This is a genomic window from Pseudomonas machongensis, from assembly GCF_034961125.1.
Lineage (GTDB): Bacteria > Pseudomonadota > Gammaproteobacteria > Pseudomonadales > Pseudomonadaceae > Aquipseudomonas > Aquipseudomonas machongensis.
The window spans coordinates 1-48,737 of sequence record NZ_JAYFUI010000097.1 but is presented as its reverse complement, the minus strand read 5'-3'; the positions used below and the strand labels follow the sequence as shown (position 1 = coordinate 48,737).

At 60.4% G+C, this 48,737-nt stretch carries 43 protein-coding genes, 1 tRNA gene and 2 pseudogenes; 19 read left to right on the top strand and 27 right to left on the bottom strand.

The features are described from left to right. The 3 genes and pseudogenes from VA602_RS10540 to nrdR all read right to left on the bottom strand — a co-directional run. Positions 1-338 (bottom strand): annotated as a pseudogene (locus tag VA602_RS10540) (riboflavin synthase); the annotation flags it as partial. A gap of 42 nt (positions 339-380) precedes the next feature. Continuing rightward, the gene (ribD, locus tag VA602_RS10535) at positions 381-1,511 is read right to left on the bottom strand and encodes a bifunctional diaminohydroxyphosphoribosylaminopyrimidine deaminase/5-amino-6-(5-phosphoribosylamino)uracil reductase RibD (protein WP_323453181.1); all 1,131 of its coding nucleotides are present in this window, start codon (positions 1,509-1,511) and stop codon (positions 381-383) included. Positions 1,512-1,513: 2 nt separating this feature from the next. Continuing rightward, on the bottom strand, positions 1,514-1,978 hold the full coding sequence (gene nrdR, locus VA602_RS10530) for a transcriptional regulator NrdR (RefSeq protein ID WP_054893595.1): 465 nt from the start codon (positions 1,976-1,978) through the stop codon (positions 1,514-1,516). Between the two features lie 105 nt (positions 1,979-2,083). Here nrdR and VA602_RS10525 point away from each other — a divergent pair, with 105 nt between their 5' ends. From VA602_RS10525 to trxA, 3 genes are read left to right on the top strand one after another with little or no spacing between them, the layout of a single operon-like run. Then, on the top strand, positions 2,084-2,536 hold the full coding sequence (locus VA602_RS10525) for a YbaY family lipoprotein (protein ID WP_063542517.1): 453 nt from the start codon (positions 2,084-2,086) through the stop codon (positions 2,534-2,536). A 1-nt stretch (position 2,537) separates the two neighbouring features. Beyond that, entirely contained in the window at positions 2,538-3,197 is a 660-nt protein-coding gene (locus tag VA602_RS10520) for a class I SAM-dependent methyltransferase (RefSeq protein WP_054893593.1), read from the top strand. A gap of 39 nt (positions 3,198-3,236) precedes the next feature. Then, complete coding sequence (trxA, locus tag VA602_RS10515) at positions 3,237-4,124, top strand: thioredoxin (protein ID WP_054893592.1); 888 nt, start codon at positions 3,237-3,239, stop codon at positions 4,122-4,124. Positions 4,125-4,179: 55 nt separating this feature from the next. Here trxA and VA602_RS10510 read toward each other — a convergent pair whose 3' ends face one another. After that, complete coding sequence (locus tag VA602_RS10510; RefSeq protein WP_151926345.1) at positions 4,180-4,527, bottom strand: hypothetical protein; 348 nt, start codon at positions 4,525-4,527, stop codon at positions 4,180-4,182. Between the two features lie 133 nt (positions 4,528-4,660). Here VA602_RS10510 and VA602_RS10505 point away from each other — a divergent pair, with 133 nt between their 5' ends. The 5 genes from VA602_RS10505 to VA602_RS10485 all read left to right on the top strand — a co-directional run bounded on the left by VA602_RS10505 (position 4,661) and on the right by VA602_RS10485 (position 8,606). Further along, positions 4,661-5,260: a DUF2796 domain-containing protein gene (locus tag VA602_RS10505; protein ID WP_323453180.1), complete on the top strand. Its 600-nt coding sequence runs from the start codon at positions 4,661-4,663 to the stop codon at positions 5,258-5,260. Continuing rightward, positions 5,261-5,971 (top strand): ATP-binding cassette domain-containing protein, encoded by a 711-nt coding sequence (locus tag VA602_RS10500; RefSeq protein ID WP_054893590.1) that lies wholly within the window; start codon positions 5,261-5,263, stop codon positions 5,969-5,971. Next, entirely contained in the window at positions 5,971-7,236 is a 1,266-nt protein-coding gene (locus VA602_RS10495; protein WP_054893589.1) for an ABC transporter permease, read from the top strand. Before VA602_RS10500 ends, VA602_RS10495 begins: the two co-directional genes overlap by 1 nt. 9 nt (positions 7,237-7,245) lie before the next feature. Then, complete coding sequence (locus tag VA602_RS10490; RefSeq protein WP_054893588.1) at positions 7,246-7,812, top strand: DUF3299 domain-containing protein; 567 nt, start codon at positions 7,246-7,248, stop codon at positions 7,810-7,812. 110 nt (positions 7,813-7,922) lie between these two features. After that, positions 7,923-8,606: an OmpW/AlkL family protein gene (locus VA602_RS10485; protein WP_063542509.1), complete on the top strand. Its 684-nt coding sequence runs from the start codon at positions 7,923-7,925 to the stop codon at positions 8,604-8,606. Positions 8,607-8,655: 49 nt separating this feature from the next. On the opposite strand, the gene VA602_RS10480 is transcribed toward VA602_RS10485, so the two are convergent. After that, a complete protein-coding gene (locus VA602_RS10480) occupies positions 8,656-9,837 on the bottom strand; it encodes an MFS transporter (RefSeq protein WP_323453179.1) in 1,182 nt (393 codons plus the stop codon). Positions 9,838-9,937: 100 nt separating this feature from the next. On the opposite strand from VA602_RS10480, the gene VA602_RS10475 reads away from it, so the two are divergent. Beyond that, positions 9,938-10,366, top strand: a complete 429-nt coding sequence (locus VA602_RS10475) for a winged helix-turn-helix transcriptional regulator (protein ID WP_323453178.1) — start codon at positions 9,938-9,940, stop codon at positions 10,364-10,366. Between the two features lie 84 nt (positions 10,367-10,450). Here the strand turns inward: VA602_RS10475 and VA602_RS10470 are convergent, their stop codons facing one another. Further along, the gene (locus VA602_RS10470) at positions 10,451-11,383 is read right to left on the bottom strand and encodes an NAD-dependent epimerase/dehydratase family protein (protein WP_063542505.1); all 933 of its coding nucleotides are present in this window, start codon (positions 11,381-11,383) and stop codon (positions 10,451-10,453) included. Next, on the bottom strand, positions 11,376-12,260 hold the full coding sequence (locus tag VA602_RS10465; RefSeq protein ID WP_063542503.1) for a sugar nucleotide-binding protein: 885 nt from the start codon (positions 12,258-12,260) through the stop codon (positions 11,376-11,378). Before VA602_RS10465 ends, VA602_RS10470 begins: the two co-directional genes overlap by 8 nt. Positions 12,261-12,696: 436 nt before the next feature. Here VA602_RS10465 and VA602_RS10460 point away from each other — a divergent pair, with 436 nt between their 5' ends. The 3 genes from VA602_RS10460 (at position 12,697) to VA602_RS10450 (ending at position 15,550) form a co-directional block, all read left to right on the top strand. Then, positions 12,697-13,740: a Fe(II)-2OG oxygenase family protein gene (locus VA602_RS10460; protein WP_323453177.1), complete on the top strand. Its 1,044-nt coding sequence runs from the start codon at positions 12,697-12,699 to the stop codon at positions 13,738-13,740. Positions 13,741-13,759: 19 nt separating this feature from the next. Continuing rightward, positions 13,760-14,554 carry a TSUP family transporter gene (locus VA602_RS10455; protein ID WP_054893581.1) on the top strand — a complete coding sequence of 265 codons (795 nt, stop codon included), beginning with the start codon at positions 13,760-13,762 and terminating at the stop codon, positions 14,552-14,554. A 150-nt stretch (positions 14,555-14,704) separates the two neighbouring features. Continuing rightward, positions 14,705-15,550: an alpha/beta hydrolase gene (locus VA602_RS10450; protein WP_323453176.1), complete on the top strand. Its 846-nt coding sequence runs from the start codon at positions 14,705-14,707 to the stop codon at positions 15,548-15,550. A 117-nt stretch (positions 15,551-15,667) separates the two neighbouring features. Here VA602_RS10450 and VA602_RS10445 read toward each other — a convergent pair whose 3' ends face one another. Next, positions 15,668-16,480, bottom strand: coding sequence for a helix-turn-helix domain-containing protein (locus tag VA602_RS10445; RefSeq protein ID WP_054893579.1), 813 nt, complete (start codon positions 16,478-16,480; stop codon positions 15,668-15,670). A gap of 178 nt (positions 16,481-16,658) precedes the next feature. Between VA602_RS10445 and VA602_RS10440 the strand changes: the two genes are divergently transcribed. Beyond that, on the top strand, positions 16,659-18,101 hold the full coding sequence (locus VA602_RS10440; protein WP_054893578.1) for an alanine/glycine:cation symporter family protein: 1,443 nt from the start codon (positions 16,659-16,661) through the stop codon (positions 18,099-18,101). Between the two features lie 72 nt (positions 18,102-18,173). Next, positions 18,174-19,163, top strand: coding sequence for an asparaginase (locus VA602_RS10435; protein ID WP_323453175.1), 990 nt, complete (start codon positions 18,174-18,176; stop codon positions 19,161-19,163). 217 nt (positions 19,164-19,380) lie between these two features. On the opposite strand, the gene VA602_RS10430 is transcribed toward VA602_RS10435, so the two are convergent. The 8 genes and pseudogenes from VA602_RS10430 to VA602_RS10395 all read right to left on the bottom strand — a co-directional run. Then, positions 19,381-19,476, bottom strand: a tRNA-Sec gene (locus tag VA602_RS10430). 6 nt (positions 19,477-19,482) lie between these two features. Beyond that, entirely contained in the window at positions 19,483-21,405 is a 1,923-nt protein-coding gene (selB, locus tag VA602_RS10425) for a selenocysteine-specific translation elongation factor (RefSeq protein WP_323453182.1), read from the bottom strand. Beyond that, positions 21,402-22,829: an L-seryl-tRNA(Sec) selenium transferase gene (gene selA / locus VA602_RS10420; protein WP_323453174.1), complete on the bottom strand. Its 1,428-nt coding sequence runs from the start codon at positions 22,827-22,829 to the stop codon at positions 21,402-21,404. The genes selB and selA overlap by 4 nt, the downstream gene beginning before the upstream one ends. Positions 22,830-22,996: 167 nt before the next feature. Then, a complete protein-coding gene (gene fdhE / locus VA602_RS10415) occupies positions 22,997-23,923 on the bottom strand; it encodes a formate dehydrogenase accessory protein FdhE (RefSeq protein WP_323453173.1) in 927 nt (308 codons plus the stop codon). Positions 23,924-23,927: 4 nt separating this feature from the next. Continuing rightward, positions 23,928-24,584: a formate dehydrogenase subunit gamma gene (locus VA602_RS10410; protein ID WP_054893574.1), complete on the bottom strand. Its 657-nt coding sequence runs from the start codon at positions 24,582-24,584 to the stop codon at positions 23,928-23,930. Beyond that, on the bottom strand, positions 24,581-25,531 hold the full coding sequence (fdxH, locus tag VA602_RS10405; RefSeq protein WP_054893573.1) for a formate dehydrogenase subunit beta: 951 nt from the start codon (positions 25,529-25,531) through the stop codon (positions 24,581-24,583). The genes VA602_RS10410 and fdxH overlap by 4 nt, the downstream gene beginning before the upstream one ends. After that, complete coding sequence (fdnG, locus tag VA602_RS10400; RefSeq protein WP_153186827.1) at positions 25,531-28,599, bottom strand: formate dehydrogenase-N subunit alpha; 3,069 nt, start codon at positions 28,597-28,599, stop codon at positions 25,531-25,533. The genes fdxH and fdnG overlap by 1 nt, the downstream gene beginning before the upstream one ends. 202 nt (positions 28,600-28,801) lie before the next feature. Further along, positions 28,802-29,672 (bottom strand): annotated as a pseudogene (locus VA602_RS10395) (amidohydrolase family protein); the annotation flags it as partial. Positions 29,673-30,144: 472 nt separating this feature from the next. Here VA602_RS10395 and VA602_RS10390 point away from each other — a divergent pair. After that, entirely contained in the window at positions 30,145-30,474 is a 330-nt protein-coding gene (locus tag VA602_RS10390; RefSeq protein ID WP_323453172.1) for a hypothetical protein, read from the top strand. Between the two features lie 485 nt (positions 30,475-30,959). Beyond that, positions 30,960-31,184: a hypothetical protein gene (locus VA602_RS10385; protein ID WP_323453171.1), complete on the top strand. Its 225-nt coding sequence runs from the start codon at positions 30,960-30,962 to the stop codon at positions 31,182-31,184. A gap of 66 nt (positions 31,185-31,250) precedes the next feature. Here the strand turns inward: VA602_RS10385 and VA602_RS10380 are convergent, their stop codons facing one another. Both VA602_RS10380 and VA602_RS10375 read right to left on the bottom strand, forming a co-directional pair. After that, positions 31,251-35,216, bottom strand: a complete 3,966-nt coding sequence (locus VA602_RS10380; RefSeq protein ID WP_323453170.1) for a hypothetical protein — start codon at positions 35,214-35,216, stop codon at positions 31,251-31,253. Between the two features lie 694 nt (positions 35,217-35,910). Continuing rightward, positions 35,911-36,138, bottom strand: a complete 228-nt coding sequence (locus VA602_RS10375) for a hypothetical protein (RefSeq protein WP_280311873.1) — start codon at positions 36,136-36,138, stop codon at positions 35,911-35,913. A gap of 401 nt (positions 36,139-36,539) precedes the next feature. Between VA602_RS10375 and VA602_RS10370 the strand changes: the two genes are divergently transcribed. Next, positions 36,540-38,201: a hypothetical protein gene (locus VA602_RS10370; RefSeq protein ID WP_323453169.1), complete on the top strand. Its 1,662-nt coding sequence runs from the start codon at positions 36,540-36,542 to the stop codon at positions 38,199-38,201. A 66-nt stretch (positions 38,202-38,267) separates the two neighbouring features. On the opposite strand, the gene VA602_RS10365 is transcribed toward VA602_RS10370, so the two are convergent. Continuing rightward, positions 38,268-38,558 carry a hypothetical protein gene (locus tag VA602_RS10365; RefSeq protein ID WP_280311877.1) on the bottom strand — a complete coding sequence of 97 codons (291 nt, stop codon included), beginning with the start codon at positions 38,556-38,558 and terminating at the stop codon, positions 38,268-38,270. A gap of 960 nt (positions 38,559-39,518) precedes the next feature. Here VA602_RS10365 and VA602_RS10360 point away from each other — a divergent pair. After that, positions 39,519-40,598, top strand: a complete 1,080-nt coding sequence (locus VA602_RS10360) for a PIN domain-containing protein (RefSeq protein ID WP_280311879.1) — start codon at positions 39,519-39,521, stop codon at positions 40,596-40,598. Positions 40,599-40,708: 110 nt separating this feature from the next. Here VA602_RS10360 and VA602_RS10355 read toward each other — a convergent pair whose 3' ends face one another. The 8 genes from VA602_RS10355 to VA602_RS10320 all read right to left on the bottom strand — a co-directional run bounded on the left by VA602_RS10355 (position 40,709) and on the right by VA602_RS10320 (position 48,107). After that, on the bottom strand, positions 40,709-42,556 hold the full coding sequence (locus VA602_RS10355) for a P-loop NTPase fold protein (protein WP_280311880.1): 1,848 nt from the start codon (positions 42,554-42,556) through the stop codon (positions 40,709-40,711). A gap of 4 nt (positions 42,557-42,560) precedes the next feature. Next, positions 42,561-42,848 carry a hypothetical protein gene (locus VA602_RS10350; protein WP_280311881.1) on the bottom strand — a complete coding sequence of 96 codons (288 nt, stop codon included), beginning with the start codon at positions 42,846-42,848 and terminating at the stop codon, positions 42,561-42,563. 225 nt (positions 42,849-43,073) lie between these two features. After that, positions 43,074-43,481: a hypothetical protein gene (locus VA602_RS10345; RefSeq protein WP_280337090.1), complete on the bottom strand. Its 408-nt coding sequence runs from the start codon at positions 43,479-43,481 to the stop codon at positions 43,074-43,076. A 404-nt stretch (positions 43,482-43,885) separates the two neighbouring features. Beyond that, positions 43,886-45,541 (bottom strand): AAA family ATPase, encoded by a 1,656-nt coding sequence (locus VA602_RS10340; RefSeq protein WP_280311884.1) that lies wholly within the window; start codon positions 45,539-45,541, stop codon positions 43,886-43,888. Between the two features lie 198 nt (positions 45,542-45,739). Then, on the bottom strand, positions 45,740-46,339 hold the full coding sequence (locus VA602_RS10335; protein ID WP_280311885.1) for a recombinase family protein: 600 nt from the start codon (positions 46,337-46,339) through the stop codon (positions 45,740-45,742). Between the two features lie 182 nt (positions 46,340-46,521). Beyond that, positions 46,522-47,022: a hypothetical protein gene (locus VA602_RS10330; RefSeq protein WP_280311887.1), complete on the bottom strand. Its 501-nt coding sequence runs from the start codon at positions 47,020-47,022 to the stop codon at positions 46,522-46,524. 19 nt (positions 47,023-47,041) lie between these two features. Continuing rightward, positions 47,042-47,701, bottom strand: coding sequence for a hypothetical protein (locus tag VA602_RS10325; protein WP_280311888.1), 660 nt, complete (start codon positions 47,699-47,701; stop codon positions 47,042-47,044). Between the two features lie 13 nt (positions 47,702-47,714). Then, entirely contained in the window at positions 47,715-48,107 is a 393-nt protein-coding gene (locus tag VA602_RS10320) for a hypothetical protein (protein WP_280311889.1), read from the bottom strand. A 181-nt stretch (positions 48,108-48,288) separates the two neighbouring features. On the opposite strand from VA602_RS10320, the gene VA602_RS10315 reads away from it, so the two are divergent. After that, positions 48,289-48,567 (top strand): helix-turn-helix domain-containing protein, encoded by a 279-nt coding sequence (locus VA602_RS10315; protein ID WP_212628236.1) that lies wholly within the window; start codon positions 48,289-48,291, stop codon positions 48,565-48,567. Positions 48,568-48,737 lie beyond the last annotated feature (170 nt).

Sequence of the window (48,737 nt, the reverse complement as noted above, 5' to 3'; positions counted from 1 at the left end):
CTGCGCGAGACGATTTCGCCGACACCGTCGACATGGCCGCTGACCAGGTGGCCGCCCAGGCGGGTGGTGGGGGTCAGGGCCTTTTCGAGATTGACGCGGCTGCCGCTCTTGAGCTCGACCATCGCGGTGCGCTTGAGGGTCTCGACGCTGACGTCGGCCCAGAAGCCATCGCCTGGCAGTTCCACGGCGGTCAGGCACACGCCGTTGACCGCGATACTGTCGCCGAGCTTGACGTCGCCCAGGTCGAGCTTGCCGGTTTCGACGTAGACGCGCACGTCACCGCCCTTGGGGGTCATGCTGCGAATGGTGCCGATGGATTCGATGATGCCGGTGAACATGGTGTTCTCCTCAGGTACGGGCTGCGCGAAGCAAGCCCGGCATTATACGCCGGGCGCGGGCAAGGGGATGGCCGTGACTCGCCAGTCATCGCCCACGGCGCGCATTTCGATGATCTTCAGCCGCGGCGCTTCGCTCATGTGCTCCAGCGGCCACTCCAGCAACGGGCGGGCCTTGGAGCCGAGGAACGTGCCGGCGACGAACAGCTGGTATTCGTCGATCAGGCGGTGGCGAGCGAAGGCGCCGACCAGACCGGCGCCCGCTTCGAGCAGGACCTCGCTGGCACCGCGCTCGGCCAGCAGGCGCAGCAGCGCAGGCAAGTCGACCTGGCCGTCGCTGCCGGGCAGCACCAGCAACTCGTGGCCGGCCGCGGCGTAGCACGGGTCCTGCGCGGCGGCGGTGACCACCAACGCCGGACCGGCCTGAAAGAACGGGGCGTCCAGCGGCAGGCGCAGACGGCCATCGATCAACACCCTCAGCGGCGGGCGCGACACGGCCAGCGCGGTCATTTCGTCGTCCAGGCCAAGCTCGGCGGCGCGCACGGTCATCCGCGCGTTGTCGGCCAGCACGCTCTGGGCGCTGGTCAGCACCACGCTGGAACGGGCGCGCAGGCGCTGTACCGCGGCGCGCGCAGCGGGGCCGGTAATCCACTGGCTCTCGCCGCTGGCCATGGCAGTGCGGCCATCCAGGCTCATCGCCAGCTTGGCACGAACGAATGGCAGCCCATGCTCCATGCGCTTGAGAAAGCCCGGGTTGAGCGCGCAGGCTTCGGCCTCGAGCACGCCACTGGCAACCTCGATACCGGCTTCGGCTAGCCGACACAGGCCACGCCCGGCCACCTGCGGGTTGGGGTCTTGCATCGCCGCCACAACCCGCGCCACACCTGCCTTGACCAGCGCCTCGGCGCACGGTGGCGTGCGGCCATGGTGGCTGCAGGGCTCGAGGGTGACGTAGGCGCAGGCGCCACGCGCACGCTCACCGGCCTGGCGCAGGGCATGCACTTCGGCATGCGGCTCGCCGGCACGCACGTGCCAGCCCTCGCCGACCACTTCGCCGTCGCGAACGATCACGCAGCCCACCCGCGGGTTGGGATGGGTGGTGTACAGGCCCTTGCGGGCCAGTTCCAGGGCACGGGCCATGTAATGGGCGTCAAGCAACGCGGTCTGGCTGGACATGCTTACTCTTTGGCTGGCTCACGGGCCAGGCGGTCGATTTCTTCACGGAATTCGTCGAGGTCCTGGAAGCGCCGATACACCGAAGCGAAGCGGATGTAGGCAACTTCGTCGAGCTTGCGCAGCTCGGACATCACCAGCTCACCGACCACCAGCGACTTCACTTCGCGCTCGCCGGTAGCCCGCAGGCGGCTCTTGATGTGCGCCAGCGCCGCTTCCAGGCGCTCGACGCCGACAGGGCGCTTCTCCAGCGCCCGCTGCATGCCGGCACGCAGTTTGTCTTCGTCGAAGGGCTGGCGCGTGCCGTCCTGCTTGATCAGCCGGGGCAAGACCAGTTCGGCGGTCTCGAAGGTGGTGAAGCGCTCGCCGCAGGCGACGCATTCGCGGCGGCGGCGGACCTGTTCGCCCTCGGCGACCAGTCGCGAATCGATGACCTTGGTGTCGTTGGCACCGCAAAAGGGACAGTGCATGGTGGCAGGCAACAAAAAAAGGGAGGGCCATGGTAGCGCATCCCACTGGCAAGACAAGCCAAAGGGGTTACCATCCAGAGAAATCTGCCTGTGAAGGATTACCCCATGCACCATCGAGCCCTCGTCGTCCTGTGCCTGGCCGGCCTGCTCGCCGCCTGCGGCAGCGACCGACCGAAGCCCGAACAGCCTGTGGCGCCCAGCGCGCCCAAGACGGTCAAGAAGAGCGACGAACCGGGCCCGCTGCCGGCCTACCAGCGCGAACTCAGCGGCACCCTGATGGAAATTCCCGCAGGCGCCGAAGTCGAGCTGGCACTGCTGGTGATCGACGAGCGCGGCCGCCCCCAACGCCTGCTGGCAAGCAGCGACCTGACCGGCACCGGCCAGGCCCTGCCCTATCACCTGCGTTTCAACCCCGAGGCCTTCCCTGCCGGCGCCCGGGTCGAGCTGCGCGGGCGCGCCAGCCGTTCCGGCCAACTGATCATGCACCTGCCGCCGCAGCGCATCGTCCAGGCCGAAACCCAGACCACCGGCCCACTGCGTTTCGAGAAGGCGCCATAACGTGACACCGCTACACCTGCAACAGGCCCTCAGCGGCCTGATTGGCGAAGCGCGCCTGGTCATCAGCGAATTGCCGGGCTGCGACCTCAAGCTGTGGCTGCTCGACGCCGAGAACATGGACCGGGCATTCAGCCCCGACGAGACCCGGCGCATCCTCGACGAGCCCCCCTACTGGAGCTTCTGCTGGGCCAGCGGCCTGGCCATGGCTCGCTACCTGGCCCAACACCCCGAATGGGTACGTGACAAGCGCGTGCTGGACTTCGGCGCAGGTTCGGGGATCGCCGGCATCGCCGCAGCCCGTGCCGGTGCGCGCGAGGTGGTCGCCTGCGACCTCGACCCGCTGGCCCTGGACGCATGCCGCGCCAACGCTGCACTCAACGGCGTGACGCTGGGCTACAGCGAGGATTTTTTCGCCGAAGCCGACCGCTTCGACCTGATCCTCGTCGCCGACGTGCTGTACGACCGCGCCAACCTGCCCTTGCTCGATGCCTTTCTCGGCCGGGGTCGCCAGGCACTGGTCGCCGACTCGCGGGTACGCGACTTCAGCCACCCGCTCTATCGCCAGCTCGGCGTGCTCGACGCCCTGACCCTGCCAGACCTGGCCGAGCCGCACGAATTCCGCCGGGTCAGCCTGTACCACGCCAGCCGCGAGCCTTTATAGTGGTGCCATTCCGAATGTGCGAAAGCTGCGAGAGTTGCGATGAGCCAAGCTTCTTCTAATACCGCCACGCCCTACATCTTCGACGCCACCGATGCCAACTTCCAGCAACTGGTGATCGAGAACTCCTTCCACAAGCCCGTGCTGGTGGACTTCTGGGCCGAGTGGTGCGCGCCCTGCAAGGCGCTGATGCCGCTGCTGGCGAAGATCGCCGAGGGCTACCAGGGCGAGCTGCTGCTGGCCAAGATCAACTGCGATGTCGAGCAGCAGGTGGTGGCCCAGTTCGGTATCCGCAGCCTGCCGACCGTAGTGCTGTTCAAGGATGGCCAGCCGGTCGACGGCTTTGCCGGTGCCCAGCCGGAGTCGGCGATCCGCGCCATGCTCGAGCCGCATGTGCAGATGCCTGCCCCCCCGACCGCCTCGCCGCTGGAGCAGGCCAAGGCGCTGTTCGCCGAGAGCCGTTTCAGCGAAGCCGAAGCGCTGCTGCAGGCGGTGCTCGGTGAAGACAACAGTAACGCCGAGGCGCTGATCTACTATGGCCGCTGCCTGGCCGAGCGCGGCGACCTGGACGCAGCGCAGCAGGTACTGGATGCGGTAAAAAGCGATGAGCACAAGGCCGCGCTGGCCGGTGCCAAGGCGCAACTGACCTTCCTGCGCCAGGCCGCCAGCCTGCCGGAGGCCGCCGAGCTCAAGAGCCGCCTGGCGCAGAACCCGCAGGATGACGAAGCGGCTTACCAGTTGTGCATCCAGCAACTGGCGCGCCAACAGTACGAAGCTGCGCTGGACGGGCTGCTCAAGCTGTTCCAGCGCAATCGCGCCTATGACAACGGCCTGCCGCAGAAAGCCATGCTGCAGGTGTTCGACCTGCTCGGCGGCGATCATCCGCTGGTGGGCGTGTACCGCCGCCGGTTGTCTTCCGCGATGTTCTGAGCCCCAAGCTGCCGCCACCTCCTGCAGGAGGTGGCATCCAGCCGCGCACCGCCCTCTAGCCTACCCAGCGATACACCGGCGCATCCGCACCGCTTTCCACCTTCACTTCACTGCTGTGGCGCAAACGCACCAGCAGCCGCTTGCCTGCCGCAACACTCCCGGCCAACCCTTCCAGCCGCTCCAGCAACTCTGGCCCACTGAGCGCTCCGGCCTGACGCAACACCTCGCGCGCCGCCGACCACTGGCTATCGTCCTGCCGCGCTGGCGCAGCACCAGGCGCGCTCGCCACCTCTGCCACCGCAGGCGCCTCTTCGAGCCTGCGCCCAAGCTGGGCCCACTCCGCCGGATCCAGTTCGATGGTCAGGTCCACCGGCCAGTCGCCGATCTGTCCTCGGATTCTCACGCTGCCTTCCTTCAATCGCGGATCGATGACGTGCATGCTCCCACGACATGAAACCTGCGCCAAGCGTCTGGCATCGACAAGAAAAGTTGTTATAACATTACCAAATCTTTCCCGTCCGCTTCCGGAGTCGTCCATGCGCCGCCTGCTCCTCGCCTTGCCCTTCGCCCTGCTGCCCCTGGCCGTTGCCCAGGCCCATGAAGAACACGACCACGATCATGCCCACGGCACCTTGCCTGCCCACGAGCACGGCGTCGCACGCCTGAACGTCGGCCTGGATGGCAATACCCTGGAGCTGGCACTGAAGAGCCCGGCAATGAACCTGGTCGGCTTCGAGCACATGCCCGGCAGCGATGCCGACAAGGCCAAGGTCGAGGCTGTGCGCAAGCAACTCGAACAGCCGCTCAAGCTGTTCGGCCTGGCCAGCGCGGCCGGTTGCAAGGAAGACCAGCAGGAGCTGGAAAGTCCGCTGTTCGGTGACGAGCCATCGGCCAAGGACGACGACGGTGACGACGATCACGACCACGACCACGACCACGCGCATGAACACCAGCACAGCGAGATCCACGCGCACTACCAGCTGACCTGCGCAGCTCCGGCCAAGCTGACCCAGATCGACCTGTCACCGCTGTACAAGGCGTACCCGCAAACCCAGAAGATCAATGTGCAGTTGGTCGGCCCGAACGGCCAGAAGGGCTTCGAAAGCACCCCGGCCAAGGCCGTGGTTGCGTTCTGAATGAGCCAGCCGCTGATCGAACTGCATGACCTGGTCTTCGCCTGGCCAGGTCAGCAGCCGTTGCTGAACATCCCCCAGTTCCGCCTGGAGGCCGGTGAGGCGCTGTTCCTCAAAGGCCCCAGCGGCAGCGGCAAGACCACCCTGCTCGGCCTGCTGGGCGGGGTCAACCTGCCCGACCAGGGCGAAGTGCGGCTGCTCGGGCAGAACCTGGCAGAGCTGGGCCAGGGCGCTCGCGACCGTTTCCGTGTCGACCACACCGGCTACATCTTCCAGCAGTTCAACCTGCTGCCGTTTCTCTCCGTGCAGGAAAACGTCGAGTTGCCCTGCCGCTTTTCGCGCAGCCGTGCCGAACGTGCGGCGCAGCGCCATGGCAGCATCCACCAGGCAGCGGCGCAGTTGCTCGCCCACCTGGGCCTGGGCGACCCCGATCTGCTCGCCCGGCGCGCCGACACCCTGTCGATCGGCCAGCAACAGCGGGTTGCCGCTGCGCGTGCACTGATCGGCCAACCGGAACTGGTGATCGCCGACGAGCCGACCTCCGCGCTCGACGCCGACACCCGCGAGGTGTTCATCCGCCTGCTGTTCGACGAATGCCGCGCCGCAGGCTCCAGCCTGCTGTTCGTCAGCCATGACCAGAGCCTGGCGCCCCTGTTCGACCGCGACCTGTCGTTGGCCGAGCTCAACCGCGCCGCCAAGCCTCGGGAGGCCTGATGTACCTGCTCCGTCTAGCCCTGGCCAGCCTGGCCAACCGCCGCTTCACTGCCTTCCTCACCGCCTTCGCCATCGCCTTGTCGGTGTGCCTGCTGCTGGCGGTGGAGCGCGTGCGTACCGAAGCCCGCGCCAGTTTCGCCAACACCATCAGCGGCACCGACCTGATCGTCGGGGCGCGCTCGGGGTCGGTCAACCTGCTGCTGTACTCGGTGTTCCGTATCGGCAACGCCACCAACAACATCCGCTGGGACAGCTTCGAGCATTACGCCAAGGACCCGCGGGTCAAGTGGGCGATCCCGATCTCCCTGGGCGACTCGCACCGCGGCTACCGGGTGATGGGCACCAACAGCGATTACTTCACCCACTACCAGTACGGCCGCCAGCAGCACCTGCAACTGAGCCAGGGCCGCCAGTTCGCCAACGACCCGTTCGAAGTGGTGCTTGGCGCCGAAGTGGCCGAAGCCCTGCACTACAAGCTCGGCGACAGCCTGGTGCTGGCCCACGGCATCGCCACCATCAGCCTGGTCAAGCACGACGACAAGCCCTTCACCGTGGTCGGCATTCTGCAGCGCACCGGCACCCCCGTGGACCGCACCCTGCACATCAGCCTGGCGGGGATGGAAGCCATCCACGTCGACTGGCAGAACGGCGTGCCAGCCCGCGGCGCCGCGCGCATCAGCGCCGACCAGGCGCGCACCATGGACCTTCAACCCACCGCCATCACGGCCTTCATGCTCGGCCTGAACAGCAAGATCGCCACCTTCAGCGTGCAGCGGGAGATCAACGAATTCCGCAGCGAGCCGCTGCTGGCGATCCTGCCGGGCGTGGCCCTGCAAGAGCTGTGGGGCATGATGGGCATCGCCGAGCAGGCGTTGTTCGTGGTGTCGCTGTTCGTGGTACTGACCGGTTTGATCGGCATGCTCACGGCGATTCTCACCAGCCTCAACGAACGGCGACGCGAAATGGCCATCCTGCGCTCGGTGGGTGCGCGCCCCTGGCATATCGCCGGGCTGCTGGTGCTCGAAGCGCTGGCGCTGTCGGTCAGCGGTATCGTCGCCGGGCTGGGATTGCTCTATGGGGGAATCGCCTTGGCCCAGGACGCGGTACAGTCCAACTACGGGCTGTTCCTGCCGCTGGCCTGGCCAAGCCCGCACGAATGGACGTTGCTGGCGATCATCCTCGGTGCGGCGCTGCTGATGGGCAGTGTTCCGGCCTGGCGTGCCTACCGGCAGTCGTTGGCCGATGGCCTGTCGATCCACCTCTGAGAGTTTGTCATGTCGATCCCTGTGGGAACGGGCTTGCCCGCGAAGAGAGCACTACAGATCCTCCTGCTGTTGCTGCTGGTGCTGATCATCCCGGCCTGGGCGGACGAGCCGCGCGAGCTGGACTGGCCGGCACTGATCCCCGAGGGCGCGCCAGTCATCCCCCCACAGCTCACCCCGCTGCATGACCTCTCGCAGATGGGCAACTCGCTGGGCGACGCGCTCGCGGCCGAGTCTGCCCCGGCAGCCCGCCAGCAGGCGCCCGACGCCCCCGTGGTGAAAGCGCTGGACGGGCAGCAGGTCAAACTGCCCGGCTACATCGTGCCGCTGGAAGTCAGCGAAGAAGGTCGCACCACCGAGTTTCTCCTGGTGCCCTACTACGGCGCCTGCATCCACGTGCCGCCGCCGCCGTCCAACCAGATCGTGCACATCTTCAGCGAGATGGGCGTGCGCGTCGAAGACCTGTACCAGCCCTACTGGATCGAGGGACGCATGCAGGTCAAGAACACCAGCAGCGAGCTGGCCGACGCCGGTTACCAGATGGAAGCCGAGAAAATCTACGCATATGAGCTGAAATGAGAACTGTGTCGCCCGTGTGAAGCCCGCTTCGTTGAGCTGAGTCAAACAATGTGTTTGGACGGCTCCTTACCATTGGACTACTCGATTACTTACGTCCTCTGGGAGCTTCCATGAACAAGACATTGCTCGGTGCCTCGCTCGTCGCGTTGGCGCTCGCAGCCCCCGTTGCCCACGCCCACCAGGCGGGTGACTTCATCATGCGTGCCGGCGCCATCACCACTGCGCCGAATGAAAGCAGCAGTGACCTCAAGCTCGACGGCGCCAAGGTCTCCGGCACCAAGGCCACCCTCGACAGCGACACCCAGCTGGGCCTGGCCTTCGCCTACATGCTCACCGACCACGTCGGCATCGAGCTGCTCGCTGCCACGCCGTTCAAGCACACCGTGGGCGTCAAGGGCCTGGGCGGCGGGCTCGACGGCAAGCTGGCCGACATCAAGCAACTGCCACCGACCCTCTCGCTGCAGTACTACCCGATGGAAGCCTCGTCGAAGTTCCAGCCCTATGCCGGTATCGGCATCAACTACACGCTGTTCTTCGATGAAGACCTCAGCAGCGCCCGCAAGCAGCAGGGCTTCAGTAACATGAAGCTGCAGGACTCCATCGGCCTGGCTGGCCAGCTGGGCATGGACTACATGCTGACCGACAACCTGCTGGTCAACGCCGCGGTCTGGTACGTCGACATCGACACCAAGGCCACCATCGACGGTCCGAGCGCCCTGGGCGTGGGCAAGACCAAGGTCAACGTCGATGTCGATCCGTGGGTCTACATGGTCGGTATCGGCTACAAGTTCTGACACGCAACGCACTCAGGCCCCGCCGTACAGCGGGGCCTCTGGCTGCCGCTCAGCCCTGGCGTTGCAGCCACCACCAATACCCCCACGCCAACGCGCTGACTCCAGCCCCAAGCCCACACACCGCGTCCCATCCCCACGCCCCGTAGACCCAGCTCGCCGTCACCGCCCCCGCCCCACTACCCACCGAATAGCAGCACATGTACGCGCCAATCAGACGACTGGCCATCTCGGCACGCCCGGCCAGCAGCAGGCTCTGGTTGGTCACATGCACTGCCTGCACGGCGAGGTCCAGCATCACCACACCGGCTACCAGCGCCAGCAGCGACTGCCCGACGAACAGGCTCGGCAGCCACGACAGTGTCAGCAGCCCCAGCGCCAGCCCTGTGGTGCGCTGCCCAAGGCCGCGATCGGCCAAACGCCCGGCACCCGATGCGGCAAGGGCTCCGGCGACACCGGCCAGGCCGAACAGGCCGATCTGGGTGTGGGTCAGTTGCAGCGCACTCAACGGCAGCACCATGCTGCTCCACAGCACGCTGAACGCGGCGAAGATCAGTAATGCGAACACACCCCGCTGGCGCAGCAGGCGATCATCGCGCAGCAGCACCGCCATGGAGCGCAACAACGCCCGGTAATGTTGGCGCTGCCCCAGAGGTCGTACAGCGGGCATACGCCAGCCGAGCAGCACGACCATCAGCAGCGCCAACCCGGCAGCAGCGAAATAAACCCCTCGCCAGCCAGCCAGATCAGCCACGACTCCCGCCACCAGCCGCGCCAGCAAAATCCCCAGCACGATGCCGCTGGTAACCGTTCCCACCGCCTGCCCCTGCTGCGCCGGTGTCGCCAGGGTGGCCGCCTGGGCGACCATCAGTTGCACCACCACGGCCATCAGCCCGACCATGCCCATGGCCGCCAACAGCGCCGCCCAATGCTGGGCCAGGCCGACCGCGACCAGCGCCAGTGCCGACAGCAGCAACTGCGCAAGGATCAAGCGCTTGCGGTCGAGCAGGTCCCCTAGCGGCACGATCAGCAGCAATCCTAGTGCGTAGCCTGCCTGGGTTGCGCCGACCACCCAGCCGACCTGACGACTCGGCACGCCCAGGCTCTGGGCCATGGACTCCAGCAGGGGCTGGGCGCAGTACACCGTGGCCACCGCCAGTGCGCAGGCTGCGGCCAGCAACAGGGTCAGGCCGCGAGTGAGTTGAAACGAAGAGGCATCGTGGGCGGATGACATGCAGACTCCTGGCAATCTGGTTTCAAAACAAAACCACAAGCTGGATTTCTAGCAAACCTGGTTTTAATCTGCAACCAAACTGACTCATGCGGAATGATCGATGCTCGACGAAAACAACCGCCGATGCCCCGTGGCCCGGGCACTCGAAGTGCTCGGCGACCGCTGGGCACTGATGATCCTGCGCGACGCGTTCGATGGGCTGCGCCGTTTCAGCGAGTTCCAGAAGAACCTGGGGCTGGCGAAGAACATCCTCGCCACGCGCCTGAAGCTGCTGGTGGAAACAGGGCTCATGGAGCTGCAGCCGGCGTCGGATGGCAGTGCGTACAAGGAATATGTGCTGACAGAAAAAGGCCGCTCGGTGTTTCCGATCGTGGTGGGCCTGCGTCAGTGGGGGGAGCGGTTTCAGTTCGAGGCGGGCGAGACGCGTTCGGTGTTGCTGGACAATGCCAAGGGCGAACCTGTGGCGAAGCTGGAAGTACGGGCGCGGGATGGGCGGGTGCTGGGACCGGAGGATTGTCGGCGGGCTTGATGGTGTTCTGGCCTGTCAGGGCTTGTTCGCGGGTACTCCACTGTCCTGGAGATCAGTGGAGTACCTGGAAGGCCAACGTGTTTGTCAGTCTTTGCCCAGCAAACGCGCCAGCCCCTCGGCGATCGGCGTCGCCTGGGGAAAATCGAAACGCGCCAACAGCCGGTGGTTGTCCGCCCGCGAGTGGCGGATATCACCCGCGCGCGCCGGGCCATGGCTGATCGTCGGCAAGCTGCCAACCACCTGCTGCAATGCCGCAAGCAAGTGATTCAGCGAAGTCGCCTGGTTCAAGCCGATGTTCACCGCGCCCTCTTCCACCTGCGGCTGCTCCAGCGCCTGCACCATCACCTGCACCAGGTCGCCGACATAGAGGAAGTCGCGGGTCTGCTCGCCATCGCCGAACACGGTGATCGGCAAGCCCTTGGTCGCTCGCTCGCAGAAGATGCTGATCACCCCCGAGTACGGCGACGAGGGATCCTGGCGCGGCCCGAAGATATTGAAGAAGCGGAACACCACAGGCTCCAGCCCATGTTGGCGGCGGTAGAAGTCCAGGTACTGCTCGCCAGCCAGCTTGTCCACGGCGTAAGGCGTCAGTGGCGCCTTGGGCGTGTCTTCGGTGATCGACTGGCCTTCGCCATTGTTGCCGTAGACCGCCGCGCTCGAGGCGAACAACACCCGGCGCACACCATTGATGCGCATCGCCTCGCAGACATTGAGAGTGCCGATGAAGTTGCTCTGGTGGGTCTTGACCGGGTCGTCCACCGACGCTTGCACCGACGCGACTGCAGCGAGGTGGACCACCGCCGCGCAACCGGCGGCTGCACGGGTAACCAGTGCAGTGTCGGCAACATCACCTTCGATCAGTTGCAGGCGTGGATGATCGATCTGCAGGTTGCTGCGCTTGCCGGTGGACAGGTCATCGAGAATGCGCACCGCATAGCCTTTGTCCAGCAGCGCATCGCACAGGTGGGAGCCGATGAAACCAGCTCCGCCGGTAATGAGGATGGGGGCATCAGCCATGACGATAGAAACGGTCCAGTAGGGGCGGCAAGCCGGCGCGCCAGGCGCGGGGCTTGATGCCGAAGGTATGAAGGATCTTCTTGCAGGCCAGCACCGCGTGCTGCGGCTCCTCGCTGGCATCCGGGCGCGCGGCGTGGGCCTGTGCGGTGGGGGCCTGCACGGCCAGCTTGTGCCACTGCGCTGCCTCGGAAAGGATAGCTTGTCCCAGCGCCAGCGGTGTGGTCGCCTCGTTGCCGGCGTAATGGTAGGTGCCCCACAGCGGCGCATCGCAGTCCAGCTGCTTGATCACCGAGAGGATCACCCGGGCGGCATCGTCGACCGGCGTCGGGTTGCCGCGGCGGTCATCGGCCAGCAGCAGCTCCTGCGGTTGCTCGGCGCGCGTCAGGAAGCGCCCGAGTGCGCCATCGAGGCTTTCGTCCAGCACCCAACCGAAACGCAGCAGCACATGCTGCGGGCAGGCCGCACGCACGCTCTGCTCGATGCGCCACAGCGCCTGGCCACGCAGGCCCAGCGGCACCGGCTCGTCCTTCTCGCTGTAGGAGGTGGCGCGCGAGCCGTCGAACACGCGATAGCTGGAAGGCTGGACCAGCGTGATCTCGTGGTGCTGGCACAATTCGGCCAGACGCTCCACGGCACGTTCCTGAAGGGCCAGGCGCTGTTCGCTGACCGACTCGGCCTGGAACCAGTCGAAGTAATAGGCCAGGTTGACCAGGGCATCGGGGCGGTGATCGTCGAGCAACTGGGTGAGGCTGGCCGGATCCCAGCCCTCGTCCGGCGGGCGCGGTGCCAGAAACGCGATGTCTTCCTCGGCCCCGAGACGAATCAGCGCTTGCCCGAGGGCATTGCCACCACCCAACAGCATCAGGCGCATACGCATAGAGTCAGCAGGTCCGCTCAGATCGATTAGGGAAAGGGGTCATTTTGCGGTTTCCGCCAGGGGAAGTCCAACCCTAGGGGCTTCCCCGTCTGTACGTAGGAAGTTTCCAACAGGCATCGAAGCTTTCTCTGTCGCTCACATAAAACCGGTCTTGCACCACGCCAGACGAAAACCTTGAACTAATAGCAGAGGCCGGGGCATGGCAGCCCCGTATGCGCACCCGATAACCAGGAGCACCACCATGACGCGCCGGCTTCGATCTTCACAACGTTTCACGGCTGTGAAATTTTCCACCCCCTCTTTTGCACCTTCGGAAACTACCCGATACTGCGCGGCAGTTGGCCACTACCGTCTGGAGTCTCCCCAGTCAGGTCAACTCACTCCAGCTGTCGGCCGGCACGGAACGCCAACACAACAATAACAAGGAAGGTTTCCCATGCAGGATTCCGAAGTCGCGTACCTGGAATTTACCCAGGATCAAGCCGATGCGCTGTTCGTCGCCAGCCAATCCCTCGCCCGACTCGGCGGCCCGGAAGTCTTCGGGGCGGCCGGCAAGGCACGGCAATGCGCCGAAGCGCTGACAAGATCGCTCGATGCCCAGCAACAAGCGACACTGCGGCGCTTCGCCGACGGCACGCTGTCTGCACTGATGTACCGCGGCATGAGCTGCCCGGAGCACGATCCCATCCCCGAAGACCTGCCTGAGCTGCAGGGCCTGGAGCACGATCCCCGCTGCATCTACCTGGCCTCACGCAACCAGATCCTGCTGGAGCTGGTGCGCTACCGGGCGTTCGCCTTCGATATCGACAACGAAGGCAAGCAGGTGCGTCTGGTCGGCAACTTCAAGGGTGGCGGCAGCCAGCCGCGTCCGCAGGAAACCCGCGACACCCGCGTGGAACTCAGTTCCCACGCCGGCCTGCGCCTGGGCCCACACACCGAAGCTCCGTACAACTGCTCGGTGATCGCTCGCGATGACCATTCCCCGGCGCCCTCTGCGCTGATCCTCACCGCGCGCTGGAACCCGGCGAACGAGCCGACCCACGTCATTCCCATGCGCGAGGTCATAGAAGGCTTGGGCAGCCTGCACGCGCTGGCGCTGACCTCAGCGTCGTTCGACTTCACCCGCAGCGACTGCTTCGTCGCTGGCAGCGGTGAACCGGAGCAGGCCACCGCGATGCTGCAGTTCGACGCCAACGGCGGCTTTGCCCTGCGTTACAACTCGTACCGGTTCTCGCTCAACGACCAGGCCAGCGACCTCGCCGCCCAGGCCTTCGACGCTTTCCAGCAGCGGGTCGCCGAAACGCGGCCACGGCCCTTCGTGCTGCAACCGGACACCGCCCTGGTGATCAACAACAACCGCGCCCTGCATGGTCGCGACATCCTCCAGGACAACCGTCGCCTGCTGGTGCGGCTGTTCGGCTACTCCCCCTTCGCCCAACCTCGGGTGATCACTCCGGATCCGCTGCTGGTGCGCGGCTGAATAAAAGGAACGTGCGGTAATGATGGAAATCGATGTCTCCCTGCTGCTGACCCTCGCGTCGGTGGCGCTGATGGCCGGCTTCTTCGACGCCATCGCGGGTGGCGGCGGGCTGATCACCCTGCCGGTACTGTTCGTCGCCGGCATCGACCCGTTGGCGGCCATCGCCACCAACAAATTCCAGGCGGCCTCGGCGACGGTGTCGGCCACCGTCGCCTTCGCCCGCAAGGGCATGATCGACTGGCAACGCGGCCTGCCCATGGCCGCCATGGCCTTCGCCGGCGGCGCCCTCGGCGCGCTGTCGGTGAGCCTGGTGCCCAAGACGTTCCTGCAAGCCTGCGTGCCGGTGCTGCTGATCCTGGTTGCGGCCTACTTCGCTTTCAGCCCCAAGCCCGACGAGCACGAGCGCAAGGCGAAGATCTCCAACGCCGTGTTCTGCCTGACCGCCGCCCCGCTGATCGGCTTCTATGACGGCGTGTTCGGCCCTGGGGTGGGTTCGTTCTTCATGCTCGCCTGCGTAATCCTGCTGGGTCAGCACCTGCTGCGCGCCGTGTGCAACAGCAAGCTGCTCAACGCCGCGTGCAACCTCGGCGCCCTCTCGGTATTCTCGCTGAGCGGGGCGATCATCTGGCCCCTGGCCCTGGCGATGGCCTGTGCCGCATTCATCGGTGCGCAACTGGGCGCACGCTGCGCGGTGCATTTCGGACCCAGGCTGATCAAGCCGTTGCTGGTCTGCGTGTGCTGCATCATGGCCCTCAAGCTGCTGCTTGGCGCAGGCAACCCGCTCGGCGAATGGCTGCAACATCAGTTCCTCTAGGGTCTGTATGAAAAGCCTTGAGACGAAGGTCAGGCAAGGCGAAAACAGCCGAGGAAGCGGAGTTTACGGGTTGTAAATGAGCATTCCGAGGCTGTTTTCAACGCAGCATCACCGAGTATCAAGGTTTTTCATACAGAGCCTAGGAGCGCCATGGACTTCGCGAACACCTCCGACCAACGCGGCAGCTGGCAATACGACGAACCTGCCCCAGGCACCGAAGGCTTCATCGACGAAGCATTCGACGGTTATCAACAGCAGGCACGCCTGCTTTTGCCGGACAGCGAGCGCGCTCCGCCACTGTTCGTGGTCGGCGGCGCACGCTCCGACTTCACCCGCCTCAACCCGCTGCTCTATCGCCTGCAACGCCAGGGCATCGGCACGCTGACCGGCAACCTGTCCGGCCACAGCCAGGCGAGCGAACCCGGCGCCAGCGCACCGACCCTGGCGATCAACCTGCAGGAGGCCCGGCGCTTCCACCGGCATATCGCCGAACGCTGCCGCACCCTGGTCGGCCACAGCCTGGGTGGCGCCATTGCCCTAAAGCTTGCGGCGCAACTGCCAGACATCGACAAGCTGGTGCTGATCTGCCCGGCGGTCTACCCCGATGACGCCCACGACGCGCCATTCGGGCCGGCCTTCAGCGCGGCGATCCGCAAGCCCTACGCCTTTCTCGACTGCGACAGCTATGCCTTCCTGCGCCAGTTCCAGGGGCGGGTACTGCTGGTGATCGGCGAGTACGACGGCCTCAACTCCCAGACCCACGGCCAAGGCCCCGGCACCAGCGCTGGTACCCGAATGCTGCGCGGTGTGCAGCGCTACAGCCCGATACCGGAGGAAGTCACCCATGCGCTGCTGCGCTCGGTGCCGGCGCCCCATGTGGAGTGCCTGTTGCTGACCGACTGCGACCACGGCATCGCCGCACACCTGCGCGATGCACCGGAGATTGCCGATCAGGTGGCGGATACGGTGGCGGCGTTCATTCTCGACCAAGGGTGACCGGTTCGGCACCCCGACTTGTCCCGCGAACACGGGCGTAGCGCGTGCCAGGGAGCGCGGTGTCTTTTTCGCGGGCAAGCCCGCGAAAAAGACGCCGCGCTGGTAGAGCCAAAACCCCTATTCGATCTCGAACAACCCATTGCTGATCGCCCCGGCACCGAGCCGGTCGCGTATGTCGTCGTCGATGCGCGGGTCGTCCGGGCGATAGAGCTTCACCTGGCGATAGGCGTTGATACGGTTGATCTCTTCACCAAGAAACTCCCACACCACGCGGGTGCAGGCAGGGTTACGCCGGTCGCCGCTGGAGACCCCGGTCTTGAGCCCGTTGAGGCGGGTGATACGGCTCTTGAAGCTGGGGATGAGCACGGTCTGGCTCATCTCGTTGAGGGTCAGCGACTCGTAGTCGATCAGGAACACCCGATCCTGCAACTGGAACGCTGCGCCCAGGTAGCGGCAACGCACCTCCGCATGCTGGCTGCCGGCACTGCTGCGCTCCTGGCGTTCCTGGCGCTCGAACAGGAAGCTGCCGCGCTCTTCCCACAGGTGCACCAGCGACACCAGGATCGAGCCCGGTACCGACATGCAGTTGGAATATTCGAAGTAGTAGCCGCAATAGCGCGACAGGTTGCCGGCCTGGGCATGCAAGGGCTTGAACAGCTCGCTGATCGGGTCGTCCTGCGGGCCTGACGACACCGAAGGGTTGCGCGCACCGATCAGCCGGGCGAACTGTTCCGGCGGCAAATTCAACTCGTAATCCTCGACCCCGAAGAAATCGCCGATGCGCTTGAGGTTGTAGGTCGTCGGCTGGCTCTGCCCGCTCAGGTACTTGTTGAATTGCGCGCGATTTATCGACAGCTGTCGGCAAACCTCTGAAATAGAGCGGTAGTGGCTGCAGGCGAGTTTGAGATTGGCGGCTAGAAAATCGGCCATGAACGGCGTTCCAGGTGATGCGAGTGGTGCAAGTCTAGCATCAAGTCGCACCAAAACAGAGCAACCCGCGAAATTGTAACCACAGGTGTCATGACCAACCATGCGCGCCAACGATAGCGCGCGTCTCTGTCGCCGCTGGTCACTCCACACGAAGAATAAGAATCGAGGTCATTTTCCAATGCTCGAAGCACTTAACGATTTCCTTTCAGGAAAACTGCTCATCGTCCTGATCGTCGGGCTCGGTAGCTACTTCACCATTCGTTCCCGGTTCGTCCAGTTCCGCCACTTCGGCCACATGTTCGGCGTGTTCAAGGAGTCCCTGCGCGGCCAGGCTGGCCAACTGAGCTCGTTCCAAGCCCTGATGCTGAGCCTCGCCGGCCGCGTCGGTGCAGGTAACATTGCCGGTGTCGGCATCGCCGTGACCCTGGGCGGCCCAGGCGCAGTGTTCTGGATGTGGGTCACCGCACTGGTGGGCATGTCCAGCAGCTTCTTCGAATGTACCCTGGCCCAGGTCTACAAGCGCGCCGATGGCGACGGCCTGTACCGCGGCGGCCCGGCCTATTACATTCAGCACGGCCTGAAGCTCAAGAGCATGGCGATCGTGTTCTCGATCCTGCTGCTGGTCACCTACGGCTTCGCCTTCATCGGCCTGCAGTCGTACACCGTGACCCATTCGCTGCAGAACGCCTTTGCCTTCGACCCACGCCACACCGGTATCGTCCTGGCAGTGCTGCTGGCCATCACCTTCATCGGCGGCATCAAGCGCATCGCCGCGGTGTCGGACCTGCTGGTGCCGATCAAGACCCTGGCCTACATCGGCGTGACCCTGTACGTGATCGGCACCCAGATCGAACACGTGCCTGCCATGCTGGAAACCATCTTCAAGAGCGCCTTCGGCCTCGACCCGGCCTTTGCCGGCCTGCTGGGCAGCGCCATCGTCATGGGCGTGAAACGCGGCGTGTTCGCCAACGAAGCGGGCCTGGGCAGTGCCCCGAACGTCGCGGCCGTGGCGGCAGTGAAGCACCCAGGCGCCCAGGGCGTGGTGCAGGCCTTCAGCGTGTTCCTCGACACCTTCGTGATCTGCACCTGCACCGCGCTGCTGATCCTGCTGTCGGGCTTCTACACCCCAGGCTTCGAAGGCGACGGTATCGTCCTGACCCAGAACTCGCTGGCCGCCGTGGTCGGTGACTGGGGCCGCATCTTCGTCAGCGTCGCGCTGTCGCTGTTCGTCTTCACCTGCATCCTCTACAACTACTACCTGGGCGAGAACAGCCTGCAGTTCCTGAGCCGCAACCGTGTCGTGCTGATGGCCTTCCGCGGCCTGGTGCTGGCGCTGGTGGTGTGGGGTTCGATGCAAGACCTGTCGACCGTGTTCGCCTTCGCCGACATCACCATGACCTGCCTGGCCTTCGTCAACCTGGTCGCCCTGGCCCTGCTGTTCAAGGTCGGGCTGCGCGTGATGCGCGACTACGACGCACAGCGCAAGGCCGGCATCAAGCAGCCGGTGTTCGACTCCAGCAAATTTGCCGACCTGGACCTGGACCGTGCCGCCTGGCCAGCCAATCCTCAGGCTGAAACAGCCACTGACAAAGCTGCTGGCGAACTTCAGCACCAGCGCTGATACCCTGCCCTGCCCGGCCGCCCCGCTCGTGGGCGGCCGGCTTTCCTTCGCTCCTCGCTTCGGAATCCTTCCATGGGTGCAGTCAAGAATCTCCTCGTTCTCTACACAGGTGGCACCATCGGCATGCTGCAGACCCCCGCAGGCCTGGCGCCGGCGGGTGGCTTCGATGCGCGTATGCGTGACCACCTCGCACAGCGCAATGACGCGCCGACACTGCAATGGACCTTGCGCGAGCTCAACCCGCTGATCGACAGCGCCAACATGCAGCAGGCCAATTGGCTGGCGATGCGTGATGCCATCATCGAGGCGGTCGAGCATGACGGCCATGACGGCGTGCTGGTACTGCATGGCACAGACACCCTGGCCTACAGCGCGGCAACGTTGTCGTTCCTGCTGCTCGGCCTGCAGGTGCCGGTCCTGCTTACCGGCTCCATGCTGCCGGCCGGTGCGCCAGACAGCGACGCCTGGGACAACCTGGTCGGCGCGTTGCGTCAGTTCGAGCAGGGCCTGGGCAACGGCGTGCAGCTTTACTTCCACGGCCGGTTGCTGCACGGCTGCCGCGCCTCGAAACTGCGCAGCGAAGCCTTCGATGCGTTCACCGTGATGGAACGCCACCGCGAAGGCGAGCGCGCTGCACAGATCCCTGCCAGCCTGGACTACCGCCAGGTGCGCCAAGCGGTGAAGCTGGCGGTGCTGCCGGTGTTCCCGGGGCTGTGTGCAGATTACCTGCGCGGGCTGTTCGACGCTGGGGTCCAGGGCTTGCTGCTGGAGTGCTATGGCAGCGGTACCGGCCCGTCCGATGACCAGGCACTGCTCGACGCGCTGCACGGTGCGCGTCAAAGCGGGGTGATGATCGTCGCGATCAGCCAGTGCCCCGAAGGCGCAGTGGTGTTCGACACCTATGCCGCCGGCAGCAAGCTGCGCGATACCGGGCTGGTCAGTGGCGGCGGGATGACTCGCGAAGCGGCGCTGGGCAAGATGTTCGCGCTGTTGGGGGCTGGGTTGGATGTGGAGGCCGCAGAGCGGTGGTTTGCATTGGACCTGTGCGGGGAGCGGGCTTAGGTTTCAGCCTGTCATGGCCTCTTCGCGGGCAAGCCCGCTCCCACAGGATTTCCACAGTTCTTGAGAATTGTGCTGTACCTGTGTGGGTAGCGGGCTTAGGTTTTAGCCTGCCATGACCTCTTCGCGGGCAAGCCCGCTCCCACAGGATTTCCACAGTTCTTGAGAATTGTGCTGTACCTGTGGGAGCGGGCTTGCCCGCGAATGGGCCTGGCGAAAATGGCGGAAGGCAGCGGGAGTCGAACCTGCCCGGGAACGGCTGCCGTCCCCAACCGGGTTTGAAGCCCGGCCGCGCCACCGGGCGCGATTGCCTTCCTTGAACTCAGGGCCTGGCCTGCTGCCGGGCCAGCGCGCTATCGGCGCGGATGTGACGTTGCTCGGCAACCCTGCGGGTCAGGCCAAGCCGGTCGAAGTACTCGAGAATCTGCACGCTGCGCTTGCGACCGATGCCCAACATATCGCGAAACGCCGCCACCTGCACTACCGGCGTGTCCTGTGTCTGGCGCAACAACATCTCGGCCATGCGCTGGATCGTCTCCTGCGGGTAGAACAGGTCGCGCACCACCTGGTGCAGCACTCCCAGCCGCGCCAGCTTGCGCATCAGCAGGCGCACCTGGGTTTCCTCCACCTGCTCGGCTGCAGCCAGGGTCCTGACCCAGGGCGGATCGAACGCACCTTCCAGCAAACGCGGTTGCAGACGCTCCCAGAGCGCAGTATCGGCGTCACTCAACTGCACCTTGTGATCCGGCAGGTGCAACCATGGGCCGCTGCTGGCGACTGCGCCCTCACCGAGCAACTCGTCCAGCAGGCTGACAAAGGCGTCACGCTCCAGCAGCAAGGCGCAGAAGCGGCGCAGGCGGTCGCGGTCGGGGCCAAGCTGGTCGGGCTCCTGCTCGTGGAACCGCGCCAGTTGCTCGAGCACTTCACGCCTGAGCACCTGCCATTGCTGACGATCGAACAGCAACGGCCCCTGGCGGGTGGCAATCACCTGGACGTCATCGGGCAATCGCCAACTGTCACGCAGACGGTTGAACTGTCGCTCCAGGCGCTGCGGGTCGAGCCCGGCGGGAGCCGCCGCCAGCAGGGCCGGCAGGGCCTGCTCCAGATCGCGGGCATCGCGCAGCACCTGCAGTTGGCGCAAGCGCGACTCGCTGCGCCGCTGCCTGCTGGGTGCGAAAGGATCGAGCACTCGGCCACCGCCGAGGGTGCGCTGGGCGCGCTGGTCGCGCAGCACCAGGCGGTCGCCATGCACAGCCTGCAACGGTGCGTTGAGCAGCAACTGAGCGAACATGCGTTGGCCTGCCGTCAGAGCCTCGCCCTCCAGCAGCGCTACGCGCGCCGTCACGTCCTGGGTACCGAGGTGCACATGCACCGCGCTGAAATGCTCGAAGGTGCGCGTTTCACCCGGCAACAATGACAACTCGATATCGATACGCGAACTGGGCGCATGCAGCCACTCGGGCACCAGCCAATCGCCACGGTGCACGTGCTCCACGGCCAGGCGCTCGGCACTGATGTTCAGCGCCACGCGTTGCCCGGCCTCGGCCACCAGCGCGGCCTGGTTCTGCGCATGCAGGCCACGCACCCGCACAGCTTTGCCAGCCTTGCCCAGCAACAGGGTGTCGCCCGCGCTCACCTGCCCGGCCAGCGCGGTGCCAGTCACCACCACACCGGCACCGGAAACGGCGAAAGCACGGTCAATTGCCAGACGAAAGCCTCCTTGGCTCCCGCGGCGCAGCACCTGCGTGCGTGCCTCGACCAACGCCTGGCGCAGCACTTCGACGCCTTCACCGGTCACGCTGGACAAGACGAACTGCCGAGCCCCGGCATAAGGCCCGGGGGCCAGCAGCGCTTCGACCTCGTGCTGCACTTCCAGCAGTCGCGGTGCCTCGACCCGGTCGCACTTGCTGATCGCCACCAGCGCCTGGGGAATGCCCAGCAGCTCGATGATCGCCAGGTGTTCACGGGTCTGCGGCATAACGCCGTCATCAGCGGCCACTACCAGCAACACCAGGTCGATACCATGGGCGCCGGCGAGCATGTTGTGGATAAAACGCTCGTGACCGGGGACGTCGATGAAACCGGTCAACGGCTCGCCTTCGGCCAGCGCCGCATAGCGATAGCCGAGGTCGATGGTCATGCCCCGGGCGCGTTCTTCCTGGCGCTGGTCGCCGGCCTGGCCGGTCAGGGCCTGGAGCAGCGCAGTCTTGCCGTGATCGATATGCCCGGCGGTGCCGACGATCACTGCACCGGCCCCAGCTGCAACGCCGGCAACTGCGCCAGCCACTGGGTTTCGTCATCCAGCTGACGCAGGTCAAGCCATAGCGCATCGTCATCGATGCGTCCGAGCACCGGCACCGGCAACTCGCGCAGTGCGCGCTCCAGCACCCTCAGGCTGCGACCACGCAGCTTCTTCGACACCTGTGGCCGCAAGCACAGCGCCGCGCTTGGCAGCCGCGCTACCGGCTGGCTGCCGCTACCGATCATGCCCAATGCGGGCTCGACCGCGACCGTCCACTGCTCGCCCAGTCGCCCGGCCAGTTCCGGCGCCAGGCGCTGGGCCTGGGCAGCGATCTCGTCCTGGGGCCGGGTCAGCAGGCGCAGGCTGGGCAAGCGTTCGGCCAGGCGATCGGGGTCGCGGTACAGCGCCAGCACCGCCTCGAGCGCCGCCAGGGTGATCTTGTCCACACGCAGCGCGCGTTTGAGCGGGTTCTTCTTGATCCTGGCGATCAGCTCCTTGCGCCCGACGATGATGCCCGCCTGCGGACCACCCAGCAGTTTGTCGCCGCTGAAGGTGACGATATCGGCGCCGTCCGCCAACGCCTGACGCACCGTCGGCTCGGCGGGCAGGCCCCAACGGGTGAGGTCGAGCAGGCTGCCGCTGCCCAGGTCTTCGAGCAGCGGCAGATCATGTTGATGGGCGATGCGCGCAAGATCGGAGGTCGGCACCTGGGTGGTAAAGCCCTGGATGCTGTAGTTGCTGCAATGCACGCGCATCAGCAGGCCGGTGCGCGGATTGATCGCCGCCTCGTAGTCGCGGGCATGGGTGCGGTTGGTGGTGCCGATCTCATGCAGGCGCACACCGGCACGGGCCATGATGTCGGGGATGCGGAAGGCGCCGCCGATCTCGATCAGCTCGCCACGGGAGATGATCCCTTCCTTGCGCGCACCCAGGCTGTTGAGCGCCAGCAGCACGGCAGCGGCGTTGTTGTTGACCACGGTGACTGCCTCGGCGCCGGTCAGCTCGCGGATCAGGCCCTCGATCAGGTCATCGCGGTCGCCGCGCTTGCCGGTGGCCAGGTCGAATTCGAGGTTGAGCGGATAACGGGCGGCGGTCTGCATCGCCTGTACGGCCTCTTCCGGCAACAGGGCACGACCGAGGTTGGTGTGCAGCACCGTGCCGGTGAGGTTGAAGACTCTTCGCACCTGGCTGCGCTGCTGGATCGCCAGGCGCTCGCCGGCGCGGCCAAGCAGGATTTCAGCAGCCAGTTCGACGGCGCTCAACTGGCCAAGGCGAGCGGGTTCGCGCAGGTCGTCGAGCAGTTGACGCAGGCTGGCCAGGGTGGCGTCGCGGCCATGGCGATCGAGCAAGGGCTGGCAGGCGGGGTGGCGTAGCAGGGTGTCGATGGAGGGCAGGCGTGGCGCTTGATTGGCGAGGCTTGACGACATGCGGTACTACCTTGGTTGATCCGGTGTCTGTAATGGCCCTTTCGCGGGCAAGCCCGCTCCTACAGGTTACCCGTCGTCCGCAAAGGTGGCGGGGTCATTGCAGGAGCGGCGGTTCGCCGCTGCGACTTGCCCCGCGATAGGGGCGGCTCGGTGTGCAGTGTAGACCCTCATCCTCCTCCAGGCGCCAACATCAGGTTCGGCGCCAGCCGATGAAAGCCCTCGTCGTCCAACCGGATATCCAGCGCCAGGCTGGCCAGGTCATCGGCCAACGCCTCGCCCATCGCGTCATTTTCCAGGTAGCAGTGCTTGAGGTAGGTGTTGCAACCAGGGCAGCACTCCGCTCGCAGCGGCGCCTTGCCCGGGGCATGGCGGTCATCCTCCAGGCTGGAGTAGCGCAAATCCTTGCTCGACTCGCAGTACACACACTTGACCCGCACCACATGCCACTCGCAGGCGCACAGCGAACAGGCCAGATACCGCAGCCCGTTGTGCTTGCCGCGGTTGCGCACCAGGCCCGTCATCGCTGGCGAGCCGCAGCACGGACACTGCGCGAGGCTGCTGCCGGGCTTGAGCTCATCGCTGGGCAAGGCCCGCCGCCAACTGGCCCAGGCCGCCTGCAACGCAGCGCCGATGAAAGGCACCAGCGCCGCGGGCAAGGCATCGTACTGACCGCTCAGCAAGGCGATACCCCAACCTTTACGCTGGCTCTCTTCGCTGCTGCGCAGAACCTTCAGGGCATCCGCCAGGGCACCCTGCTCCGGTACCTCGAAGCGATCCAGCAGCGCCTGCAGCCAGACCAACCACGGCCCTTCCCGCACCAGGCTGTCGGCCGCCAGCGGCGGCAGGCCGTGGCTGATGCACAGGCGCTGACGCTGCTCGGCGACCGGCACGCCGGAGGGTGGATTGTCGAGCAACTGCTGCTGCACCCGGCACAGGCGCGCAACCAGCCTCAGGTAGTCGCCAAGGGCATGGCCCTCGGCAAGCTGCTCCAGTCGCGCCGCGCGCAGTTCGAACAGGTTGTCGGCGGGCTGGTGGAGAAACGGCGGCATTACCGCCGACGCTTCGATCTGCCCGGGTTCGAGAATCGTGCTCAAGCGCTCATCCTTCTTTCCGTCCGGGGTTGTGCGGCGTCTTGTCGCCGGTCACGTCCCGGTACCACAGCTCATGATGTTTACGTGCCCAGGCACGGCTGACCCAGCCGTGCAGCATGGCGCCGACCGAGCCCTTGATCCAGATCCCGGCATAGATGTGCACGATGATGCTCAGCACCAGCACGAACGCCGCCAGGGCGTGCAGCAAGGTGGCCAGGCGAATCGCGCCGATGTCGAAGTACTGGCTGAACCAGGCGCGCCAGATCACCACGCCACTGACCAGCAGGATCAGCATGCACACCAGCAAGGTCCAGAACAGCAGCTTCTGCCCGGCGTTGTACTTGCCGATCGGCGGCACGCCTTCTTCCTCGTTGCGCATCACCCGATCCACACGGCGCAGCCACAGGCGGTCGTTGGCGGTGATGAAGTTGGCCCGCCAGAAGCGGATCACCAGCCCCAGGAAGAACACGAACATCGCCACTCCGAGGAAGGGATGCAGGATGCGTGTCCAGGGGCCGCCACCGAACAGGTTGCTGAGCCAGAACAGCGCCGGATGGAACAGCGCCAGCCCCGACAGCCCGGCCATGAAGAACAGGATCGCGACGATCCAGTGGTTGGTCCGCTCGTTGGCGTTGTAGCGCAGGATAGGCTTGTTGTCGTTCATGGCCGCTGCTCCCCTTGCCCGCCGGGCTTGCCCGGGTCATAGACATGCACTGCCGGATCCACCTGGTGCACGCTGGTATCGGTCGGAGCGGGATGCTCGTCCTCCTCGACCCGCTGCGGCCCGACCCGCACATAGTGGAAGAACCCGGCCAGGACCGCCGCGCCCATGGCCAGCAGCGCCAGCGGTTTGCTGATGCCTTTCCACAACCCTACCAGTGGGCTGATCACCGGCTGGTCCGGCAGGCCTGCATACAGCCTGGGTGTATCGGCGTGGTGCAACACGTACATCACGTGGGTGCCACCAACACCGTCCGGGTCGTACAGGCCAGCGTTCTCGTAGCCGCGCGACTTGAGGTCGACGATGCGCTCGTCGGCATGCACCTTCATCTCGTCCTTGCTGCCGAAGACGATCGCCCCGGTCGGGCAGGTCTTCACGCAGGCCGGCTCCAGGCCCACGGCCACGCGGTCGGAACACAGGCTGCACTTATAGGCCTTGTGGTCTTTCTGCGAGATTCGCGGGATGTTGAACGGACAGCCGGTGATGCAATAACCGCAACCGATGCAGTGGTCCTGGTTGAAGTCGACGATGCCGTTGGCGTGCTTGATGATCGCGCCGGGGCTCGGGCAGGCCTTGAGGCAGCCAGGGTCGGCGCAGTGCATGCAGCCGTCCTTGCGGATCAGCCACTCCAGATTCCCGTCGTCGCGCTCGTGCTCGGTGAAGCGCATCAGGGTCCAGGTGTCGGCGGTGAGGTCCTGCGGGTTGTCATAGGTGCCGTGGTTGTGGCCGACCTCGTCACGCAGCTCGTTCCACTCCGAGCACGCCACCTGGCAGGCCTTGCAGCCGATGCACTTGGTGGTGTCGATCAGCTTGGCGACCTGCTCCTGCTGGCGTACCGAAGGCGGTACGGTCGTGGTGGCCGAGCGGGCGATGATATCTTGCTGGGCCATCAGATTTTCTCCACGTTGACGAGGAACGACTTGGACTCCGGCGTCTGGGTATTGCCATCACCGAGGAACGGCACCAGCGTGTTGGTCAGGTAGCCATGCCGGGTCGAGCCGGTGAAGCCCCAGTGCAGCGGGATGCCGATCTGGTGCACGGTCTGGTTATTGACCTGCAGCGGACGGATCCGCTTGGTCACCACCGCTACCGCCTCGATATGCCCACGCTTGCTCGACACCCGCACCCGATCTCCCGCCTTGATGCCCTTCTCGCCGGCCAGCACTTCGCCAATCTCGACGAACTGCTCGGGCTGGATGATCGCGTTCAGGCGGCAGTGCTTGCTCCAGAAGTGGAAGTGCTCGGTCAGCCGGTAGGTGGTCGCTGCGTAGGGGAACTCCTCGTGCTTGCCGAGGGTGTCCCATACCGAATCGAAGATCCGGCCTGCCGGGTTACTGGTGGCCTTCTTGTTGTTCGGGTGCAGCGGGTTGATCCCGATCGGCGTCTCGAACGGCTCGTAGTGCTCGGGGAACGGCCCCTCGGCCATCTTGTCGATGGCGAAGAAGCGCGCCACGCCTTCGGGGTTCATGATGAACGGATTCATCCCCGCTTCAGGCGGAGAGTCGACCTTGAAGTCGGGCACGTCAGTGCCGCCCCAGGCCTTGCCGTTCCACCACACCAGGCGTTTCTTGTGCGGGTCCCACGGGTTGCCCTGCGGGTCGCTGGAGGCGCGGTTGTAGAGGATGCGGCGGTTGGCCGGCCAGGCCCAGGCCCAGTTCTGTACCTGGTGCATGCCGTAAGGGTCGCTGTTGTCGCGCCGGGCCATCTGGTTGCCTTGCTCGGTCCAGCAGCCGGCGAAGATCCAGCAACCGGATGCTGTGCTGCCGTCATCTTTCAACTGGCCGAAGCCCGACAACTGCTGACCGCCCTTGATGGCCAGGCCACTGGCATCGGTCATGTCGCTCACCGCCCAGCCGTTCATTTCCTTGGCGAGCTCTTCGGGGGAAGGCTCCTCGGGGATCTTGTACGGCCAGCTGATGTTGAGCATCGGGTCGGGGTAAGCGCCGCCTTCTGACTTGTAGCGCTCACGCAGACGCAGGAACAGCTCACTCATGATCTGCACGTCGGTGCGCGTCTCGCCCGGGCCGTCAGCGCCCTTCCAGTGCCACTGCAGCCAGCGGCTGCTGTTGACCAGAGAGCCGTCCTCCTCGGCAAAGCAGGTGGTGGGCAGACGGATCACCTCGGTCTGGATATTGGCCGTATCGACATCGTTGTACGGCCCGGCGTTGCGCCAGAACTCGGATGTCTCGGTGGCCAGCGGGTCCATGATCACCAGCCACTTGAGCTTGCCCAACGCCGCGGTGACGCGGTTCTTGTCCGGCAGCGCGGCGATCGGGTTGAAACCCTGGCACATGTAGCCGTTGACCTTGCCCTGGCTCATCATCTCGAACATGCGCAGCACGTCGTAGGCCGCCACATCGAGCTTGGGCAGCCAGTCGTAGCCCCAGTTGTTCTCGGCGGTGGCGTTGGCGCCATACCAGGCCTTCATCAGGCTGACATGGAACTTGCCATAGTTCTGCCAATACGAGAGCTGGCCCGGACGCAGCGGCTTGGAGGCGCGCTTGTCGATGAACGCGGCGTAGTCCTGCTCGGCATCGCCGGCCAGCGTCAGGTACCCCGGCAGCGAGTTCGACAGCAGCCCCAGGTCGGTCAGGCCCTGGATGTTGGAATGCCCGCGCAGGGCGTTGACCCCACCGCCGGGCATGCCGACGTTGCCCAGCAGCAGTTGGACCATCGCCGCACTGCGGATGATCTGCGCGCCGATCGAATGCTGGGTCCAGCCCAAGGCGTAGAGGATCGTCATGGTCTTGCCCGGCACGGCGCAGGTGGCGATCTCTTTCCAGACCTTCATCATCTGGTCCTGCGGCATGCCGCAGGTCATGCTGGCGATTTCCGGCGTGTAGCGGCTGTAGTGCTGCTTCATCAACTGGAACACGCAGCGCGGGTGCTGCAGCGTCGGGTCGACCTTGGCGAAGCCGTCCTCGCCCAGCTCGTAGCCCCAGCCGGACTTGTCGGCATAGATCCGCTTGGCCGCGTCATAGCCACTGAACAGGCCGTCTTCGAAGCCATAGTTCTCTTTGACGATGAACGACACGTCGGTGTAGTTGCGCACGTATTCGTGCTGGATCTGGTCGGTCGTCAGCAGGTAGTTGATCAGGCCGCCCATGAAGGCGATGTCGCTGCCGGTGCGAATCGGCGCGTAGTAGTCGGCCACCGAAGCGGTCCGGGTGAAGCGCGGATCGACCACGATCAGGCGCGCCTTGTTGTGCGCCTTGGCCTCGGTCACCCATTTGAACCCGCAGGGGTGGGCCTCGGCTGCGTTGCCGCCCATGACCAGCACCAGGTTTGCGTTGGCGATGTCAGACCAGTGATTGGTCATCGCGCCACGGCCGTACGTCGGGGCAAGACTTGCCACCGTCGGGCCGTGTCAGACACGCGCCTGGTTGTCGAACCCCAGCATGCCGAGTGAACGGATGACTTTGTGAGTCAGGTAGCCTGCTTCGCTGGACGCTGCCGACGCCGCGAGGAAGCCCGTGCTCAGCCAGCGGTTGACCGTCTGGCCCTGGGCGTTCTTCTCGATGAAGTTGGCATCGCGGTCCTGCTTCATCAGCGTGGCGACGCGGTCGAGCGCCTCGTCCCAGCTGACCCGCACCCATTCCTGGCTGCCCGGCTTGCGCATCTCGGGGTATTGCAGGCGGCTGGGGCTGTGGATGAAGTCGAGCAGCCCGGCACCTTTCGGGCACAGGGTGCCGCGGTTGACCGGATGATCGGCGTCGCCTTCGATGTGGATGATGTTCTGTTTGACGTTCTTGCCCGCATCGCCCTGGCTGTACAGGATCAGGCCGCAGCCGACCGAGCAGTAGGGGCAGGTGTTGCGGGTTTCTTTGGTGTGCGCCAGCTTGAAGTGGCGCACCTGCTCGGCGAACGCGGCTGTCGGGGCCATGCCCAACGCCGCGAGGCTCGAGCCTCCAAGGCCGACGGCGGCGACCTTGAAGAATTGCCGACGGTTCAGGTCCATCGTGCACTCCTGATCAGGTTTGGACGCACGGGACATTGCCGGCGCCTCTGGACTTCACGGTGGCGGTAGACAGATACCGCCAGCGTTAAGCCTAGACAAGATTCCGAGAAGTGCTATGACGAGGGTCAATGGATGCCGCGAAGGCACCTCGGCTTCCTGTGGGAGCGGGCGGGCCTCAGATTTTTGAGCAAGACAGAATCTCCTACAGGTGCCTCGCTGCCTTCACGAACTGTGGATGTAGCGCTGGCGGCCTACTTGAAACTCGTACGCAAATCCCTTCCCGTGCAAGGAAGCGCCCTTCCCTTCTGCCGTTCGCCTGGCTGTCGCTGTAGCTCAACACGCCGTTGACCCATACCCCTCAATACCCTCTGCTGCGCGCTGCGGGCATTGGAAGTCCGCCACGTCGCGGATACTCATCGGGTCGAACAACACCAAGTCTGCCCAATGCCCTACCCGAATCTCACCGCGTTCCTTCAAGCCAAAACGTGACGCGGACAACCCGGTCATCTTGTGCACCGCGGTGTGCAGCGGGAAAAGCCCCACGTCACGACTGAAATGCCCAAGTCCCCGTGGGAATGCCCCCCACAAGCGCGGGTGCGGGAATGGGTCTTCCGGCAAGCCGTCAGATCCGACCATGAAGAGTGGGTGAGCAAGGATGCGCCTTACATCCGCCTCGTCCATGCCGTAGTACACCGCGCCAGCCGGCTGCAAGCGCTGGCGGCCTCGAGAAACGACACGCCCCATTCAGCAGCGATATCGATCAGGTCACGACTGCCCACCTCGGGATGCGGCGTGGACCAGGTGATGGTGATGCGATGGGCGTCGGTGACTTGCTTGAGGTCCAGAGTCTAGGAGCTGGCGGCGTAAGGATAGCAATCGCAACCCACCGGGTGATCTTTCGCGGCATGCTCAAGGGCCGCCAGCAGTTGCGGGCTGCGCTCCCGTTACCGATACCGGCACACTTGAGGAGATTTCGCGTGCCGGCCGATCTGGAAGGCTTCGTCCATGGCCTCCAGTACCAGTTCGAATTCGCTGCGCGAATGGGTGGTGTAGACCGCGCCAAAACCGTTCAGCCTTACCCTGATAGCCAGATAGGTGGTGGGCAGTCTGGGGCATGGTTGACCGTAAAGCGTCACCAAACGCGGTGCGACTAGGAACAGCGCAAGCGCTGAAGGATCCAGTGGCTGTAGAGCAGTCTATGGCCGATCCGGCTCTACCAGTCTTGCTCAGCAGCGAGTCTTGTCTCGGGCCATTCCGATCCCTTGCCATGCCGGTTAGCGGCAGACGCTCATTGGCGGCAAGAGTATTGGCTGCGACCGGCGATGTTGAAACGGTGCGAGCGATCCTTGGGCATGCGTGCCTAGATCATAGCAAGGAGTACATGACCATCAGCCAGAAAACCGTCCAATAGGCTTATGAGGTACCCCTACACCAAATCGTATCTTGGCAGCTAATAATGGTCTTGACGGCCAGCTATCGAGCACTTATTGTCTCAATGCAGCATCTTATTAACGCCTTACGATATCCTTATTGGTGGCTTATTTTATGGAAAATTTTGATCTTCAATTTTTAAACGCTCGCCTTCACTCGTTCATTGACGCAAGCATCAGTCGAGTCGCACACCGGGGGTTTATGACCTACGATTTTCAAATTTCCGCCGAGGAAATCCGCCAAGCAACTGGTCGACAGCGCATGACACAGCAGCTAATACAAGGCTATGTCGGTTTTTTTGCACGTTACAACGTATCAGCTGAATATGATTCCACCTATGCGGCCTTCAGTGTCACGTTAGATCTGAATGTCTGCACTCTTACCCACCACCAAGCAGAATACCTGTCCGTTGCGATGGCGACTTATCGTTCAGAACACGGTTAAGTTGTCCGCCTGGACCTAAGACATCGCGCGGGTGTACGGGAAACGCCCAGAATGCTCAAGCCCCGCCGTCGAACGCTGGGCCGAGGCTGTAGGGGGGAAAACGATTAGCGGCGCCCAAGTCTCATCTCGGCAGGGAAATTTTCACATGTCTCAACCTCAACACACAGCACACCCCGGTGATGGCACATTTCTTGGCACCTTGGGAAGATTCGACCTTTATGTTCGCCCTCAAGGGCTCACAGCACCAACAGTGGTTGCGCGCTGGGGAAGTGGTGACAGATTTTACGAGTGGCCTGTAGATCGTGAGCCGCAGTCGACGATGCACCTTAGGACTTTCGACCATGCCGTCAGTCTTGGGCGTCAGAAGGGCTACTTGGACTGAAATAGGGAACCGCACCAGATACACCCTAGCCCCGGCCTGAATAACCAGGACCGACGATGTAGAAACTTGCCAATTTCGGCGATCAGATCCAGCGGGAAAACGTATGACTCTTTCGCACAATGATACTGAAAACGTTCGGCCAACACCTAGGGATGAGGATTGGAAGGCCGAGTTCGACCCTACCTATGACGATAAAACATCGGAAGGTGGCGTTTGGTATGGCAAGACCGATGACGAGATTGTTCTCATCCAAATCGAAGAATTCAATTGGGATGAGCATGAGGAAATCCATCGGAGATTAGATGATCTCGAAGGCGAGGACGAGTGAGGGAGGGACAGTCATGACGAAAAAGCCCCGGACGGTCCGGGGCTTTTTCAGTTCATCCGCCTGACCTCACCCGCGCATGACACGCCAGGCCGGCACATCATCGTTGGGCTTGTAGGTCAGATCGCTCTTGTCGGTCTTCTCCACCCCGATCGCCTTGAGCCAGGTGTCCAGGTCACCCGTGCTGATCTTGCCGTCGCGGCGATCGTTCTTCGCCAGGTTGTCGAGCTGATCGAAGAAGCCCTGGTTGTCGAGCAGGAAGCGCGCGGCCTTCTTCTCGGCGTCGCTGCCGTCACCATCGGCGATCTTTTCCAGATCCTTTCTGCTGACGATGTCATCCTTGCCGTTCCAGTCGTCCCAACGGTCGCGGATGGTATCGATGATGTCCTTGTGCTCATCGAAGAAACCGCGGCCGTAGCCATCCTCGTGGGCACCGACGATCTTGAGCCAGGTGTTGAGATCGTCGGTGCTCACCTTGCCATCCTGGCCACCCTTGCCCCACTGGGTATCGAGCTGATCGAAGAAGCCCTCGTGCTCGAGCAGGAATCGCGCCGCCGCTTTTTCCTGCTCGCTGCCGCCGCCCTCGGCGATCTTGTTCAGATCCTTCCGGCTGACGATGTCGTCCTTGCCGTTCCAGGCATCCCAATATTCACGGATGTCGTGGATCACTTCACGGTTGTCCTGGTAGAACGCCTTGTCGTAGGTGTTCAGGTGCTTGTCGTCGTCCAGGCGGTTGACCGACGAGCCGCCCTCCTGCGGCGTCTCCCTGAAGTGATCCCACTCGTCTTTCTGATAATCGAAGATGCTCTGCCCGTCAGGCGCATCGCGACCGTCGTATTCGTAGAAGCTGTAGCGGGCATATTCGAGCTTGTCGCCCCAGTCATCCTGGGTCAGGCCGATATCGGCGAGGTCCTTGAACCACTGACCTTCCTTGTCCGTGGCCTTCTGGCGCTTCTCGTGGTCGACGAAGATACCGATGATACCGGTGATCAGCCCAAGCCCGGCAGTCACCAGGAACAGCGGTCCGGTCACACCCGCCAGGGCGCCGATGTTGGCGACCAGACCAACCGTGCCGATCACCCCGGCACCGAAACCTGCCGCCCCACTGACCACCTGCAGCGCACCGTTGGCCTTGCCCAGGGCGCTGCCGCTCTTGATGGCGTCCTTGATCGCCAGGCCGCCGACAACGATGTCGGCAATGCTCAGCAGGTCCGGAGCCACGCCGAGCACTTTGGTCAGCGAGCCACCGATCTTCGCCGCAACGCCCGGCTTGACGGGTGGCTTGTCGGTGGTCGTGAGTGCGTCCTGGACGGTGCGGGTATCGATCACGCTCGGGGTCGACGGGGTGTTGCGGATGGACTCGTTGATCGGCTCGAGCGCGTCATCGATGACATCGGCCGGTGGCGGGGTGCGGTTGTCCAACTCGTACATCTCGTTGATGGATTCGCGATCCAGCTCGAAAGTGTCCGGGTGCGGGAGCTCCCCGCTACCCACCGAGGCACCACTGCCACGGTAGTTCTCGGGATCATTCCAGATCTGGTCGAAGGACTGGCGGCTCGGCGGCGTAAGATTGCGCGACTCGAAATACTCCACGACCCCTTCGTAGATCGAGGTGACGGTGTCGGAGGAGCTGATCGAGGGTGTGCGATGAGCCGAGTCCTGGACGCGCTCGGTGAACTCGAACACCGAATCGTCATCCGGCAGATCGCCCAAGCCATTGGCCGCACGGCGCTCGCTGATGCTGTCTCTGATGATCTCGTCGGTCAGTTCCACCCCCTGGTCCTGCGCCAGCTGCGACAGGGTCTGGTAGCGCGAGTAATCCGTAGGCGGCGTTCCGCCTGCGCGGGTGACGATGTCATCGAGCAATTCGCGGCTGCCGTTGTCCTCCAGCGAGCCGAGCCCCGAAGCTTCCCCGGACAGCCTGACCTCATCCAGCACGTCACCGCCGCCGCTGTTGTGCAGCGAGCCCAGCTCGATAAGGCTGCCGACCCGATCCGCCGCAGGCTCCGGCACCCCGGATATACCTTTGTCGTGCAGGGATTTCTCGATTCTCTTGCCGAGCGAGCTCTCTTTGCCCCAGATTTCCGGCAGGGTCTTGCTCAGCCCCAGCAACTTGGCGGTGTCGGTACCGGTCAACAGGTCGAAGACCTTGGTCTTTTCGAACTGCGCGCCAGCCCCGAGGAAGCCGATGAAATCGCGGGCGATGGCCAGACGCTCCAGCGGCTCGTCTGCCAACTGGCCGTTCTTCGCCGACAGCGCATAGATAGCACCGCCCAATGAGCCGAACGCCGAAACGCTGCCCAGTACGCCGTACTTGTTGAGCGTCCCTATCGCCTTGGTGAAGTCGTTGCTGCTGACATCCAGCGGCTTGTACTTGCCAGTGAGCTCTTCGTTGAACTTGTCCTGGGTGATCTCACCACTGTTCAGGCGCTCGGTGAGCTTGTTGAAGTCGTCGAGCTTGGTCTTGTCGTTGAGCAGCTCGTTGTAGAACTTCTCGATGCTGTCTGCGACCCGACGTGGAATGTCGGCCGACTTGAGGATCGTCTTGACCAGCGCGCCGAAGTCTTTGTAGGCCAACTCCTTGTATTCATCGGGAATCGCTCCCGGATCACCGAGCAGGGTGTCGATCTCGGCGACGATGCTGTTCTGCTGCAACTGGGCCTCGGCCTTGCGCGCGCGCTCAGGGTCGAGCATCTCGAGGCTTGAGGTGAGGCCGGCGACTTCGGCCTTGGCCTCGGACTCCATGCCGTTCTTCTTCAGATCGGCCAGGTATTTGACGTAGTCGGGGCTGGTCAGGGTGTCGTAGAGCTGGTCGGCCAGCTTGTCCTTGTCTTCGCTACTGACCTTCTTGATCGCTTCATCGAGTTCGGCCTGGTACTCCTTGCCGATCTTGTCCTTTTCGCCGTTGCCGTTGGTGAACAGCTCATTGAGCAACTTGTCCACGGAGTTGCCATTGAGGATGTCCTGCATGTCCTCCTTGCTCAGGGTTTCCCCGTCACCGAACTGCCGCCAGGTTTCGCCGCCGCGCGGATCCTCGATGTAAGGCGTGATGCTGTGCCCGCCCTCCATGGTCGCCTTGGCTTCGATGGCCTTGACCAGTTTGTAGACGTCGCTGTCCTTGTCCACCTTGCCGTCGTCGACCAGCTTCTTGTACTTGTCGAGCAGGTTCTTGGTGGCCAGTTCGACCACCGACATCGACTCCTTGTCGTCCTTGTCGGCCTTTTCACCGGTCTTCTTGTTGAGCAGGTCCAGGCTGTCGAGGTCGGGCAGGTCGTATTTGTCGCGCAGATCCTGGATCGAGCCCTCGCTCTTGTTGTAGTCGCTGCGCTTGGAGGCCACGCGATCGTACATTTCCTTGTTCTCGAACTCGGAGACGACGTATTTCTTGCCGTCCTTGGTCTCGAACTGGATCACGCCATTGCCGAACTCGTCCGGCCAGCCGAAGGTGGAAATATCGTGGTCGGCGACGTAGGTATCGGCGCCAGCGACTTCGCGGCCATCGTCGGCGCGCTTTTCCAGGGTGTAGCGCGACAGGGCCATGGGTTGCAACGAAGCGAAGAGCTCGGGTGTCAGGGCTTTCGACACCGTCACGGTTTCGCCGTCCTTGGTGGTGTAGGTGATGACCTCGGCTTTTTCCAGATCGCCCTTCCACTCGAACTGATCGTAGTCGCCCCACTTCTTCAATTCGGTATTGCGGTCGGCGATGGCATGATCGTCCTTCATCGCAGCGACCACCTGGGCCTTTTGCCCAGGCGATTTGTTCAGCTCGAAGAGATTGGCCAGGAACTTGTAGAGCTCGGGGTTTACCGAGCGCTCCACCACCACACCCTTGCCATCCAGCTCGTAGCGAATCTTGCCATCCAGTGCCGGCTCGACCTCGGTCTTGTCCACCGGCGGCCACTTCTCGTTGTCGGTGGCGGTACGGTCGTCGTTCGCTTTTGCATTCGCCTTGGCGTTGAGCACGACCCCATCGAATCGCTTGCCGTCGGTTTCGGATCTTTCGCTGGAGCTCGGGTTCAGTGGTTTCACGTTCACGGTGCGGTCCTCGCGTGGCGGTAGCGTTTGGCCAAGCCCTTTCGCAGATGCTTTCACGTTGTGCATCCGTGAGCGGGAGCTGTCCATCGTTAGCCCATGTGGCGTGAATTGCTGTGAAACGCTGAGAATCGATGTGAACGATGGGGAAATTGAAACATTTGTCGTTTTGGCGATGACGCGTCCTGTCTCTCACCTGTCCTGTGAAGAGGTAATAAAAAACCCGATGAATCAAAGACTCATCGGGTTTTTTATTACCGGGCTAGCCGATGCAACAGACGCGATCAAAAGGGGAAAGGATTCCTGAGAGACATCCTGTAAATTTTTTCGCCTTATCCCACAAGGGCCGGCTGTCAAATCATTGTAACATAACACCATAAAATGTAAAGAAAATCACACCACTCATCGGAAAATTTTACAACCCGAGGAGCGTTCAAACTGGCCTCCTACAAATTTGCAAACTGTCTGTAGAGTCGAACACCTCCACAGCCAACTCCTGCTTCGTCACCAATGCGGCATGGTCCGAGTCTCAACCAGTGCCACCATCGAAACGGCACGAATTCCTATCAGCTTGGCGAGCGCCCTGAGCGTTGAAAGGGATGGTGAGTTGTTCGAGCATCTCATGGGAAGACGAGTCGAATTTGATTTGATAGCCCGATTGTGAACGGCTAACCAACCGTCTACGTACCCACCAGACCTACTTTTCGTCGGTGATCGTCTCATCAGCGATAAGCTCTCTCAGCATTCCTCGCATTGCTTCTACATCGGTGGAATCTGCATCGACCTCAATGCTCAAGTCGATTGCTAGCTTCGCTAGGATACGAAGTTCAGCGTTGCTTACGGAATCTATGTGGTCCGCAAGCAAAGGATTTGCCGCAAGGATGATACGCCGTAACGCCTTTAGCCCCGAGTGGTCCGTGTCCATGGCCGGTTTCTCCAGATTTAGCCTGCTTAAGTTTAGCTAGCTGTTATGAGCCACAGGACGAGACCGGAATGTTTGAGACAGCCGGTAATGACGCAGAGATGGTTGACCTACGATCTAGCTATCGCTACCCGGCTATGCCGGGAGGAGCCCAGCGGATGCCTGGCATCGGCTCGATACAGAAAAGTCCCCTGAACGGCACAGAGCGCGTACACAATCACCTTCGTTTCTCTGATCTACGAAGAGTGTTGAGCGGCTATTGTGACATTTTCAACAAATAAGCAGCCCCTGCGCCTCTGAACCCCCCGAATTCCCTAGCCTGAGGCGTACGCGCTCGAAGAACGTACCGCACCTTGTTTACAAGGAGTATAAATAGCGCTGTGTGACATTCATCGAGAACGATCATGGCTGACAATGTGCTCATCGACCTTTTGAAGAAAAATGGTCCCATGCTAAGCAGCGATCTATCCAAGCTGCTTGAAACCAGCTGTGGGCTCACCCCTGAAGCGGCCAGGAAACGAGTCGAACGAGGCTGTGTTGGCATGACACGACTCAACCACATTATCTTCCCTCATCGAGCACGCTTCAGCTATCTGTGCGAGGACTACGGCTCTCCATTTTTCTTCGATAGCTTGATGGGGGCCCTGAAGAAAACACGGAGCACCTACTTCTCCGCATTACAGGCTCTCGCGCTTCGAGGAAACGTGATGCCCCGAACGCATTTTCTAATCGCCTGTGGTGCCCCTGTCGCCCAGAAAAAGCACATCGCAGCCGAAAGCCTGCTGGAGCGATTGATTAAGGCGACCCTCGTTAAGGAGGTAAACCTTCCTGGTGGGGAATGTTGCGTGGTTCGATGTGATCACCACCAAATGCTCGAAGTGACGTCCTTATGGGCAAAGATGAAAGGCAGACTGATCGCCGAGACGGTTACGCTTCTGGCGGTGAAGGATTGGTCGCGCAATTTGGGAATGGTCAGCTACGAGTCGGTGGCAACCCGTGAAGATGATTGCTCGAAAGGGCTGCCCAAGGTTGGGACCTTTAATTGGGACTTAGCGGGCCCCTCGTATCTATTTCCGATGCGAGAGTACACCAGCACCACCATCAAGCCTGGCTTCTTTGTATGCGACCTCGCCCTGAACGGCAGGGTGACAGCGGATCAACTGGCCGGTTTCGTCAACAAATGCGTCACGCTGCGAAACCTCAAAAAAGTAGGTAAATGCCTACAGGTGTTTGTCGCCGAAAGCTATGAAAGCGAGGCATTCGCTCTTCTCAAAGAAAAGGGAATCATTCCAGCAACAACTGAAAGCCTTTTTGGCCGTGATGTGGCATTGGCGCTCAAGAATCTCTGCACGGTACTGAGCGACACAGCGAAGCTCACCCAGAACCCTGAAGCTCTGGACAAGATCTTCAACGACCTTTCCCGAATTGAGGGCGCCGCATCAACACTACGCGGAAGCCTGTTCGAGTTTGCAGTTGCCCAAATCGCGAGGTCTACGTTCTTGGGATATCCCCAGGAGATGAACAGGATCGTCCGAGACTCTATTGGTGCTGAGGCAGAAATCGACGTTCTGGCTCACCGACCGAACCATGAGGTCATCTTCATCGAATGCAAAGGGATACATCCGATCAGTACCCTTAGTGACGATGAGGTGGAGAGATGGATCAACAAACGCATACCTGTCATCAGGGGCTTTGTGAAGGCGCATTCGGAGTGGACGAACATCTCCCAAAGATACGAGCTATGGACGAGCGGCAAACTGTCCGAAAACGCAATTGCGATGGTCAAGGATGCACAAATAAAGAACCCAAGAATCGAAATCCAGCTGCGAGATGCTGACTATGTCCTGGCTCAAGCGGTATCCAGCAACGAACCTGGCCTTCTGAAGACCTACCGCCAGCATTTTGTGACGCACCCAATGCAGGAATTTGAAGAAGCTCAAAAACGCCAGAGGCGTAAAGCCGAGAAAGCGAAGAACAGGTCAAAGGTTCCCGCTGTAGAGGCACCACCCCCTCCGCCTCAAACCTCTCCGCCAATTGAGCCCTATACGGGGTTCATGCATGGCTAGCTGCCCGAAGCTAAATGTTCCATCAGACACATACGCGAGTTGAGAGCAGATGGCTACTGATCCAAACTAAATCCGTGTCGTAGAAATCACCGTTACATAACGGTACTTTTTGCCGTACTTCTTCCGCGCTTCCATTTCGGCTACCAGTGCGCTCAACACTGGCGATTCGTAATGCACCACCTCGTAATCGCCTTCAAAAATGTTTGTGACATGAAGCTCTACGCGGAGCTTGGAGGAATACCCCGAAGGCGGCTTCTGCCGGGAAGCTGGGGCCATCGACTTGGGCGATTCGGCTATCGTGCTAGAGCCGCCGAAGAGCGCACGACGCATCTCTTCCTCAAGAGAATTAGTGCTCATTGAGACCTCTTTTATCTGATGACACGCAACCACTCGACAAGAACGGAGTAGCTGGTAGGAAGGAATATCGCTCGCTCTGGCTTGCGTATGAGCCCAGTCGAGGCTGGGTGTAGGAAATGTTCGACCAGGCTACTGAGCGTTGAGCGCCTACCGGCCTGTACGGAACTCTGCCGCGATGGAAATTTTTTTCACGCGCGCGCTTTTTATTTGAAATCAAAAAAAGCTATACCCCAGCTAACGCTGGGAAGAGAACCAGAGTTAGGTGTTCGCCTCACCGCCTCCAGCGGATTCAAGATCAAATGCAGTATAAAAAGGTTGTCAAGTTAAATCAATGAAAAATAAGGATTTTTTTTAAACCCCGTCGTTCCTTCCATCTCTGAGAGATGGGAAGAAGACATGTGGCAGAGTCATGGCCCTAGAAGGCCCAGCAAGGGCCATCAGCCAATGAATTGCCACTAAGGCGCCCCACCCTATATGGCGGCAGCCAAAAGCGCTTAAAGAGGGCCTGGGGGCGCCTCGTTCGCGATGCGTTCGTCTGACAGAACCACTCCTTCCAACGACGCGATTATTACCAGCACAGAGCCTTGGAGTTAACGGCTGAGCTGCTGAAGCTGGTAGCCAAGGTTTCTCAAGCTGTAAGGGTTACGGTCACGATAGAAGCGGCTTAAGCCGCTGACCAAGCCCTCAACATTCAACTCGCTCCACGGAGCGCTGCGGCTCTAAAAGCAGACTATCCGGACCGATGGCACATCACCCGATGGCTGCTGGGACCGCGTGCCGCGAAGGAGCCATGGATTGTTGGCTGCTGCCGTAGCCACTCCCGATCCTTGGTGTGCGAGGGTGCCCTTCGGAGATTGAGTCAGGCGAGGCTGGGAAACGGGCAGGACTACGAAAAGGCCATGTTGGCCAATGGCCATCCATTGGCTATAGTTTGCGCATCTATGCTGGGGAGCGACGGCAGTGAAGCTTGAGTCACGAATAGTCTTTCTTGATACAAATGTTTATATATCCAAGAACTATCAATTCCTCACACATAGCTTGGGCTCCATTAAGAAACTACGAGAGGCAGAGGAAATCCTGTTGATCGTCCCTGACGTCACAAACTCAGAGGTCAGATCTCACATATGTGCGGAGTCGGCCAAAGCCGCTTCCGCTTTAAAACATGTAAAAAAAGAGGCAATGGTAATCCGGAATTTACCGGCAGCACCTGCCCATGGAATATTTACGAATATCACTGCGGAACAGATTAAGCAGCATCTTATCGATAACTGGGAACATTTTTTGGGTGGCCCTGGAATCGAGCGAATAAGCGTAGATACAGTCGCTCCAAGCCGAGTCTTTACTCGATATTTCTCAGTTACTTCCCCTTTTGCCGCTGGCGGCAAAGAGAAAGAGTTCGCTGACGCATTTGTACTGGAGCGTCTAGCAGACTTGGTCAAGGAACGGCACCACCCGATCCATGTTATTAGCACTGACAAGGACCTGCAAAAATTCTGTGCCGAGGACAACGGACTGTTATTGAGTGAGTCCGTCGACGCATTTATAGATGCGGTAAACGTAAGCGTTTCAATCGAACCCGCAGCCTTCGCAGCAGAAGCCCTCGCCAAAATCAGAGATGATGTCATGAGCGTGGTAGAGAGTCGCTTGCCAGAGGTCGACTACGAAATCAAGTCTAGCGACTGGGATGCCGAACTAGAAGAAATCACCATCCGAAGCATCGACTTTGTAAGAGCTAATCTTGTCTATGTAGAGAGCGATCAATGCTTATATGAAATCGAGTATAACGTAACAATTGATACTGTCGAAACCATAAAAGACTATGATCGCAGCCCATTCGATCACGAGGATGATAGCTACCCGTTCGTCCTAGAAACCTTGGTTGAACGAACCTTTGAAAAAATCATCCCTATAGAAACGATGATTTTCTACCAAGACAAATTGCTTGACACAGTGAGCTTCGATATTGACATGCCATATGGAGTGCAACTATCGAACCCTCTCGAAGAATCAAGGAAGGAACTGGACATTAATGGCGATTAATCTCCTATTAAATTACGCCATTCCGGAACACTGGCGCTGTGCTAACCGATGACGCGTAACCGCTTGCGCGAGCGGCGAACTTCAAGTTCGCCTGCATTACCCAGCGGGACTCAATCGCCTGGCAAGGAACGACCGATTCCCTCAGCTATTTTCCCAAAGTAGTACTTAACCCGCTGTCGTAGCATTCCCCCAAAGGGAGCGACCTCTGCATCAACTATCACCAGAAGCTGCTTTCTTAATTCGTCAGTCCAGTCATATTCGTCCAAAAGTGCGTTTCGAACAGGGTGGTCGTGCTCGAAACGTTTAATCAGACTCGCAAAAAGATGGTCGTTCGAACATGAGTCTGTGATGAGCAGGGTAGCGAAGTCAGCGGCCTCAATGTGGTGAAGGAAGGCGACACCGCCGTAATTACCATCCTCTAAGCCGTATTCGTACAGTGAGGTGTAGCTACTGGGATCATCTCTCAAGCGAGCAATATAGCAATCTGCAACCTGTGCCATGCGCCTACGCCCCATTTCCTCACACGCAAGCTTGACCACCGAGTAAATCGCTTGGAATTCTGGGCTGCTGAACGATGAATAGCCGAGCCCAGCTGCGCCCGTGCCATCAAACCCAAATGCGCCTTTGTTGGGCTTCAGGGTATTTTGCTCAAGCTGCTTAGAGACGTAGCCAGCGAAATAGGACACGACCTCCACTCCTTGGCCAAGCAGCGGATCGCCATATTCTCGCAACGTCAGGATGATGCCTGCGCTGTGCAGGATCTCACCAGGATGGTTGTACCTTCCCTCGGCCAACGCTCTTACCAGCGCGGGGGCGGCAATGTCGTACTCCGTTTTTGACAGCTGAGTCCAATTCCATAGCAGCCTCCACGCAGGAACCTCAGCATGACCAACTACCTCCGGATGGCGGGCAAGGATGTCATTTATCTCCGACACCTCTATATTCCCGGTGAAGAACAGTTCGCTAAGGTGCTTCGGACCGATGATAGGGTCCGTCCATTGCACATCAGGATATCGGCTCGCCAGCAGCTCAAACGGCTGCTCCCCCGCCCCTTTTGCACCTTGAGCGCCAATGCGTGCAACGGCAAATCGGGTAGTCGGAAGATTTTGAAGGGTTTCCTTGGTTAATGTGCCGGTTCGCGACTCACTACCCGTGGCGATCATATATAGCAAAAGCTGCTTCAGAGCCTCAGGCTTCCCCTTTAGGCGCGGGTCAACGGCCTCGATCAGGCGCTCATAGTCACCAAGCACGGCACGCAGATTTCGAAAATTCGGCTTACCCGAAGCAGTGAATGTGCTCAGCAACGCCGACTGCTCACGCTCAACAACCTCCCGAGCAGTGCTCGAACTCAGACCTGCTCGGAGTTTTTCCAGGACCTCCCCCGGATCAGCCTTGACCGTGATCGTCTTGCCAATCAGCTTTTCTTTCTGCCTCGCGTACTCGTCACGCTGGCCATCGGGTATTTCTTCCTCGTTGACCAAAATGATGACTTTGAGGCGCTCATGCTCGACAAGTGTGTTGATGAATCCCATCACATCGGGAATCTTCATGGAGCACCGCTCCAAATCATCAATGACCAGAACCTTGCCTTCCAGCTTCAAAACCAGGTCCTGAAAAATCTGGCCACTATTCTTCGCCCCGGCGAATTTCTCCGCCAGGCTGCCTGCGATGGTGCCTATGAGCCGCGAGGCCTTTGAGGTCAGGTGGGGGTGAAGCTGCGCAAAGAACTGATCATTGATCGCGGAAGTGGACGTGATGCCGTACAGGCTTGCGTACAAGTAACACATACCTTCGTCACTAGACGTCCTCCTGGAACGCTCCTCAAGATACTTCTTAATGAAGTGGGTCTTTCCCGCCCCCCACGGTGCGCTCAGCATTACGGCATATTCAGCCTCGACCGCGTCGTCCAAGTAATAATCGAGGAACCGCGCTGCTTCAAGAACGTAGCTCTTTCCCATTCGCTTAAAACTCTGGCTGGACAGGGAGTGGATCTGGATCTTCACCCCTTTGGAGAGCGTTCGATTTCAGATCACATGCGAGGAAAGTATCTGCGATGACATGGCAATCCTCTAGACCGGCGATGATGAGCCTCAATTCCCCCTCCGGCATATCCGTCTCGATTTCCACTTCGACATCCGGGAAGTGCTGGTCTGGCAGAATGATCAGCCGCTGGAGAGGCCGCATACCTGGAGCCAGCACGAATTCAAAGACGTCTTGGATGGCATCTGCACGAAAAGAGAAGCAGGTCATTATTTACTCAACGAGTGGGAATTGCTGGGCTGTACGAAAAACACAACCCTCATGGGGTACGCTCACTCTAACATCACCTTGCCGAGAGAGCGCACCCAAGAACCCGGCACCCGCTGGGCAAATCCAGCAGCTTCTGCTGCTGGTCTTCAGTACCTAGGTCATGGTGCTTACAGATTGCACACTCCCTAGCCTTCAGGTCGCTACCTCCTGAGGTGCCGCTGGGGTTTACTTCAAGATCTTCGGCGTGAGAATGCTACTCAGCTGTATCTCGCTGACTTCGAGCAGTCCTCTCAGGCAAGACGCTGCCCAACCATAGCCCTGATTAGCCGACTCCATAATTTCCAGCTCGGTTTGTATCACCGGCTTCCAATCCACCAGCTTCTTCGCTGCTACACGGACGGCCACGGTACTGATCTGCACTTGAGTCGCAAGCTTGAAGGCTCGCGCATCTACACACATTTTTATATGGGCAGAGATGCGCCTCTGTTCGGGAACACTGAACGCTGACTCATTAAACCCAAGCTCGAACTGCGTTACCGAGCCCGCAGTATCGAATCGGGTTACGAGTTTCAATTTGCCCAATATCACATTATCAAACATTGGATGCAAAAGTTGGTAACCTACTCCATTCACGTGCTTACTTCCTCGCCTTTGATTGCACGAGATGCACGATGGTATTAGATTCCAGCTAAACACAGAAAATTCAGGAAAAGGCATTTTTGGCAGATAATGCTCTACCGTCCCAACCATTGAACTCCCACACATCGGACAAGACCAAATCAAGACATCCCTGAGTTTTGGAATCCAATCGAGCCCATATTTTTTTGCCCCACCATCGTATGCCTTATGCAAGCAAACTGTCTGCCCTAAAGACAATCCCACCGCCTTTAACTGTGGAGATCCGGCGCAGTTCACATAGGCCTTATAAGCATTTTCAATCACTGGAAAGCACCCGTACAGAAAGGGTATGCCTGTAGTCAATGCGTCGAGAGTGGCCAAATCGTCAATAACACTAGAGTGACTGAACGAACGCATAGTCAATCAAACTCCCTAGGTTTGCTCATGCGATCTTTTATTTCCATCAACATATCAATGTTGAAAATGTCTTGATAGGCCGCGACAACCTGCTCAAAGGACATATTAGTTTTAGCAATTGTCTCTGTGACCTTTCGATGATAAGCGTCAACGGTGCTATCACCAAATACGGCCAAAGAAATCTCCGCTACATTTGCCCCTAGCGTTTGAAGATATGGCCTGCTGATAGAGGCTGTTTGACCGGTACGTTCCAGAATATGTACGCAGTGAGTAGGGACTTCGCGCACGACATACGCCGAATGAGTCGCGACAATTGCGAGCGATGAAGTTCGCTCTAATATCTTGTACAGAAACATCATATAGTCAGATACAAGATTAGGATGCAGATAGGTCTCCGGCTCATCAATCAGCAGCAAAGTACCATATCCCGCCAAAGTTAGAAAATGCAGGGCGAAGTGAAACATGCTGCGCTGACCGCTGCTGAGTTCTATTACCAGCCTTGTATCTAAAGTTAAAAAACTTGGCTCTCGCTCTGTATCGATTGTTCCCAATATATCTAAGAAGCGCTGCTCCCCAGTCATCTGACTGGTAAAGCTCCAATTTCTACCGTCGCCGTCTTTTACACAGCAGTAATCAGGACAGTCTGCCGTGACAGGTATTGCTAGCAAATGCATCGGCATGATGCCCGATAGAGCGTCTGTTAAAATTTTACTTTTTGACTGATCAAACTTACTATCTGTATCGCGCAACAGTGTAACTAGGAGATAGGAGAGATTCTGATAGAACTGCTTGCTCTCTTTTTTGGCTGTCGTATTAAATGCATGATACTCGAATGCGCCCATGGTACTGAAGCGCGGCAAAGGTGATGAAGGGTCGGAAAAATAAGACACAACGCGATTGAATCTAAATCCCCCATCGGCATTAAACGAGGCACCATCAAACTGGCTAAGTACTTTATTCTCTGAGGAGATGAGTACCGGCGGACAACTATGAGCCGCATTGGAAGTAGACGCGAGCGTCACTGCGAGGCGAGCGAGAAGATTGGTTTTTCCTGTCCCGTTTACACCTATAAGACAGTGTACCCTGTCATCAAAGTACTGATGATGGCGATAGCTGACATCAAGGGTTACAGAGTTGAGCACACCAGGAAGGCCAGTCGAGAAACTGAACGCGACCTTGGCGTCGCCCATTGGAGGCTGTATATATGCGCCGCCATATCCGTTTATCAAAGATAGATATGCGTTATGACTTCGCAGAACGCCCAACCTAAAAGGCTCTGTTTGGATTATATGCTCATATTTCCCCGCACCTATATAGCGATCATACGACACATCATGCAGAGCCGTGAGCAGGTAATTCATCCTATCAAAAGGCATTTTTTTAGCTAGATGCTTGTATTGATCCGGATTTGCTAAAAGGCTTACAAAGAAATAGAGATCTCCATCAGGGGCATGTGAAAGATAAGAGAATGGCTTGATCTCCTTGACATTAACCGGGAGTAGGTACGCACTGAGGAATATCCACTCACCTGCGTAACTGAAATACACAGTTGCATGATAGTTATAGGTAAAATCATTCCAGTTAGGCTTTGAGCTACTTACTTCTAGCCATTCACCAAAGCCATCGGGAGCATCCTCAAGCTTAATTTTCCATGACATGCCTATCTCCTTGCAGACACGAGCCACTAGCAACCGTACTGGTCGGGATACTAGCACTTTGGCATTCAGGAATGGCGCACGCTTCGGATGAGCGATTGAGGCTTTGGAATCCGTAGTCGGCCCAGGGGGTCCATCAGGCTTGGCTCAATGCAACACAGGAAGGCACCTAGTGGGCCCTGGGTAGATCAGCCGGAACGGCTAATCGTAAACCTCTCTCGCGCACTCAACCCGAGTGGGTAGCTCGGGCATCGAGCGATTGAGGGACCTATACAGCGTCGAACGGTGCACACCGAGTAGGGACGCAATCTGCGACACCGGCTTACCATCCCCCACCAGTTGCATCGCGTGCTCAATCTGTTGGGCATTGAGGGAATGCTTAGGTCCGAATTTCACGCCTCTACGCATCGCCGCCTCTCGGCCCGTGCGGGTGCGATCAATAATGAGGGAACGCTCAAATGAAGCGATCCCGGCGAATATCGTCAGGATCATCTGACCCGCCGAGGTCGTGGTATCTAGCCAGGGCTCAGCAAGGGATCGCAGACCTGCGCCAACCTCATTTAAACGCTCTGCTATTGAAAGAAGATCAAGCGTCGATCTCGCAAGGCGGTCTAGTCGAGTAATCACCAGCACATCTCCCTCCCGGAGATGATCAAGCAGCCTGACTAGCTGAGGCCTGTCAATCTTAGCTCCACTGATCTTCTCCTCGAAAATCCGGGAACACCCGACCGAAATTAGCATCTCCCTTTGAATTTCAAGTTCCTGGCCTGTTGTCGATACTCTGGCGTAGCCAATGTTCAATTTATCACTCCTCACATGTCGCAATTATCGATTTTAGAATAGCACAACTTGCGACTAATTTACGCGACACCAGAAACCTAGAAACTTTGGACTAGGTACGAATGTCGCGTATCTTAAGACTTATGCGACACCTTTCCAAAAGTTGAAGACCAGAGACACAAGAGAGTGTGAGGAGTCCACGCCTACCTGCCGAACTTGTACTCATAATCAGTCGTAACCGGTATATCCTCAAGAAGCTCATCCAGCGCTAATGCGAGACGTGGCTCATCAAAAATCTCAAGCTCGGTAAAGCTCACCGCAACTGCAATCCGTAACTGCTCCGGTGTCAAGGTGTTCGGATCAAAAGCCCAGACCTGAAGCTTAATCACTGACGTGTCACGAAAATGAAACTCGTCAACGAATGTTGCCCCGCTTTCCACAGACTTCCACTGAGTGATATTGATCCCGTAGGTTTTCTGAGGCTGATCAGCAAGCATTGTGAATTTATCAAGATAGCTGTCCCCGACCTCGACCAACCCATCAATCGAGAAGTCTCTCACATACAAATCCTTGAGCCTTGGAGAGGACACCATGGAGCGGAGCAGAAAGATTGGGTATCCGAATTTAATCCTGGACCTTTCCGCCAGCAAAACCTTGATCTTATCAAGCAGGTGCTCATCTGTAACAGCCATGATACGAAACATGCTTCAGTCTCCCCTATGTTTATAAAGCATATTTTTTGCTGATATAGCTTCGAAGCCAGTCATATTCCATCGGCGAAGTCATATCGATTGGCCGCCGCGCACCCAATTCCACGATGCTAGTGAGCAGCCACAAATTCGACGCACTCGCATCATTTTTATGGATGCGAGCTGCGACCTGCATGATAGATGCCTGACGTTTTGTGGATTCCAGCTGTTCAGCTTCGACAGACTTAAGGTAATCTCCACCTACGTCATAGAGGACGACCCTTTCATTGTTGATCCAGTCTCCAGGTTGATCGGAATAGACTTCTACCGGCCCATTTCTCCAGATAGTGTAGATGTGATTTATATTCGCGCAGCCAGGATACACGTCGGCTACTTCCTCTATCTTCAAAAGCAAATGCTGTTCACGGCGCTCGCTAAGATTCATATGCCCTGGCGTATTCAGGTAGATGCTTGAGATCGAGGTTGATTGAAGCTTTGCGGAAAGCAAGAGCTGAAGTTCAGCGACATCACCGATCAACAGCATGTGCTCACCAACTGGCTCATCATCCTGCCACTCAACTTTCGTAATATAGAACCATTCGATATTGAGCGAGTGAAATACAAACCTCCACTCTGGCGCTTCATGCTCATCAAATAGGTTCATAACGCGAGCACCCATCATTGTATGAAACATACTGCCTCCAGAATTAAACTCGCGACTCAAACTCGCTGATGCACGCCTGACATACTGTTTTAATCCACCCGCCCTTCAACCGCTGCTTTACCCCCGGAGCACCACAGTTCTCACATACAATTGCAGAGAAAGCCTCCGCCATATCAATTGCCGCATTGATGTATTCATCACCACCCGAATAATAAATGCGGAGATCACCAAACTTTTCTTTCACCTGCTTAAAAACTACTTGCTCGATTTTCTGGTGATCTACGTGCGCCTGAACACGCTCGCATAGTGCTTCCAACAGCCCAAACCATCCGCTCCCGCACTCTATCCCCCAGTAATGGACTCCCAACGGGTTTTCTCGGGACTGGGCAAAAATCATGGGATAATTTTTAATAAAGTCCTCACTGGCGTTTATCATATTTACACTCTCCAGTTATTAAAATTTGGATGCAGGTCGCCGTCCCGGAAGCTCAGTAAATTGAGCACGTCCAAGATTCGGAAAAAGTCGAAGAAGCCGAAAATTCAGCAAGCGGCAGGATACTGCCTGTTCCTGCGAGCTGGCAATAGGTTCAATGCTTCCTTTTAGCCATCCAAGCGCTATGAACTATAAATTGGCATTTGGGGCTGTCTTCCGGCGACTTCGCCATCAGAGGGGGCTGACCCAAGAGCAATTCGAACCTGCGGCGACGGCCCGGTATGTGAGGAATCTCGAAAAGGGCGAATACTCGCCGTCGCTCAGCACATTTCGTGCGCTGTGCGATGTTTTGGAGGTCTCTCCAGTGACGCTGGCCTGCTTGGTCGAAGCCGAATTTATCGGTGGGGAAGCCAGGCTTCTGCTCAACGAAGCAGCGAAGGAGCTGAGAGAGGTTGACGAGTAAGTCATCCCTCCAGTCGTAGAGCGGATCAGCATAGGAGCCGCTCAGAGCGGTTTCTATAATCGATCTATAATCGCCTATAAAGTCCTATAAGCCGCATGAAATGCGGGTCTCAGTCAGCCCTTATCTCTCTCCGCTCATTGCTCAAGACCTGACCTGAAGACCTTTAGGCG

Bases quoted from the DNA above. Each gene is read 5' to 3' on its own strand.
- VA602_RS10315 (WP_212628236.1), top strand. From the start codon at position 48,289: ATGAACTATAAATTGGCATTTGGGGCTGTCTTCCGGCGACTTCGCCAT.
- VA602_RS10450 (WP_323453176.1), top strand. From the start codon at position 14,705: ATGGACTTCGCGAACACCTCCGACCAACGCGGCAGCTGGCAATACGAC.
- ribD (WP_323453181.1), bottom strand. From the start codon at position 1,511: ATGTCCAGCCAGACCGCGTTGCTTGACGCCCATTACATGGCCCGTGCC.
- VA602_RS10440 (WP_054893578.1), top strand. From the start codon at position 16,659: ATGCTCGAAGCACTTAACGATTTCCTTTCAGGAAAACTGCTCATCGTC.
- VA602_RS10325 (WP_280311888.1), bottom strand. From the start codon at position 47,701: ATGTTTCATACAATGATGGGTGCTCGCGTTATGAACCTATTTGATGAG.
- VA602_RS10475 (WP_323453178.1), top strand. From the start codon at position 9,938: ATGCTCGACGAAAACAACCGCCGATGCCCCGTGGCCCGGGCACTCGAA.
- VA602_RS10385 (WP_323453171.1), top strand. From the start codon at position 30,960: ATGACTCTTTCGCACAATGATACTGAAAACGTTCGGCCAACACCTAGG.
- VA602_RS10370 (WP_323453169.1), top strand. From the start codon at position 36,540: ATGGCTGACAATGTGCTCATCGACCTTTTGAAGAAAAATGGTCCCATG.
- trxA (WP_054893592.1), top strand. From the start codon at position 3,237: ATGAGCCAAGCTTCTTCTAATACCGCCACGCCCTACATCTTCGACGCC.
- VA602_RS10495 (WP_054893589.1), top strand. From the start codon at position 5,971: ATGTACCTGCTCCGTCTAGCCCTGGCCAGCCTGGCCAACCGCCGCTTC.
- VA602_RS10470 (WP_063542505.1), bottom strand. From the start codon at position 11,383: ATGGCTGATGCCCCCATCCTCATTACCGGCGGAGCTGGTTTCATCGGC.
- VA602_RS10375 (WP_280311873.1), bottom strand. From the start codon at position 36,138: ATGGACACGGACCACTCGGGGCTAAAGGCGTTACGGCGTATCATCCTT.
- VA602_RS10455 (WP_054893581.1), top strand. From the start codon at position 13,760: ATGATGGAAATCGATGTCTCCCTGCTGCTGACCCTCGCGTCGGTGGCG.
- VA602_RS10445 (WP_054893579.1), bottom strand. From the start codon at position 16,480: ATGGCCGATTTTCTAGCCGCCAATCTCAAACTCGCCTGCAGCCACTAC.
- VA602_RS10350 (WP_280311881.1), bottom strand. From the start codon at position 42,848: ATGACCTGCTTCTCTTTTCGTGCAGATGCCATCCAAGACGTCTTTGAA.
- VA602_RS10355 (WP_280311880.1), bottom strand. From the start codon at position 42,556: ATGGGAAAGAGCTACGTTCTTGAAGCAGCGCGGTTCCTCGATTATTAC.
- VA602_RS10435 (WP_323453175.1), top strand. From the start codon at position 18,174: ATGGGTGCAGTCAAGAATCTCCTCGTTCTCTACACAGGTGGCACCATC.
- VA602_RS10525 (WP_063542517.1), top strand. From the start codon at position 2,084: ATGCACCATCGAGCCCTCGTCGTCCTGTGCCTGGCCGGCCTGCTCGCC.
- VA602_RS10340 (WP_280311884.1), bottom strand. From the start codon at position 45,541: ATGTCATGGAAAATTAAGCTTGAGGATGCTCCCGATGGCTTTGGTGAA.
- nrdR (WP_054893595.1), bottom strand. From the start codon at position 1,978: ATGCACTGTCCCTTTTGCGGTGCCAACGACACCAAGGTCATCGATTCG.
- VA602_RS10485 (WP_063542509.1), top strand. From the start codon at position 7,923: ATGAACAAGACATTGCTCGGTGCCTCGCTCGTCGCGTTGGCGCTCGCA.
- selA (WP_323453174.1), bottom strand. From the start codon at position 22,829: ATGTCGTCAAGCCTCGCCAATCAAGCGCCACGCCTGCCCTCCATCGAC.
- fdxH (WP_054893573.1), bottom strand. From the start codon at position 25,531: ATGGCCCAGCAAGATATCATCGCCCGCTCGGCCACCACGACCGTACCG.
- VA602_RS10505 (WP_323453180.1), top strand. From the start codon at position 4,661: ATGCGCCGCCTGCTCCTCGCCTTGCCCTTCGCCCTGCTGCCCCTGGCC.
- VA602_RS10490 (WP_054893588.1), top strand. From the start codon at position 7,246: ATGTCGATCCCTGTGGGAACGGGCTTGCCCGCGAAGAGAGCACTACAG.
- VA602_RS10480 (WP_323453179.1), bottom strand. From the start codon at position 9,837: ATGTCATCCGCCCACGATGCCTCTTCGTTTCAACTCACTCGCGGCCTG.
- VA602_RS10330 (WP_280311887.1), bottom strand. From the start codon at position 47,022: ATGTTTCGTATCATGGCTGTTACAGATGAGCACCTGCTTGATAAGATC.
- VA602_RS10460 (WP_323453177.1), top strand. From the start codon at position 12,697: ATGCAGGATTCCGAAGTCGCGTACCTGGAATTTACCCAGGATCAAGCC.
- VA602_RS10320 (WP_280311889.1), bottom strand. From the start codon at position 48,107: ATGATAAACGCCAGTGAGGACTTTATTAAAAATTATCCCATGATTTTT.
- VA602_RS10500 (WP_054893590.1), top strand. From the start codon at position 5,261: ATGAGCCAGCCGCTGATCGAACTGCATGACCTGGTCTTCGCCTGGCCA.
- VA602_RS10465 (WP_063542503.1), bottom strand. From the start codon at position 12,260: ATGCGTATGCGCCTGATGCTGTTGGGTGGTGGCAATGCCCTCGGGCAA.
- VA602_RS10390 (WP_323453172.1), top strand. From the start codon at position 30,145: ATGGAAAATTTTGATCTTCAATTTTTAAACGCTCGCCTTCACTCGTTC.
- VA602_RS10410 (WP_054893574.1), bottom strand. From the start codon at position 24,584: ATGAACGACAACAAGCCTATCCTGCGCTACAACGCCAACGAGCGGACC.
- VA602_RS10365 (WP_280311877.1), bottom strand. From the start codon at position 38,558: ATGAGCACTAATTCTCTTGAGGAAGAGATGCGTCGTGCGCTCTTCGGC.